The 55,801-nt window shown below is 61.0% G+C and carries 52 protein-coding genes and 1 pseudogene (1 of these 53 cut by a window edge); 24 read left to right on the plus strand and 29 right to left on the minus strand.

Annotated features, from left to right (window positions below; genetic code table 11):
* Positions 1-247 precede the first annotated feature (247 nt).
* The 5 genes from BFQ00_RS13650 to minC form a co-directional block, all read right to left on the minus strand.
* Positions 248-1,537: a M18 family aminopeptidase gene (locus tag BFQ00_RS13650; RefSeq protein ID WP_065887937.1), complete on the minus strand. Its 1,290-nt coding sequence runs from the start codon at positions 1,535-1,537 to the stop codon at positions 248-250.
* 171 nt (positions 1,538-1,708) lie between these two features.
* Positions 1,709-2,344, minus strand: a complete 636-nt coding sequence (locus BFQ00_RS13655) for an RluA family pseudouridine synthase (protein ID WP_065887938.1) — start codon at positions 2,342-2,344, stop codon at positions 1,709-1,711.
* 200 nt (positions 2,345-2,544) lie between these two features.
* On the minus strand, positions 2,545-2,799 hold the full coding sequence (minE, locus tag BFQ00_RS13660; RefSeq protein ID WP_003175252.1) for a cell division topological specificity factor MinE: 255 nt from the start codon (positions 2,797-2,799) through the stop codon (positions 2,545-2,547).
* Positions 2,800-2,802: 3 nt separating this feature from the next.
* On the minus strand, positions 2,803-3,615 hold the full coding sequence (minD, locus tag BFQ00_RS13665) for a septum site-determining protein MinD (RefSeq protein WP_065887939.1): 813 nt from the start codon (positions 3,613-3,615) through the stop codon (positions 2,803-2,805).
* A gap of 200 nt (positions 3,616-3,815) precedes the next feature.
* Positions 3,816-4,553 (minus strand): septum site-determining protein MinC, encoded by a 738-nt coding sequence (minC, locus tag BFQ00_RS13670; RefSeq protein WP_065887940.1) that lies wholly within the window; start codon positions 4,551-4,553, stop codon positions 3,816-3,818.
* Between the two features lie 119 nt (positions 4,554-4,672).
* Between minC and BFQ00_RS13675 the strand changes: the two genes are divergently transcribed.
* Both BFQ00_RS13675 and BFQ00_RS13680 read left to right on the plus strand, forming a co-directional pair.
* The gene (locus tag BFQ00_RS13675) at positions 4,673-5,608 is read left to right on the plus strand and encodes a lipid A biosynthesis lauroyl acyltransferase (RefSeq protein ID WP_065933802.1); all 936 of its coding nucleotides are present in this window, start codon (positions 4,673-4,675) and stop codon (positions 5,606-5,608) included.
* Between the two features lie 160 nt (positions 5,609-5,768).
* Positions 5,769-6,899, plus strand: a complete 1,131-nt coding sequence (locus BFQ00_RS13680) for a patatin-like phospholipase family protein (RefSeq protein ID WP_065933803.1) — start codon at positions 5,769-5,771, stop codon at positions 6,897-6,899.
* Between the two features lie 138 nt (positions 6,900-7,037).
* Here BFQ00_RS13680 and BFQ00_RS13685 read toward each other — a convergent pair whose 3' ends face one another.
* The 7 genes from BFQ00_RS13685 to puuE form a co-directional block, all read right to left on the minus strand.
* The gene (locus tag BFQ00_RS13685; protein WP_065887943.1) at positions 7,038-7,823 is read right to left on the minus strand and encodes an outer membrane protein OmpK; all 786 of its coding nucleotides are present in this window, start codon (positions 7,821-7,823) and stop codon (positions 7,038-7,040) included.
* Between the two features lie 228 nt (positions 7,824-8,051).
* The gene (locus BFQ00_RS13690; RefSeq protein WP_065933804.1) at positions 8,052-9,398 is read right to left on the minus strand and encodes a nucleobase:cation symporter-2 family protein; all 1,347 of its coding nucleotides are present in this window, start codon (positions 9,396-9,398) and stop codon (positions 8,052-8,054) included.
* Between the two features lie 176 nt (positions 9,399-9,574).
* Positions 9,575-10,858, minus strand: coding sequence for a urate hydroxylase PuuD (locus BFQ00_RS13695; RefSeq protein ID WP_065933805.1), 1,284 nt, complete (start codon positions 10,856-10,858; stop codon positions 9,575-9,577).
* A gap of 51 nt (positions 10,859-10,909) precedes the next feature.
* The gene (locus BFQ00_RS13700) at positions 10,910-11,413 is read right to left on the minus strand and encodes an ureidoglycolate lyase (protein ID WP_005789953.1); all 504 of its coding nucleotides are present in this window, start codon (positions 11,411-11,413) and stop codon (positions 10,910-10,912) included.
* A 68-nt stretch (positions 11,414-11,481) separates the two neighbouring features.
* Complete coding sequence (gene alc, locus BFQ00_RS13705; protein WP_065887946.1) at positions 11,482-12,477, minus strand: allantoicase; 996 nt, start codon at positions 12,475-12,477, stop codon at positions 11,482-11,484.
* Positions 12,478-12,518: 41 nt separating this feature from the next.
* The gene (uraD, locus tag BFQ00_RS13710; RefSeq protein WP_065933806.1) at positions 12,519-13,034 is read right to left on the minus strand and encodes a 2-oxo-4-hydroxy-4-carboxy-5-ureidoimidazoline decarboxylase; all 516 of its coding nucleotides are present in this window, start codon (positions 13,032-13,034) and stop codon (positions 12,519-12,521) included.
* Positions 13,031-13,957 (minus strand): allantoinase PuuE, encoded by a 927-nt coding sequence (gene puuE / locus BFQ00_RS13715; RefSeq protein ID WP_065933807.1) that lies wholly within the window; start codon positions 13,955-13,957, stop codon positions 13,031-13,033. Before puuE ends, uraD begins: the two co-directional genes overlap by 4 nt.
* 429 nt (positions 13,958-14,386) lie before the next feature.
* Between puuE and uraH the strand changes: the two genes are divergently transcribed.
* Positions 14,387-14,740 carry a hydroxyisourate hydrolase gene (gene uraH / locus BFQ00_RS13720; RefSeq protein WP_065933808.1) on the plus strand — a complete coding sequence of 118 codons (354 nt, stop codon included), beginning with the start codon at positions 14,387-14,389 and terminating at the stop codon, positions 14,738-14,740.
* A 163-nt stretch (positions 14,741-14,903) separates the two neighbouring features.
* Complete coding sequence (locus tag BFQ00_RS13725; protein ID WP_065933809.1) at positions 14,904-20,135, plus strand: dermonecrotic toxin domain-containing protein; 5,232 nt, start codon at positions 14,904-14,906, stop codon at positions 20,133-20,135.
* Here BFQ00_RS13725 and BFQ00_RS13730 read toward each other — a convergent pair.
* Both BFQ00_RS13730 and BFQ00_RS13735 read right to left on the minus strand, forming a co-directional pair.
* Positions 20,125-20,751, minus strand: a complete 627-nt coding sequence (locus BFQ00_RS13730; protein ID WP_065887951.1) for a LysE family translocator — start codon at positions 20,749-20,751, stop codon at positions 20,125-20,127. The two genes, BFQ00_RS13725 and BFQ00_RS13730, sit on opposite strands and share 11 nt — an antisense overlap.
* Positions 20,752-20,763: 12 nt before the next feature.
* Positions 20,764-22,110: an NCS2 family permease gene (locus BFQ00_RS13735; protein ID WP_065894007.1), complete on the minus strand. Its 1,347-nt coding sequence runs from the start codon at positions 22,108-22,110 to the stop codon at positions 20,764-20,766.
* Between the two features lie 309 nt (positions 22,111-22,419).
* Between BFQ00_RS13735 and BFQ00_RS13740 the strand changes: the two genes are divergently transcribed.
* Complete coding sequence (locus BFQ00_RS13740; RefSeq protein WP_065933810.1) at positions 22,420-23,022, plus strand: glutathione S-transferase family protein; 603 nt, start codon at positions 22,420-22,422, stop codon at positions 23,020-23,022.
* 165 nt (positions 23,023-23,187) lie between these two features.
* Here BFQ00_RS13740 and BFQ00_RS13745 read toward each other — a convergent pair.
* Positions 23,188-24,083: pseudogene (locus BFQ00_RS13745) on the minus strand (LysR family transcriptional regulator).
* Positions 24,084-24,208: 125 nt separating this feature from the next.
* Here BFQ00_RS13745 and BFQ00_RS13750 point away from each other — a divergent pair.
* The 3 genes from BFQ00_RS13750 to BFQ00_RS13760 are packed head-to-tail and all read left to right on the plus strand — an operon-like array spanning position 24,209 to position 27,159.
* Positions 24,209-25,501 (plus strand): CitMHS family transporter, encoded by a 1,293-nt coding sequence (locus BFQ00_RS13750; protein ID WP_065887954.1) that lies wholly within the window; start codon positions 24,209-24,211, stop codon positions 25,499-25,501.
* A gap of 15 nt (positions 25,502-25,516) precedes the next feature.
* The gene (locus tag BFQ00_RS13755; protein WP_065933811.1) at positions 25,517-26,842 is read left to right on the plus strand and encodes an acyclic terpene utilization AtuA family protein; all 1,326 of its coding nucleotides are present in this window, start codon (positions 25,517-25,519) and stop codon (positions 26,840-26,842) included.
* Positions 26,839-27,159 (plus strand): AtuA-related protein, encoded by a 321-nt coding sequence (locus BFQ00_RS13760; RefSeq protein ID WP_065933812.1) that lies wholly within the window; start codon positions 26,839-26,841, stop codon positions 27,157-27,159. The genes BFQ00_RS13755 and BFQ00_RS13760 overlap by 4 nt, the downstream gene beginning before the upstream one ends.
* A gap of 469 nt (positions 27,160-27,628) precedes the next feature.
* Here the strand turns inward: BFQ00_RS13760 and BFQ00_RS13765 are convergent, their stop codons facing one another.
* Positions 27,629-28,000 (minus strand): glutathione S-transferase N-terminal domain-containing protein, encoded by a 372-nt coding sequence (locus tag BFQ00_RS13765; RefSeq protein WP_065887957.1) that lies wholly within the window; start codon positions 27,998-28,000, stop codon positions 27,629-27,631.
* A gap of 102 nt (positions 28,001-28,102) precedes the next feature.
* Positions 28,103-28,648 (minus strand): GTP cyclohydrolase I FolE, encoded by a 546-nt coding sequence (folE, locus tag BFQ00_RS13770; protein ID WP_065887958.1) that lies wholly within the window; start codon positions 28,646-28,648, stop codon positions 28,103-28,105.
* A 183-nt stretch (positions 28,649-28,831) separates the two neighbouring features.
* Here folE and BFQ00_RS13775 point away from each other — a divergent pair, with 183 nt between their 5' ends.
* Positions 28,832-29,563 (plus strand): zeta toxin family protein, encoded by a 732-nt coding sequence (locus BFQ00_RS13775; RefSeq protein ID WP_065933813.1) that lies wholly within the window; start codon positions 28,832-28,834, stop codon positions 29,561-29,563.
* Complete coding sequence (locus BFQ00_RS13780) at positions 29,560-29,748, plus strand: hypothetical protein (RefSeq protein ID WP_065887959.1); 189 nt, start codon at positions 29,560-29,562, stop codon at positions 29,746-29,748. Before BFQ00_RS13775 ends, BFQ00_RS13780 begins: the two co-directional genes overlap by 4 nt.
* A 53-nt stretch (positions 29,749-29,801) precedes the next feature.
* Here the strand turns inward: BFQ00_RS13780 and BFQ00_RS13785 are convergent, their stop codons facing one another.
* From BFQ00_RS13785 to BFQ00_RS13795, 3 genes are all read right to left on the minus strand, one after another.
* Positions 29,802-30,359: a Smr/MutS family protein gene (locus tag BFQ00_RS13785; RefSeq protein WP_057721413.1), complete on the minus strand. Its 558-nt coding sequence runs from the start codon at positions 30,357-30,359 to the stop codon at positions 29,802-29,804.
* Positions 30,360-30,434: 75 nt separating this feature from the next.
* Entirely contained in the window at positions 30,435-30,755 is a 321-nt protein-coding gene (locus tag BFQ00_RS13790; RefSeq protein WP_065933814.1) for a hypothetical protein, read from the minus strand.
* A gap of 142 nt (positions 30,756-30,897) precedes the next feature.
* On the minus strand, positions 30,898-31,488 hold the full coding sequence (locus BFQ00_RS13795; protein ID WP_065894014.1) for a cysteine hydrolase family protein: 591 nt from the start codon (positions 31,486-31,488) through the stop codon (positions 30,898-30,900).
* Positions 31,489-31,726: 238 nt separating this feature from the next.
* On the opposite strand from BFQ00_RS13795, the gene prmB reads away from it, so the two are divergent.
* A complete protein-coding gene (gene prmB, locus BFQ00_RS13800; RefSeq protein WP_065887962.1) occupies positions 31,727-32,635 on the plus strand; it encodes a 50S ribosomal protein L3 N(5)-glutamine methyltransferase in 909 nt (302 codons plus the stop codon).
* A gap of 471 nt (positions 32,636-33,106) precedes the next feature.
* Here the strand turns inward: prmB and BFQ00_RS13805 are convergent, their stop codons facing one another.
* Both BFQ00_RS13805 and BFQ00_RS13810 read right to left on the minus strand, forming a co-directional pair.
* Positions 33,107-33,910 carry a hypothetical protein gene (locus BFQ00_RS13805; RefSeq protein ID WP_065933815.1) on the minus strand — a complete coding sequence of 268 codons (804 nt, stop codon included), beginning with the start codon at positions 33,908-33,910 and terminating at the stop codon, positions 33,107-33,109.
* 99 nt (positions 33,911-34,009) lie between these two features.
* On the minus strand, positions 34,010-34,972 hold the full coding sequence (locus BFQ00_RS13810; RefSeq protein ID WP_065933816.1) for an alpha/beta hydrolase: 963 nt from the start codon (positions 34,970-34,972) through the stop codon (positions 34,010-34,012).
* Positions 34,973-35,115: 143 nt separating this feature from the next.
* Between BFQ00_RS13810 and aroC the strand changes: the two genes are divergently transcribed.
* The 4 genes from aroC to BFQ00_RS13830 all read left to right on the plus strand — a co-directional run bounded on the left by aroC (position 35,116) and on the right by BFQ00_RS13830 (position 38,380).
* Positions 35,116-36,207, plus strand: coding sequence for a chorismate synthase (aroC, locus tag BFQ00_RS13815; RefSeq protein WP_065933817.1), 1,092 nt, complete (start codon positions 35,116-35,118; stop codon positions 36,205-36,207).
* 10 nt (positions 36,208-36,217) lie between these two features.
* Positions 36,218-37,378 carry an MFS transporter gene (locus tag BFQ00_RS13820; RefSeq protein ID WP_065933818.1) on the plus strand — a complete coding sequence of 387 codons (1,161 nt, stop codon included), beginning with the start codon at positions 36,218-36,220 and terminating at the stop codon, positions 37,376-37,378.
* Positions 37,375-37,902, plus strand: coding sequence for an acireductone dioxygenase (locus BFQ00_RS13825; RefSeq protein ID WP_065933819.1), 528 nt, complete (start codon positions 37,375-37,377; stop codon positions 37,900-37,902). The genes BFQ00_RS13820 and BFQ00_RS13825 overlap by 4 nt, the downstream gene beginning before the upstream one ends.
* A 208-nt stretch (positions 37,903-38,110) precedes the next feature.
* Positions 38,111-38,380 carry a response regulator transcription factor gene (locus tag BFQ00_RS13830; protein WP_065887968.1) on the plus strand — a complete coding sequence of 90 codons (270 nt, stop codon included), beginning with the start codon at positions 38,111-38,113 and terminating at the stop codon, positions 38,378-38,380.
* Positions 38,381-38,439: 59 nt separating this feature from the next.
* Here BFQ00_RS13830 and BFQ00_RS13835 read toward each other — a convergent pair whose 3' ends face one another.
* Positions 38,440-38,718 carry a DUF3509 domain-containing protein gene (locus tag BFQ00_RS13835; protein WP_003172952.1) on the minus strand — a complete coding sequence of 93 codons (279 nt, stop codon included), beginning with the start codon at positions 38,716-38,718 and terminating at the stop codon, positions 38,440-38,442.
* A 374-nt stretch (positions 38,719-39,092) separates the two neighbouring features.
* Between BFQ00_RS13835 and BFQ00_RS13840 the strand changes: the two genes are divergently transcribed.
* The 4 genes from BFQ00_RS13840 (at position 39,093) to BFQ00_RS13855 (ending at position 42,863) form a co-directional block, all read left to right on the plus strand.
* Entirely contained in the window at positions 39,093-39,608 is a 516-nt protein-coding gene (locus tag BFQ00_RS13840) for an ankyrin repeat domain-containing protein (protein ID WP_065933820.1), read from the plus strand.
* Between the two features lie 41 nt (positions 39,609-39,649).
* Positions 39,650-40,180 (plus strand): hypothetical protein, encoded by a 531-nt coding sequence (locus BFQ00_RS13845; RefSeq protein ID WP_065933821.1) that lies wholly within the window; start codon positions 39,650-39,652, stop codon positions 40,178-40,180.
* 69 nt (positions 40,181-40,249) lie between these two features.
* On the plus strand, positions 40,250-40,441 hold the full coding sequence (locus BFQ00_RS13850; protein ID WP_003172956.1) for a PLDc N-terminal domain-containing protein: 192 nt from the start codon (positions 40,250-40,252) through the stop codon (positions 40,439-40,441).
* A 334-nt stretch (positions 40,442-40,775) separates the two neighbouring features.
* Positions 40,776-42,863: an LTA synthase family protein gene (locus BFQ00_RS13855; RefSeq protein WP_065887971.1), complete on the plus strand. Its 2,088-nt coding sequence runs from the start codon at positions 40,776-40,778 to the stop codon at positions 42,861-42,863.
* A 64-nt stretch (positions 42,864-42,927) separates the two neighbouring features.
* Here BFQ00_RS13855 and BFQ00_RS13860 read toward each other — a convergent pair whose 3' ends face one another.
* On the minus strand, positions 42,928-43,080 hold the full coding sequence (locus BFQ00_RS13860) for a DUF3309 family protein (RefSeq protein ID WP_003192767.1): 153 nt from the start codon (positions 43,078-43,080) through the stop codon (positions 42,928-42,930).
* Positions 43,081-43,409: 329 nt separating this feature from the next.
* Between BFQ00_RS13860 and BFQ00_RS13865 the strand changes: the two genes are divergently transcribed.
* Both BFQ00_RS13865 and csrA read left to right on the plus strand, forming a co-directional pair.
* The gene (locus BFQ00_RS13865) at positions 43,410-44,225 is read left to right on the plus strand and encodes an SDR family oxidoreductase (RefSeq protein ID WP_065933822.1); all 816 of its coding nucleotides are present in this window, start codon (positions 43,410-43,412) and stop codon (positions 44,223-44,225) included.
* A 128-nt stretch (positions 44,226-44,353) separates the two neighbouring features.
* Positions 44,354-44,557, plus strand: a complete 204-nt coding sequence (gene csrA, locus BFQ00_RS13870) for a carbon storage regulator CsrA (protein ID WP_065887973.1) — start codon at positions 44,354-44,356, stop codon at positions 44,555-44,557.
* Positions 44,558-44,565: 8 nt separating this feature from the next.
* Here the strand turns inward: csrA and BFQ00_RS13875 are convergent, their stop codons facing one another.
* The 5 genes from BFQ00_RS13875 to mnmC all read right to left on the minus strand — a co-directional run bounded on the left by BFQ00_RS13875 (position 44,566) and on the right by mnmC (position 51,898).
* The gene (locus BFQ00_RS13875; protein WP_003192759.1) at positions 44,566-44,793 is read right to left on the minus strand and encodes a YheU family protein; all 228 of its coding nucleotides are present in this window, start codon (positions 44,791-44,793) and stop codon (positions 44,566-44,568) included.
* 75 nt (positions 44,794-44,868) lie between these two features.
* On the minus strand, positions 44,869-46,068 hold the full coding sequence (locus BFQ00_RS13880) for an osmoprotectant NAGGN system M42 family peptidase (RefSeq protein WP_065895697.1): 1,200 nt from the start codon (positions 46,066-46,068) through the stop codon (positions 44,869-44,871).
* Between the two features lie 171 nt (positions 46,069-46,239).
* Positions 46,240-47,985, minus strand: coding sequence for an N-acetylglutaminylglutamine synthetase (ngg, locus tag BFQ00_RS13885; RefSeq protein WP_065933823.1), 1,746 nt, complete (start codon positions 47,983-47,985; stop codon positions 46,240-46,242).
* 3 nt (positions 47,986-47,988) lie between these two features.
* Positions 47,989-49,761 carry an N-acetylglutaminylglutamine amidotransferase gene (locus BFQ00_RS13890; protein WP_065933824.1) on the minus strand — a complete coding sequence of 591 codons (1,773 nt, stop codon included), beginning with the start codon at positions 49,759-49,761 and terminating at the stop codon, positions 47,989-47,991.
* A gap of 133 nt (positions 49,762-49,894) precedes the next feature.
* The gene (mnmC, locus tag BFQ00_RS13895) at positions 49,895-51,898 is read right to left on the minus strand and encodes a bifunctional tRNA (5-methylaminomethyl-2-thiouridine)(34)-methyltransferase MnmD/FAD-dependent 5-carboxymethylaminomethyl-2-thiouridine(34) oxidoreductase MnmC (RefSeq protein ID WP_065933825.1); all 2,004 of its coding nucleotides are present in this window, start codon (positions 51,896-51,898) and stop codon (positions 49,895-49,897) included.
* Between the two features lie 174 nt (positions 51,899-52,072).
* Between mnmC and pap the strand changes: the two genes are divergently transcribed.
* The 3 genes from pap to BFQ00_RS13910 form a co-directional block, all read left to right on the plus strand.
* Complete coding sequence (pap, locus tag BFQ00_RS13900) at positions 52,073-53,587, plus strand: polyphosphate:AMP phosphotransferase (protein WP_065883298.1); 1,515 nt, start codon at positions 52,073-52,075, stop codon at positions 53,585-53,587.
* Positions 53,588-54,011: 424 nt separating this feature from the next.
* Positions 54,012-55,196, plus strand: coding sequence for a thiolase family protein (locus tag BFQ00_RS13905; protein WP_065933826.1), 1,185 nt, complete (start codon positions 54,012-54,014; stop codon positions 55,194-55,196).
* Positions 55,197-55,682: 486 nt separating this feature from the next.
* Positions 55,683-55,801, plus strand: partial view of a fimbrial protein gene (locus BFQ00_RS13910; RefSeq protein WP_065933827.1) — the start only. The gene runs 403 nt beyond the window's last position; only the first 119 of its 522 coding nucleotides appear in the window; the start codon lies at positions 55,683-55,685; its stop codon lies beyond the right edge, outside the window.

Here is a 55,801-nt window from a genome sequence, read left to right on the forward strand (position 1 = left end):
ACCCACGAATTCAAGCCTGCGTTCGGCCAGCGTGGTTTAACGGGGCGCCTAAGATCAAGATCAAAAGCGCGGCGGCCTTAGAGCCGACCGGTATTTTGTGTCGATCCCGGTGCAAATGTGGGAGGGGGCTTGCCCCCGATGGCGGAGTGTCAGTCACTGCATCTGGTGACTTATCCACTGTCATCGGGGGGCAAGTCGAATCGTCGCTCCGCCCCTCCCACATTTTTGATCGAGTCAGCCTGGCAGATCAGGGCAGGTCGCGACTCGCGTAGAACGCCCCGAGCACCTTCACCAGATGTGCCAGGTCATGACTGCCGCACAGCTCGCGAATGGAGTGCATGGCAAACGTCGGCAGGCCGATGTCGACGGTGCGCACACCCAGGTGGCTGGCGGTGATGGGGCCTATCGTCGAGCCGCAGCCCATATCGCTGCGTACTACAAAGCTCTGCACCGGTACTTCCTGGGCCATGCACAGGTGGCGGAAGAACCCGGCGGTTTCGCTGTTGGTGGCGTAGCGCTGGTTGCTGTTGACCTTGATCACCGGGCCTGCGTTGAGCTTGGGGCCGTGGTTGGCGTCGTGTTTCTCGGCGTAGTTCGGGTGCACACCGTGGGCATTGTCCGCAGACACCAACAGGGATTTCTGAATGGTACGTACGAATTCTTCACCTTCCGGCAGCAGGCGGCGCAGGGTCTGTTCCAGCATCGGGCCATCGGCGCCGCAGGCCGAGCAGGAGCCGACTTCTTCGTGATCGTTGCACACCAGCACGCAGGTTTCTTCGGTGTCGCTGGTGAGCAGGGCCTGCAGCCCGGCATAGCACGACAGCAGGTTGTCCAGGCGCGCACCGGCGATGAAGTCGCCGTTCAGGCCAATCACGGCTGCGCTTTGGGTGTCGTAGAAGCTCAGCTCGTAGTCGAGCACCACGTCGGCATTGAGCCCATGCTCGCGCGCCAGTTGCTCGGTGAGCACGGCACGAAAGTCCACGCGCTCGTCACCGGCAAATTGCGCGAGGATCGGCGGCAGTTCGGTCTGGGCATTGATCGCCCATCCCTGGTTGGCCTCACGGTTCAGGTGAATGGCCAGGTTGGGAATGATCGCGATCGGCAGCTTGAAGTCGATCAGTTGGCTTTCGACCTTGCCGTCGCGCCGGAACGTCACGCGGCCGGCCAGGGACAGGTCGCGGTCGAACCACGGGGCCAGCAAGGCGCCGCCGTAGACTTCCACGCCCAACTGCCAGAAACCCTGGCGCTGCAGCTCGGGCTGTGGCTTGACCCGCAGGCACGGGCTGTCGGTGTGGGCGCCGACCATGCGGATACCGTCTTGCAGCGGCGAGTGGCGGCCCAGTTTGAAGGCGATGATCGAGGAGTCGTTACGGGTCACGTAGTAGCGACCGTTGGCTTCGGTAGTCCAGGTGTCGCGCTCGTCGAGACGCTGGTAGCCGGCCGCTTCCAGGCGCTGGGCGAGGGCGGCAGTGGCATGAAAAGGAGTAGGGGAGGCCTTGAGGAAGTCAATCAGGCCTTGATTCAACGCTTCGCGCATAAATAGCTCCAGACAGCAATGCGCGGAGTTTACCGTTCGAGGGCCAGAAGTGCACAGAACAAATGTGGGAGGGGGCTTGCCCCCGATGGCGGAGTATCAGTCGCTGAATCTGTTGACTGACACACTGCTATCGGGGGCAAGCCCCCTCCCACATTTGACTGCATTCACAACTTAAAAGGGTGCTGGGCACTCGAAGCGCAGGCGTTCGCCGCTTTGCGGATGAGTAAAGCCAAGCATGCTCGCGTGCAGACACAGGCGTGGCCAGGCAGCCAGGGCCTGTTCGTGGGCATACAGGCCGTCACCCAACAGCGGATGCCCGATGGACAGCATATGCACACGCAACTGGTGCGAGCGCCCGGTGATCGGCGTCAGTTCGACGCGGCACCAGTCGCCACAACGCTCCAGCACTTTCCAGAAGGTCAGCGCATGTTTGCCGAATTCGTGATCCACCACATGGCGTGGCTTGGTCGGTGGGTCATAGCGCAAGGGCAAGTCAATGCTGCCGCTGTCCAGTTCCGGCTGGCCCCATGCCAAGGCGGTGTAGGCCTTTTCTGTTTCGCGGTCGTGAAACTGGCGGGACAGTTCGCGGTGGCTATCGGCGTCCCGGGCCAGCAGGATAATGCCGGACGTTTCCCAGTCGAGCCGATGAACGATGCGAGCTTCGGGGTAGCCGTTTTCCTGCAGGCGGGTGATCAGGCAGTCCTTGTTGTCGTCGGCGCGGCCCGGCACCGAGAGCAGCAGGGTCGGCTTGTTCACCACCAGGACAGCGTCGTCCTGATGCAGGATATGGATGTTGGACAGCGGCATTAAACAGCCTCGTAACAAACGCCAACGGCGGCTCCACTGACTGCCCCCTCACCCTGTAGGAGCGAGCTTGCTCGCGAAGAACTCGACGGCACCGCGTTCATTCAGGTGAAACGCGTTGTTCTCAGGTTTTTCGCGAGCAAGCTCGCTCCTACAGGGGGAGGAGCCAGGTCGCAGAGCCGCCGTGGCGGCCGCCTGTTCGATCAACGATCAGGCAGGGTGATATTGAGTTCCAGAATCGAGCAGCTGCCGTCATTTTCCAGGGCGACATGCACGTCATCGTTGCCGATATTGACGTACTTGCGGATGACCTCGACCAGTTCCTTCTGCAAGGCTGGCAGGTAGTCCGGGGTACTGCGTTGGCCGCGTTCGTGCGCCACGATGATCTGTAGACGCTCTTTCGCGACCGATGCGGTACTTGGTTTTTTGTTGGCGCGAAAGAAGTCGAGAAATTTCATTGTTCAGTTGCCTCCAAAGATACGCTCGAAGAATCCCTTCTTCTTGACATCGAGGAAGCGGTGTTCCACGGTCTTGCCCAGCAGACGATCGACGGCATCGCTGTACGCCTGGCCGGCGTCGCTCTGGTCGTCAAGAATCACCGGCACGCCCTGGTTGGAAGCCTTCAGGACGGCCTGGGATTCCGGGATCACGCCCAGCAGGGTCACGGCGAGGATGTCCTTGACGTCTTCAACGCCGAGCATTTCGCCATTGCTGACACGCTCAGGGTTGTAGCGGGTCAGCAGCAGGTGTTCCTTGATCGGGTCCTGGCCTTCTTCGGCGCGCTTGGACTTGCTGGCCAGAAGGCCGAGCATGCGGTCGGAGTCACGTACCGAGGACACTTCCGGGTTGGTCACCACGATGGCTTCATCGGCGAAGTACATCGCCAGGTGAGCACCGGTTTCGATGCCGGCCGGGGAATCGCATACCACGTATTCGAAGGTTTCTTTCAGCTCGGCGAGGACTTTGCCTACGCCTTCCTTGGTCAGCGCATCCTTGTCACGGGTCTGGCTGGCGGCCAGTACGTACAGGTTCTCAAGGCGCTTGTCCTTGATCAGGGCCTGTTGCAGGTTGGCTTCGCCGTTCACCACGTTGACGAAGTCGTACACCACGCGGCGTTCGCAGCCCATGATCAGGTCGAGGTTACGCAAACCGACGTCGAAGTCGACGATGACTGTCTTGTGGCCGCGCAAAGCGAGGCCGGTACCGATAGCGGCGCTGGTGGTGGTCTTACCCACACCACCCTTGCCGGATGTAACCACGAGAATCTTGGCCAAGGTGTTTCACCCCTAAGGAAAAAGGACTTTCGGTCCCTGAAAAACATCTCTTGAAACTCGCTGCAGGCGGACAGCCTTTGTAGGGAAAAGCCAGGGTTTGCCCAGGGGAAACGCCAACTTCCAAATAGTCCTACGCAAGTATTGCCGGTTTCGCTTTGCTATCAGAGTCTAGAGATGCTTGGAAAATGCGGCAGTATCCGTTAAAGACGGATGATGTTCAACACATCGCCCGACAGGTTGACCTGTACCGAAGCGCCCCATAGCGGATCACGGCGCAGATCTTCGGAAACCTTGTACTGACCCGCGATGGAAACCAGCTCAGCGGTCAACTGCTGGCAGAAAATACGCGCTTTGGTATCACCCTTGATGCCGGCCAGGGCGCGGCCGCGCATCGGGCCGTATACATGGATGTTGCCGTCGGCAAGAAGTTCCGCGCCGGGGCTGACCGAGGAGACCACCACAAGGTCGCCGCCCTGGGCGTAAATCTGCTGTCCGCCGCGTACGGGCGAGGTGATGATCTTTGTAGGCCTGATCAAGGGTTCAGGTGGTTTTTCCGGTTTTTTCTTCTCTTCACCGACCAATGGTTCGAGCGGACGCTCGCGCGCACCGGACGGCGGCAATACTGGCAGTTCAATAGCGATGGCCGCGGCAATGTCCTCGATGCGGCTGGCGCGAATGGCCAGGGTACGCAGGCCATGGGAGCGGCACACGCGCATCAGGCCGGGCAGGTCGATGACGCCCTGGCCTGCTGGCAGTTTGTCCAGGGCCAGTACCAGCGGGGCATTGTTGAAAAAATTCGGCGCCAGGGCGACCTTGGCGGCCAGTTGGCGGTCAAGGGCGTCAAGGTCGTTGCGGGCCAGTTCCAGCACGGTAATGGCGAGCATGCTGCCTTTCAGCTGGAACACGGGATCTTGGTCTAGCGGTTCGGTTTGGCTCATGGTCGGCGAAAGCGGCTTGTCACGAAAAGTGTCGAGACTTATAACGAGAACACTCACCCGCCGCAAGCCGAGTCGAACCGTTGTAGAATGCGCGGCCCTTGTCTTTACCGGAATCTGTAATGGATCGCCCGCGTTTTCGAGCTGTATTTCTTCACCCGCGTTTTTGGCCATTATGGCTGGGGCTGGGCCTGTTGTGGCTGGTCACCCAACTGCCGTACCGCGTGCTGTTGACCATTGGTCGCCTGCTGGGCGCCGGCATGTATCGCGTGGCCGGTGAACGTCGCCGCATCGCGGCGCGCAACCTGGAATTGTGTTTCCCGGAAAAATCCGCCAAAGCGCGCAAACGCCTGCTCAAGGAAAATTTTGCCTCCACCGGTATCGCGTTTTTCGAGATGGCGATGAGCTGGTGGTGGCCCAAGCCGCGTCTGGCGCGCCTGGCCCATGTCGAGGGCCTGGAGCATCTGAGGCAAGCGCATCTGGAAGGCAAGGGCGTCATTCTGATGGCCCTGCATTTCACCACCCTTGAAATCGGCGCTGCCCTGCTCGGGCAGAAGCACACCATCGATGGCATGTACCGCGAGCACGGCAACCCGCTGTTCGACTTTATCCAGCGCCGTGGCCGCGAGCGCCACAACCTCGATTCGCTTGCGGTGGAGCGCGACGATGTGCGCGGCATGCTCAAGCTGCTGCGTGCCGGCCGTGCGATCTGGTACGCACCGGACCAGGACTACGGCGCCAAGCAAAGCATCTTCGTGCCGCTGTTCGGTATCCAGGCCGCCACGGTGACGGCCACCAGCAAGTTCGCGCGCCTGGGCAAGGCCCTGGTGGTGCCGTTCACCCAGGAACGCCTGGCCGATGGCGGTGGTTACCGCCTGGTGATCCATCCACCGTTGACCGATTTCCCGGGGGAAACCGACGAAATCGACTGCCTGCGCATCAACCAATGGGTCGAAGCCTCGGTGCGCGACTGCCCCGAGCAATACCTGTGGACCCACCGGCGCTTCAAGAGCCGGCCACCGGGCGAACCCAAGCTGTACGAAAAACGCCGTCGGTAACCCTGCTGTCACTGTAGGAGCGAGCTTGCTCGCGAAAAATCCAATAGCACCGCGTTCACCTGGGATGTACGCGTAATCATTGGCGATCTTCGCGAGCAAGCTCGCTCCTACAATGATGTGACGTTGTTAAGCCCAATTTTTTGCCACACGGAGTGACGCAATGCGCCCAGCTGAACCGGTCACAGGCTTGATTCTTTCCGGCGGCGGGGCGCGTGCGGCGTATCAGGTAGGGGTGTTGGCGGCGATTGCCGAATTGTTGCCGCCGGGGGCGCCCAATCCCTTTCCGGTGATCGTCGGCACGTCGGCCGGGGCGATCAATGCGGTCACCCTGGCCAGTGGCGCGACGGACTTCACCGCCGCTATCGAACGCCTTACCGCGTTCTGGCAGGGCTTTCGCAGCCATCTGGTGCTGCGCAGCGACTGGCCGGGCGTGATCCGCCAGGCCAGTCGTTTTCTGTTTCATAGCCTGTTGGGCCTGGGCAGGCGGTTTCCGGTGGCGTTGCTCGACAGTTCACCGCTGCGCGACTTGCTGCAGGACAAACTGCATCTGGCGGGCATCGATGAAGCCATTCGGGGCCAGCATCTGCACGCTGTAGCGGTCACCGCGTTCGGCTATGAATCCGGGCAGGCGGTGACCTTCTATCAAGGCGGCGGCACCATCGACGCCTGGCTGCGGCATCGGCGCATCGGCGTGCCGACGCAACTCACGGTTGAGCACTTGCTGGCCAGCTCGGCGATTCCCTTGCTGTTCGCCCCGGTCAAACTCGACCAGGAATACTTCGGTGACGGCGCCGTGCGCCAGTCGGCCCCGATCAGCCCGGCCCTGCACCTGGGCGCCAGCCGCGTGCTGGTGGTCGGCGTCAGCGGTAACCCGCGCGGCAACGAACCCTCGATGCCGCGCACCTATACCGGCCAGGAGCCGACCCTGGCGCAGATCGGCGGCCACATGCTCAACAGCACGTTCATTGACAGCCTGGAAAGCGATATCGAATTGCTGGAGCGCTTGAATCAATTCAGCGATGTCTCGCCCGAGCTGGCGGCGGTGGAGGTGCTGGTGATTGCGCCCAGCCAGCCGATCGACGAAATCGCGGCACGCCATCGCCAGGAACTGCCGGCGGCGTTGCGCATGTTCCTGCGTGGGCCGGGGGCGACCAAAACCAGTGGGGCGGGGGTGTTGAGTTACTTGCTGTTCGAGGCGGGGTATTGCAGCGAACTGATTGAATTGGGGCGCAAGGATGCGCTGGCCAAGCGTGAGGAAATCATCCGATTCCTCGGGCTGACGCAGAGCTGAATGTGGAGAGTTGAATGTGGGAGGGGGCTTGCCCCCGATAGCGGTGTGTCATTCACAGTATCTGTGACTGAATCGCCGCCATCGGGGGCAAGTCGAATCGTCGCACCGCCCCTCCCACATTTGAACTGCGGTGTTTGATCAGAAGTGGTACTTGACCAGGAAGCTTGCGGTGTCCTGGGTCGTCTTGAACGCACCCGAGTCCTCGATCCCGTACTTGTTCTTCCAATAGTCGTATTCAAAACCTACGTACAACTGTTTGTCGCCCCAATGCAGCGCTTTACCGAGGTCGTATTTGACCTGCGGGTTGAAGTGCAGGTTGGCGTGATAAGTGCCACGGGCGTTCTTGTCGTTGTCCACGACCCAGTCCATGAAACCGTCGATCAGCACATCGGAGCTGCCCACGGGAATGGTGTACGACCACACCGGAGTGATCTGCCACACGCCGTCACCCGGGCGGTTGCCTTCGGTCTGGCGCTGGTAGAAGTTCAACTGGAAGTAGTCGAAACCCGGAATATTCAAGTCAAACGCCGGGCCCAGCAGGTACGACTCGTTATCCCCTTCGCCGAACTCGTAAGTGAAGGCCAGCAAGACATCTTTGATCGGGCCGAATGACAGGTCCTTGTCGAGGATTTTGCCGAACGACAAACGCGGGCTGAACTCGCCGTAGTAGGTATTCGGACCGACGTTGCCGTCTTCCTTGCCGTTGTAGAAGATGCGGTCGAGGAAGAAGAAATTGTCGCCGTACTTCCACGCGTCGGCATGTTCGAAGGTGACGGTTTGCTGGATCTGCGGGTTGACGGTAAAGCTCTTGCCCCACAGATAGGTCAGGCTGTTGTTTTGCCACTGCAACACATCACCGGCCACGGCTTGGCCACCGGCCAGCAGGGATCCCGCCAGCATCAGGCCTTTGAACATAGGTTTCATTCGGTGCTCCCGAGTTAAAGTTTTATGTTTTTTCTCATCTGGCGCTCTGACACGGCGCCTTTGGATTGGCTGAAAAACTCGTCTGGTTGGTCAGCTTTATGGCTACAGCAAAAGCCGCGCCAAGGCGGTAAAAAACCGTCGATTCAAGCGGGCGCGGAGAATACTGGCTCCCACGTCGGGGCTCAAGTGCGCCGTTACAGCGCGCTCAGGGCGACAATGGGGCGTGCGTCAGGTGTGGACGTGCTCAACGGCAGGGCGCTCGGCACCGCCGAGAATGTTGAACAGGATATTCAGCGACAACGCGCTGAGGGTGGCCATGGCGATGCCACTGTGGGTGATCGGACTCATCCACACCGGCAATTGCGCGAAGAAGTCCGGGCGCACCACCGGGATCAGGCCCATGCCGATGCTTACCGCCACCAGCAACTGGTTGCGCCGGTCGGCAATGTCGGCTTCCTGCAGGATCTTGATACCGGTCGCCGCCACCATGCCGAACATGGCAATGGCCGCGCCGCCCAGCACTGCCGGCGGAATCGAGGCCACCAGGTAGGCGGCCTTGGGCAACAGGCTCAGCACGATCAAAAATACCCCGGCCATAATGGTGACCGAGCGGCAGCGCACGCCGGTCATCTGCACCAGGCCGATATTCTGCGCGAACGAGGAGTGGGTGAAGGTGTTGAAGAACCCGGCGAAGAACGACGCACCGGCATCACACAGCAGGCCGCGACGCAGCATTTTCGGCGTGACCTCCTGGCCGGTAATCTTGCCCAGGGCGAGGAACATGCCGGTGGATTCGACAAAGATGATCACCACCACCAGGCACATCGACAGAATGGGTGCCAGCTCGAACCGGGGCATGCCGAAGTGCAGCGGTGTCACCACCTGCACCCACGGCGCCCGGGCCAGGCCGCCGAGGTCGACCATGCCGATAACGCCGCACAATGCATAACCCAGGCCCATGCCGATCAGCACCGAGATGTTCACCCAGAAGCCGCGCATGAACCGGTTGATCAGCAGGATAGTGGCCAGCACCAGCGCGGCGACCGCCAGGTACACCGGCGAGCCGAACGTAGCGGCCGCGCTGCCGCCACCAGCCCAGTTCACGGCCACCGGGAACAGCGACAAACCAATGGCGGTAATCACCGTACCCGTCACCAGCGGCGGGAAAAAGCGCACGACCTTGGACATGAACGGCGCGATCAGCATGCCGAAGAACCCGGCGGCGATGGTCGCGCCGAAGATGCCCTGCAAACCGATACCGGGCATGCCGGCCATGGCGACCATGCTGCCGACGGCGGCGAAACTGGCGCCCATCATCACCGGCATGCGAATGCCCACCGGGCCGATGCCGAACGATTGCACCAGGGTGGCAATACCGGCGACCAACAGGTCGGCGTTGATCAGGAAAGCGATTTCCTCACGGCTCAAGCCTGCGGCCTGGCCAATGATCAAGGGCACGGCGACGGCGCCGCCGTACATCAGCAAGACGTGTTGCAGGCCTACCAGAATCAGTTGCAAGAGGGGCAGCCGCACCATGGCGGGCGCGGCAGGAGTCTGCGTTTCTAACTGGGACATGCAACACCTCGGATCTTTTTATTGTTGTGTTGTGTGGAGCGCAATATTCAAAACACAGCAGGACCAAATGTGGGAGGGGGCTTGCCCCCGATGGCGGTGGATCAGTTACAGGTGTGCTGGCTGGCACACTGCAATCGGGGGCAAGCCCCCTCCCACATTGGATCTCTGTGAATCAGTCAGTTGGTGCGGGCCCCTTGATTGATCCAGGTGCCGATCAGATCCCGTTCCTGCTGGGTCATTTGAGTAATGTTGCCCAACGGCATGATCTGGCTCGCCACGGCCTGCGCCTGGATGCGTGCAGCCTGCTGCTGGATCTGCTCCGGTGTGTCGAACATCACGCCCGCCGGTGCCGTGCTGAACAACGGGCTGGTGGGTTTGGCCGAGTGGCACACCGTGCAGCGTTGTTCGATCACGTGGTGCACCTGGCCGAAGTCGGTGCCGGCCTGGGCCGGTGCCGGTTCAGCGGCCGGTGCGGCGGGCGCGGCCGGTTTCAAGCCACCGCCCAAGGCCGTTTCCGGCAGGGGTTGGTACTCGATGGCAGCCGGTGCCTTGGCGATCGGTTCAGCCGGCTTGGGCCCGGTCACGTAGGCCAGGCTGATCATCGCCAGCGCGCCCACCGGCAAGGTCCAGGCATACTTCTGGCTGTTGTGCCGGGTGTTGAAGTAGTGCCGCACCAGCACCGCCGCCACGGCAATCCCGGCGAGGATCAGCCAGTTGTATTGGCTGCCGTAGGTGCTCGGGAAGTGGTTGCTGATCATGATGAACAGCACCGGCAGGGTGAAGTAGTTGTTGTGGCGCGAACGCAGCAAGCCTTTGGCCGGCAGTGCCGGGTCCGGCGTGCGGTTCTCGGCAATGGCCGCCACCAGTGCGCGCTGGGCGGGCATGATGATACGGAACACGTTGCCGACCATGATCGTGCCGATCACCGCCCCCACATGCAGGTACGCGCCACGGCCGCTGAACACCTTGCTGAAGCCGTAGGCCGCCGCGATCAGCAGCACGAACAGGATCAGGCCGAGCAGGGCAGGGCGCTTGCCTAGGGCCGAGTCGCAGAGAAAGGAATAGATGAACCAGCCGGCGAACAGTGAGCCGATGCCCAGCAAGACGCCTTCGGTGCCGCTGAGGGTGCTGCCGGGGGCCAGCAGGTACAGGGTCGGGTTCCAGTAGAACACCACGCACAGCAGCGCGACGCCCGACATCCAGGTGAAATAGGCTTCCCATTTGAACCAGTGCAGGTTGTCCGGCATGGTCGGCGGGGCCAGTTTGTACTTTTCCAGGTGGTAGATACCGCCACCGTGGATCGCCCACAAGTCACCGGCCAGGCCGCTCCTGGGGTTGACGCGGTTGAGGTTGTTTTCCAGCCAGACGAAATAGAACGAAGCGCCGATCCAGGCGACGCCGGTGATCATGTGAACCCAGCGTACGCTCAGGTTCAGCCATTCCAACAGATGTGCTTCCACAGTCTTTACCTCTCGCCTGTCACCCTTGTTGTCGGGTGATCCGGCCTTCTCTTATTGGTGGGGGGCAAGGATCAAACGCTCATCCTCTTTGAAAAAATGCTCATCGCAGTTATTGCCTGTGCCACTGCGATCAACCACCAGGAAGTCATCCCGCTTTTCGATCGTCAGCACCGGGTGGTGCCAGACGCCGCGATGGTAATTGATGCCCTGCCTGCCGTTGGTGACGAAGGCGCGGACCAAGCCTGATACAGGTGCATCGCCAAGGGGCGCGACCACGATCAGAAAGGGGTTGCCGAGCAGCGGAATGAAGGCCTGGCTGCCCAGCGGGTGTCGTTCCAGCATGCACACGGTCAGCGGCATGTCCTGCGCGTCGGCGCGGAAAATGCTGATGATGGCGTGGTCCTCGGGCTGTGCCGTTTCGACCGTCGCCAGTTTGTGAAAGCGCATGGTCGACCCGTTGTTGATCATGAAGTGATCGCTGCCATCGGTTTCGATAACGTCTCCGAAAGGGGCGAAGGCTTCTTTGGTCAGGGGTTCGATCATCAGTGTGCGCATGGCTGTCTTCTTATCCGGATGCTGTGTGGATCGTTCCCACGCGGAGCGTGGGAACGAGCAGTGCGATGTTATTTGGCTACTTTGCCCAGGACGCGCAGACGGCTCACACCGCCATCCGGGAATACATTCAGGCGGATGTGGGTGATCGGCCCCAGCGCCTTGAGCTGCTCGGCGAAGGTGTGTTCGGCGTGCATTTCCAGCTTCTGCGCCGGCAGCAGTTCGCGCCAGAACAGCGATTGGGTCTCGATCTGGCTGTCGGTGCCGCCTTTGACGAACGCGCCCTGGATCGAGCAAGTGTCCGGGTAGTTGCCCTTGAAGTGCAGGGTGTCGACGATGATTTTTTCGATTTCGCCGGGGTGCCCCAGCGCGACGATCACCCAGTCGTTACCTGGCGTACGCCGACGCGCGGTTTCCCAGCCGTCGCCCATGTTGATGCCACGGCCCGGGTTGAGGATGTTGCTCATGCGCCCGAAGTGTTCATCGGAGCAGGCCAGGGCACGACCGCCATTGAGCGCGGCGGCCAGGTCGACCTGTTCGTTGTCGCCCACGGCGGACCAGTCGCGGAACGGCACGCCGTACACGCGCAGACGGGCCACGCCGCCATCCGGGTAGATGTTGAAGCGCAGGTGGCTGAACGCCTGCGCGTGGTTGATCTCGTGGTAGTGATGACTGTTGCCTTGCAGCTCGACGGCCGACAGCACTTCCACCCACTGTGTGTTCTCGTCAGGCTCGCCCGAAACCAGGAAGCAGGCTTCCAGGGACGCCGATGGTGGATAGTTGCCGGTGAAGAATGAAGTGTCGATATCCACGCCTTTGATCGAACCCGGTACGCCGAGGCGGATCACCGCGCTGTCGTAGCCTTCGAAGCGCTTGCGGCGCGACTCCCAGCCGTCCATCCACTTGCCGTTATCATCGAAAACGCCCTCCTTCCACACAGCCGGGGTGGGCTGGAACAGGCGGTTGGCGTCGGCGAACCAGTCATCGGTCACGGAGATGATTTTGGTGCCCAGGCGGGCGTCGGCGAGGTTGACGAACTTCTCGAAAGGTACGGGTTGCGCTTTCATTCTTCTTGTCTGCCTTGGATAGAGTGGCTGGGGATGGTCGTTTAGAGGGTCAGTAAGCGGAACAGCGCGATCTTGTTGATCTCGTCCAGCGCGCACTTGAACTCAGCGTCGGCGGAGTTATGAATGCGCGTTTCGAACGCGGCGAGGATCTGGTGCCGGTTGCTGCCTTTTACCGCCATGATGAAGGGAAACTTGAACTTGGCCTTGTAGGCCTCATTCAGCTCGGTGAAGCGCGAGAACTCTTCGGCCGTGCATTGGTGAATCCCCGCGCCGGCCTGTTCATCGGTGCTGGCTTGGGTCAGTTGGCCCTGGACGGCGGCGCGGCCTGCCAGGTCCGGGTGAGCGTTGATCAGGGCCAACTGGCTTTGATGATCAGCGCTCAACAGGATATCGCTCATGCGCTGGTGCAGGGTTTCGATCTGGTCGATCGAGGCGTCGTGGCCCAGGTCGTAGGCCTTTTCGGCGACCCATGGCGAGTGTTCGTAGATATCGGCGAAGGCCTGGACGAAGGCGTCACGGCTCAGGGTCGAGGGTGTCAGTGTTTGAAACGTGGTCATTTGGCGGCTCCCGTGAACGGGTGGGTTGCGTGCCAGTGACGGGCGATGTCGACGCGGCGGGTGAACCACACCTGTTCATGGCTTTTGGCGTACTCGATAAAGCGCTTGAGCGACGCCAGGCGCGCCGGGCGACCGATCAAGCGGCAGTGCAGGCCGATGGACAACATTTTCGGCGCCTCGGCGCCCTCGGCATACAGCACGTCGAAGGCGTCCTTGAGGTACTCGAAAAAGTCATCGCCCTTGTTGAAACCCTGCACCTGGGTGAAGCGCATATCGTTGGTGTCCAGGGTATAAGGGATCACCAGGTGCGGCTTGCCGTTGGGGGTATTGGGTTCCCAGTAGGGCAGGTCGTCGTCGTAGGTGTCACAGTCGTACAGGAAGCCGCCTTCCTCCATCACCAGGCGCCGGGTATTGGGGCCTGTGCGCCCGGTATACCAGCCCAGCGGGCGCTCGCCGGTCAGTTCGGTGAGGATGCGGATCGCTTCGAGCATGTGCTCGCGCTCCTGGGCCTCGTCCATGTACTGGTAGTCGATCCAGCGGTAGCCGTGGCTGCAGATCTCGTGGCCGGCGGCAACCATGGCGCGGATCACATCCGGATGGCGCTGGGCGGCCATGGCCACGGCGAAGATGGTCAGCGGAATGTCGAATTCCTTGAACAGCTTGAGGATGCGCCACACCCCGGCACGGCTGCCGTATTCGTACAGCGACTCCATACTCATGTTGCGCGCGCCTTGCAGCGGCTGGGCCGAGACCATTTCCGAGAGAAACGCTTCGGACTCTTTGTCGCCATGCAGGATATTGCGTTCGCCGCCTTCTTCGTAATTGAGTACGAACGACAGCGCAATGCGTGCCTTGCCCGGCCAATGAGGGTGAGGAGGGTTACTGCCGTAACCGATCAGGTCGCGTGGATAGTCAGCGCTCACTGCAGTCTTCCTTCTTGTTCGTGGTAGCAGGTGTGTGTGGCGGCCGGGCAGTGGAAAGACTGGGTGGCGTCACAGCGATGAGTGATTGTATACAACTTATCGCAAACTTTGTAAGCCTGCATTTGTGCATTTTTTCTGAACAGTCTGTCTGCAAGAAACTTGCCTAAGTGGTCAGGTTAAAATGAAAAAGCCCACTGCAGGGGCGAGCTTGCTCGCGAAAGACCAGAGGGCGCCACTTTTTATCCTGAAAGCCCGCGTTATCGTTGGCGTTTTTCGCGAGCAAGCTCGCTCCTACAGTGGAGGGGAGAGCTGTCGAATTTATTGTGTACAATTTATGTGGAAAGTGTCTTAATCGGTCATCGCCGGCTTTTTCGCTGCCCTGAAAGAGTGCGGGTTGTTTTTCACTGACTTCAGGAGGCGCATGACGCCATGGGACGTTTGACCACTCATGTTTTGGACGCCGCGCATGGCTGCCCCGGCAGCGCGATCAAGATTGAGCTTTACCGCGTCGAAGGCGCGCAGCTTGCACTCGTCGCGACCGCGCTGACCAACGGCGACGGACGCTGCGATGCGCCCCTGTTGCAAGGCGACGACTACCGCAGCGGTGTCTACCAGCTGCAATTCAATGCCGGTGATTACTACCGCGCCCGTGGTGTGCCGTTGCCCGAACCGGCCTTTCTCGATGTGGTGGTATTACGCTTCGGCATCAGCGCCGAGCAAGAGCATTACCATGTACCCCTGTTGATTTCCCCTTACAGCTACTCCACTTATCGCGGTAGCTGAGTCGGCACCTCGCCTCACACCCCCAATGCTCTTCGTTGGTTTTTCGCCCGCGCACACTGCGGGCTTTTTTTATTCTGGCGGGGCTGCGCGCCACCCAACTATATAACGCACCGTTGGCGACCCAGGTGCCTAGGCTCGGCTTTTCTGTACGGAACAGTCTGCCATGAGTACCGACAACACCGCTTGGTTGGCCGCTGAGGCCGCCGCGGCCCAAGCACTTGATTTTGATGACCCGCAAACCTCTGAGCCGGAGCGTGACGCGGCGATTCGCATACTGTTGACCCGACGGCTCAACGCGGTCACGCAGCCCAGTCATGAAATCAATCGCTTGTGTGAAGCACAAACCAGGGCTAGAGAGGCGGCAAAATCCTTGAAAGGCTTGGTTAGGCGTGCGCCGCGGGTCCTGGGCATTATCCGCGGGGCCTTACGCAAGGCCTTCGCTCTGGACCCCGATACGCTGCTGTTCACCGAATCCCGACCGCCGCCCCTTCCCCGGAAGGTCAATAACCTGACCGAAAAAGCCCTGGCGCTTCTCATTGAGCCTGATGTGCCGGCCAACATTAACCAGTTCACTTCATTGTGCATCAAGGACCAACCTGCACGGGCGTTGTCGTTTACCGCCCGGGATGCGCTGGAACGCGTGAAGGCGTTGAAACTGCTCCGTCAGATTGAGGCGGCTGAACGAGACTATTGGCAGCAACTGGCCTATGGATCCTGGCTGACACGCAAGCAGCATTGGGTGCAGCTGCGAAAGTCGTTGTTCGCCGAGAATGCACTGCTCGCACATCGTGTTTACCAACTGTCGGATCGCGGCTTTGCCATGGTCCGCAACGTCATGGAGATTCCGGGCGCCGCCGCGCGCCGCAGGGCAGGAGGGGAGTGGGCAAGTATTCAAGTGAGCGGACTGGCGTGGCCTGGCACCAATCAGGCGCTGGTGCCTGTGCCGGGTGCTTTGCATATTTATCGTGATGACATCGCGGGGGACTCACCCCACGTGATTTACCTGCCCGGCCTGACTCGCGAGTTTTACGAGTTCAGTTCCTGGTACCGAATGCAATGTGATTTGCCAGTGCTGGTCAATGGTCCGTTGAGCCAGGTGCTTTGGCAGTGTTTGCCACTGCGTCGTTGGCATGAGCTGTGTGACATGCCAAGCGCGGTGCCCCTGGCGTTCACTCTTCAGCTTATCGGTGTGCACCAGGAAGACGCGTTGCTCGCCAGTGCGACCGCGCTGCTGGAGGGGCAGTGGGATAACGAGGTGGCCTGTGCCTTGTCGATCAACCCTGCGGCAGTGGGCGTTCAAGGTGCGGGGACGTTCAGCGCTCCCGATGTGAAACGCTTGCTCAAGTTCATCGAAAAGGGCCGTCGCAGGCTGGCACGCAGCCTGTTGCTGGGAAAGGCCCTGGACGCCTTGCCGGAATGGGATCGTCAGCGCCGCAGCCATGAGATTGTGTGTGCAAGCCTGACGTCGGACCTCGCCTTCAAGACCCGTGAAGCGCAACTCAAACGTTACGAAAAAGGCCTGATGGCGTTGTTGGATCCGGCGGATATGGGCAAAAGCAACCAGCCCTATCAGGACTTCTTGAGCCTTGAACAGCGTTGGCAGGAACACGTGAGTGCAGCGAGTCAGTGGGCTTATGGCCCGCACGGGCGCATGTTTCAGAAGGCGTTCTGGCTTGAGCAGCCTTTGGGTACGTCTAATCGCGGTTCATTGGTGGAGACGGCCCTGCGCCGGGCTTTGCTCCTGGAAGCCCAGATGCTGCAGCAGTTGAGCCTATTGCTTCCCGAGCACCTGAAGCGATTGAACACGGTGTTGAGTGAGTCTTGGGTCCCCGGCGACAACGCAACGGATACCTGTGTGTTGCAGGTAACTGTCGGCAGTGAGTCCGGGCCTTCGTACCCGTTGCTGGGCGCGTTGCTCGTGACCACCCATGAGGCCCAGGCTTACCCGGATCGGCCACACTCAGTGTTGTTATACGTGATAGGTCTGTATGGCGGGCTTGTGCCCTTTGATAGCTTGAACGCTTTTGCCAAGGGCTTGAATGCCAGCCTGAAAAGCCGCGATGGCTCCGTGTTGTGGCGCTGCATCGGGCGTGATCACCGCGCGGCGGCGCGGCGCTGGGTCCATGGGGTGCCCAAGGACACGCCATTGGGAGTGAGCTACGAGACCATCAAGCGCACGATGCTCAAGGACCTGTTCATTAAACTGATGCAACATTACGCTGCGTTGAACAAGCGTGTGGGCACGGGTGTCCGGTTGTTCAGTGAGGTGAGCGATCCGCAGTTAAGCCGTATGTTACTGGCCCGGGAGTTGTTCGAGTGCCTGCAAGTACCTGCCAATGATGCTCGCACCCTGGCCCTGGCCAATATCAACCTGCTGCAGGACGCCGCCACTCAAGCCAAAAAACTCCCGTCGTGGTTGAGCATTGCCTCAACCCGAAAGCGAAAGCACTACAGACGATTGTCACGCCGTTATCTGACGAATGCCTTTGCGGTGGAGCGCAAACTATGGCTGGACTTGCCGAGCCTGGAGTCATTCGCCCGGACTGCCTTGATTGCGCGATTGACCCAGGACGGGGTTTGCCCGCAGCTGGATATCGACAAGCCTCTGTTTGATATGCCCGATGATGTCAGTTCCCAATTGTGTAGCTGGTCGAGCCAGTGCGCAGTGGGAGACCGCGATATGAAAATGGTTGTCAGCCAACGGCGAACGACCTTCAGTCTCCTGCAATTGGCGTTGCACAACCTGGACCCCAAGGCGCCCTGGACCCGTTGGCGGTTGAACCGCGCAAAATGGCTGGAGCCGGCCTGGAAAGAGCGCTTGAGCGTGCGTTATCTGATCGACACCCTGTCTTCGCTCGATCTGGGAGGCGAGTACGACAAGCTGATCATCAACGCATTTTATCCGTCGGCATCTACTCCGGCCACGTCCCCGGGTCTCTCGCAGGCCCTGATCCATAGGGCGTTGCAACAACGTGCCCACATGCAGCTGTACTCTGCAGCCCAGCAAGGCTTGAGTGACAAAGCCCAGCGTCTGTTTACTCTGGCGATGGCAGCCCGGACGGCAAGTGACCTGAAAAAAGAGGGGTTCGACCTACAGTTGGCGGTTCTGCGGCTGATGGGTGCCGCCCCGGCACATGATCGGCACATCGCCGGCCTGTTATTTATTCATGACCAGTCCTCAGGGCTCTGTGTGGTGTATTGGCCCATGGCGGCGGCCAGCCGGGTGATTGTCGCCTATGCCAGTTTGGGCGAAGCGCAGAAGGCCTTGAATCTTGTGGGTGCACTGCCCGAAAACCAGAAGGCGTTGGCGCGTCAGGTGGCGCCTGGGTGGGAGGCGCAGGCGCTGGACAGTTACCCCGGTGAAGACCTGCAGGTACTGCCTCGCGAGCAACACTCGCTTCAGCCAGCCCTGCCCGCCTTCTATAGTGCCTTTACTGAGATCGTGAAGTTTTTCGCGGCCCCGCCAAAGACGCCGGCGGTAGACCCGGCCAGTGTCGAGGCGTTGATCAAAGAGCAGATTGAGTCGCAGCCTGAGCATTGGTTAGCGGCTGCACCTACAAACGCTGGTAATGCCATGGCGTTGTTGGCCCATGCGCAGGTGTTCGATCTGCAACGTCGTACCCAAGCCCAATCCCAGTCTTCCCAAGCACTCGAGCAATACCGCGAGCTACGTTTGGGGGAACAGCGCGACGCGACGATTCGCGGTCTGCTGGGTTTTGTCCCGGTGCTGGGCGTTGGCGTCAGCCTTTATGAAATGCTGCTTGCCGCGCGGCGCTTTCATTTCAGCGGGTCAGCCGATGACGCTGTGGATGTGGTGTTCTTGACGATGATGGCATTCATAGACGTGCTGACATCCTTTGCGCCCTCCTCAAAAGGCGCGCGCATTTCGCGTGGCGCTTTGGGGCGTTTGCATCGCCATCAACGAATCCTCCCGGGTACACATGCCGGCCTGAAACCATCACCGATCAAACCACGCCATCTGCTGGAACACTTCCAGTCCCTTGGCAGTTTGGACGAGGCCGTTGAACTGGCGGGGCCGGGCGGTAAGGGTCGGTATGTAAAAGAGGGCCGGCAGTTTATCCGCGAGGGTAAAGATGTTTACCCGGTATACACACGCGAGAACGAACGGGGGCTGCGCCTGAAAAATAGCCAGGGCGAAGATGAGCTGATTCTACACATCGAGCAGCCCCATGAATGGCTGCTGGGGGCGGATGCGCCACAACCGGGGCCCAGTTCCGGCGTCCTCAGCCCGTGGAGAGTGCCTGGGCCGCAACCGGACTGGCGACCCTCCAGCGCTTCGCGCGATGCTGTGCCAAACACGATTCTGCAATCAGTCTCGACGGCTACCCATTGGCAGCGGTGGCGCATTCCACCTCATGAGGTGGGGCCGATATCGCATTCTCCGTCTGCCGGCGTGTTCCATATTGCGCAGGATGCGCGCGGATACCCTCACAATGTCCTTCGGGCGGCTCCCCCCAATTCCGGCCTGATGGATCCGGCGAGCAGTTATTTCAGGCTGCTTCCCGAGGGCAATTCGGCTCCATCGAATGGCATTCAGTTTATTTACAAAAATGAGCCGCTGGTTTCGTTGGCGGGGGTGGACATTGAGCGCTGGACGACGACGGCGCTGCTTGAGCAGCCTCTTCCGGTGTCATATGTTCAAGCCAGTGAATGGCGGGTCCATGCCCCCCTGTTCGACAGGCCTTTGACGGACTACGTGAGTTCGGCCTTCCCCACCATGACCCGCCATAGCCGGGCATTCACCGTCGAGAGGGTGATTGAGTTATCAGGTCCAAAGCGCCCGGCAACGGCCGGTCATATGCTCAACATGCGTGCGGCGATCGACGATTGGCTACCCACACGCCCTGCCAAGCCAGGCCAGACGGATGATTTGCTGCGCCTATTGCGTCCTCACGATCTGGATCGAGAGTTCATACACATCGGTTACGATGGCAAGGCGCCTGGTTTCACGCGGATAGACTTCACGGTCAGCCCAGACCCTAAGCTCCAGCGCGGTGGTAAAGCGGTTCTGGCCGATAGGGAGACTGCGCAAATCGCGGCAGTCAAGGCAGTGCTGACGTCGCAGGGCTTCGATTTTCGTGATATCTCGGTGACACGCTACGGCAAAAAAACCGTACAGGAATTGATCGCCACCCATCCCAACTCTCCAACCCAACTGTATTACGTGGCCTTCCAGTGGGTTGAAAAGGGCAGTATCAAAATCGGTGCCAGGCTTGATAATCGCTGGTTCCACGCAGACCCGTCATTACCCGTCGAGGTGAAAACCGCACTGCAGGAAAATCGTCTGGTTCGGATAATGGCGGGCATTCAGTGGCCTACCTTTGGGGAAGTGCCTCCAAGCGTTTACTTCATCAAACTGGTCCCTATCGATTAATCAGCGATACCGCCCCGGCGCCGCCGAACAGCGCGGCGCTGATACGGTTGAACCAGCTCTGGCCCGAACCGCTGCGCAAGTAACGCGCTGCGCCATGGGCACCCAGGCCGTAGGCCAGCTTGCACAGCAGGTCGAGCACCGTCCAGGTGGCGATCATGGTCAACAACTGTGGCAGGAACGCCTGCTGGCTATTGAGAAACTGCGGCAGGAAGGCCGCGAAAAACAGAATGTCCTTAGGGTTGCTGGCACCCAGTACAAAGGCCCGGCCAAATAGCGTGCGGAACCGGGGTGTTGCCGTGGCCGCAGGCATTACGGCGCCCCGGTTCGGTTGGCGTGATTGCTGCCAGCTCTGCCAGGAGAGGTAAAACAGATAGGCCGCGCCGACGATTTTCAGGGCACTGAACAGCTGTTCCGAGGCCAGCAACAAGGCCCCCAGACCCAAGGCCGAAGCACTCAACAGGCAGATCGACGCAAACACTCCGCCCAAAAACGCCGGGTACGAGCGGCGCAGGCCGTAGTTGAGGCTGTTGCTGATCATCAGCAGCGACAGTGGCCCGGGAATCAGGATCACGATCAATGCAGCCCCACTGAACAGCAGCCAGGTATCCAAGGTCATCATCTGCTCCTTTTATAAAAATACGAACTTCGCAATGAAAATCGCGCACAACACCCACAGGCTGACGGAAATCTCGCGGTACTTGCCGGTGCCGGCCTTGAGCGCCACGTAGGTGATGAACCCCAGCGCAATGCCGTCGGCGACCGAAAACGTCAGCGGCATCATGATCGCGGTGACGATCGCCGGAATGCTGTCGGTGGCTTCGTCCCAGTTGATATGCGCCATGCTCGCCATCATCAGCATCGCTACGTAGATCAACGCGCCGGCGGTGGCGTAGGCGGGAATCATGCCGGCCAGCGGCGCGAAGAACATCGCCGCCACAAACAGCACGCCCACCGTTACCGCCGTCAGCCCGGTACGGCCACCGGCTGCCACACCGGCGGCGCTTTCCACGTAGCTGGTCACAGGCGGCACGCCGACCATGGCGCCGAATACACTGGAGGCACTGTCGGCCTTCAGCGCGCGGGACAGGTTGTCGATCTTGCCATCGGCGTTCACCAGGCCAGCACGTTGCGCAACGCCCATCAGTGTACCTGCGGTGTCGAACATGTGTACAAAAAGAAAGGCGAATACCACGCTGATCATGCTCACATTGAACACACCCATCACGTCCATGGCCATCCAGGTCGGCGCCAGGCTCGGTGGGGTGGAGAGAATGCCGTTGTAATGCACCAGGCCCAGGCCCCAGCCGGCCAGCGTGACGGCGATGATGCTGATGAGGATCGCGCCGAACACGCGGTGATAGCTGAGAATGGCGATCAGCAGGAAACACACCGCCGCCAGCAGCGGCGCGGGCTCGTGCAGGGAGCCGAGCTTGATCAGAGTCGCCGGGCTGTCGACGATGATCCCGGCGGTTTTCAGACCGATCACGCCGAGGAACAGGCCTACCCCGGCGCCCATGGCGTGGCGCAGGCTCACGGGAATACTGTTGAGCAGCCATTCACGGATGCGCGACAGGGTCAGGATCATGAACAGCACGCCGGAGATAAACACCGCACCGAGGGCGGTCTCCCAGTGGTAGCCCATGGTGCCAACCACGGTGTAGGTGAAAAACGCGTTCAGGCCCATGCCCGGCGCCAGGCCCACCGGCCAGTTGGCGTACAGACCCATCAACAGGCAGCCCAGTGCGGCGGCGATGCAGGTGGCGACGAACGCCGCACCGTGGTCGATGCCCGCATCGGCCATGATGTTGGGGTTGACGAAGATGATGTAGGCCATGGTGATGAAGGTGGTAAGGCCGGCGATCAGCTCGGTCTTCACTGTGGTGCCATGCAAGCGCAGTTTGAACAGGCGTTCCAGCCAGCCGTGGTGCGGCGGGCTGAGGTCCAGGGTTGGGGCTTCGGTTTTGCGGCTATCCACAGCGCGTACTCCTCAATCGTTTTATTGTTATTTCCAGCGCCGGTCACATGAGTGGGCAGCAGCGCTTTGAGGTACCGGCGGGCTTTGTTGACTGATAGGTCAGGAACTCGCACGAAGCGAATTATGCTTTTGTATACAAATAAAGCAAATAATGTTTTCGATTATCTGCGCAGAAAGGGATGAAAGGCCGTCCACCACAGCAGTCGGACGGATTTATTCTGCGCAGCGCCTTGAAACAAACCGTGGATAGCCGCACTTTGTGGGCGCAAGCGTTCGTTCCGGGCGCGTCAAGCGGCATAAGGGGAGCCCATGTACAAGGTTTATGGCGACTACAAATCGGGCAACTGCTACAAGATCAAATTGATGCTCAACCTGTTGGGCATCCCGTACCAATGGATCGATATCGATATTCTCCAGGGCGACACCCAGACCCCTGAGTTCCTGGCGAAGAACCCCAACGGCAAGATCCCGGTGCTGGAGCTGGAAGACGGTACCTGCCTGTGGGAGTCCAACGCGATCCTCAACTTTCTCGCCGATGGCAGCGACTTCCTGCCCAGCGAGCCGCGCTTGCGTACCCAAGTGTTGCAGTGGCAGTTCTTCGAGCAATACAGCCACGAGCCTTACATCGCCGTGGCGCGGTTCATTCAGCTCTACCTGAACCTGCCGCAGGATCGCCTGGAGGAATACAAGACTACCCACAAGGGCGGCTACAAGGCGTTAAGGGTGATGGAGCGCCAGCTGCAAGCCACGCCGTATCTGGTGGGCGAGCAATATTCGATTGCCGATATTGCGCTGTATGCCTACACCCATGTGGCCCATGAAGGCGGGTTTGACCTGGCGCCGTATCCGGCGGTGCAGGCGTGGCTGCAGCGGGTGGCCAGTCATCCTCGGCATGTCCCGATGCTGGACTGATCATGCAATCAAAAGGTGAGGGCAAGCCCTGATGTAGGAGCGAGCTTGCTCGCGAAAAACGTCAACGATAACCCGTGCTTCCTGAATGAACGCGGTACCTGTGAATTTTTCGCGAGCAAGCTCGCTCCTACAGAGGGTGGTGATCGCCAAGCGCTCTGCGACCATTCAGCTCAAGGGTGAGTCAGATAACTCTTTATTCAAAAGGTCAAAGCAGCGCTGTGCTGCCGGGCTTAACGCCATCCCACTGCGAGTGATCAACCCGATCTCCCGGTTCACGCCGGGGTGATCGATCGTGATCCGCTGCAACCCCTCCAGGCTGTCCGCCGCCGACTCCGGCAGCACACGATCCCCAACCCTTGGCGCACCAACGCCAATACCGTCGACATGTAGTTGGCTTCCATGCCCGCGTTCAGCGTCAGTCGTGTCTGGTCGAACAGCGCGTCCACTTGCTCGCGCACGCTGCTGTCGCGTCCGGTCAGGATGATCGGCTGGTCTGCCAGTTGCGCCAGGGTCAGTGACCGATAGCGCGTCAGCCCATGGTCCAGCGGCACAAACGCGCACAAGCGATCATTCAACACCGGCACGAAGTCCAGGCCATGACTCAGGCGCGCACGTACGCCGATGCCGAAGTCCACCTCGCCGGAACGCACCTGGGCATGAATGCGATGGGCGACCAGGTCATGCAGGCGCACTTCAATCCCGGCGAATCGCTCGCGAAACAGGCGCAACGCCGGCGGCAGGCTGCCGGCGCACACCGAGGGCAGGGCGGCGATAGTGACCACACCCCGGCGCAGGGCGGCGAGGTCGCGGGAGCCGCTGACGATGTTGTCCAGGTCCAGCAGCAGTTTTTCCATGGGCCCCCGCGCTTCCTGGCCGGCGGCGGTGATGCTCACATGGCGCGGGCTGCGGTCGAGCAGGGTGACGCCGAGCCAGTCCTCCAGTTGCTGGACTTGCACGGTGAGGGCTGAGGGAGACAGGTGCAGCTCGTTGGCCGCCTTGGTGAAACTGCCGGTGCGCGCAACGGCGAGGAAGGCCTGGATGTGCTGGATGCTGTTTTTCATAAGGGCGGCTTCATTTTGTTTTTCCGAACATACCATGCCGAATATTCCAATTTACAAAGACTAGCCCGCTTCCAATACTCCAGGGAAAACAATAACCGGCCACCAAGGCCGCTCTGGAGTACCCCATGCTCGCAACCCTGGGCGTCATTACCATCCTCTGCCTGCTTGCTGCCGTCATGAGCAAGCGCCTCTCGCCCCTGGTGGCCCTGATTGCCTTGCCGATCATCGCCGCGTTGATCGGTGGATTCGGCCTGCAAACCAGCGGGTTCATCATCACTGGCATCAAGAACGTCGCCCCGGTCGTTGGCATGTTTGTGTTTGCGATCCTGTTCTTCGGGATCATGACCGACGCCGGCATGCTCGACCCGATCATTGATCGCATCCTGCGCACGGTCGGCACGCGTCCTACACGGATTGTCGTCGGCACCGCGACCCTGGCGCTGCTGGTGCACCTGGACGGCTCCGGCGCGGTGACCTTTCTGGTGACGGTGCCGGCGATGTTGCCGTTGTACACCCGGCTGGGCATCGACAAGCGCATCCTGGCCTGCGTCTGTGCGATGGCCGCCGGGGTCAACTTCCTGCCGTGGACCGGGCCGGTGCTGCGCTCGTCCGCGGCGTTGCATGTGCCGGTGGCGGACCTGTTCCAACCGCTGATCCCGGTGCAGATCGTCGGGCTGATCTTTGTGTTCGCCTGCGCCTGGTGGCTGGGTCATCGGGAAGAAAAACGCCTGGGCCTGGGCGCCGGTTCCAGCGTCGATGCGGTGCCGCAACGGGTGCTCAGTGACGACGATATCAAGCTGCGCCGTCCACGGCTGTTCTGGGTCAACCTGATGCTCACTCTGCTGGTGATGGTGGTGATGATCGCCGGCTGGGTCGACCCGGTGGTGATGTTCATGCTCGGCACCGTGGTCGCGCTGTGCATCAACTACCCCAATGTCGACGCCCAGCGCGCGCGTATCGACGCCCATGCCAAAACCGCCCTGACCATGGCCAGCATCCTGCTCGCCGCCGGCGTGTTCACCGGCATCATGCAAGGCACCGGCATGCTCAAGGCGATTGCCGAAGTGGCGGTGGCGCAGATTCCCGCCGGCCATGGCAAGTTGATCCCGGCGGTGGTCGGCTTTATTTCCATGCCGCTGAGCATGTTGTTCGATCCCGATTCCTACTATTTCGGCGTGATGCCGGTGATCGCCGAAGTCGGCAAGGCGCTGGGCGTCGACCCGCTGCAAGTGGCCCAGGCCTCGTTGCTGGGTGTGCACACCACCGGTTTCCCGGTCAGCCCGTTGACCCCCGCGACCTTCCTGCTGGTGGGCCTGTGCAAGATCGAACTGGCCGATCACCAGCGCTTCACCATTCCTTTTCTGTTTGCCGCGTCGGTGCTGATGACCCTGACCGCGCTGCTTTTGGGCGTTATCTAAGAGGAGTTATCTGAGATGAAAACCTTGCGCATCGGCGCCGGCGCCGGCTACTCCGGTGACCGTATCGAACCCGCCGTGGAACTGGCCGAACAGGGCGACCTGGATTACCTGGTGTTCGAATGCCTGGCCGAACGTACGATTGCCCTGGCGCAACAGGCGCGTATCAGCGATCCGGCAGGCGGCTACGACCCCTTGTTGAGTGAGCGCATGCAGCGGGTGCTGCCCTTTGTCGGACGGCAACCGGGCCGCCGTCGTCTGCGCGTTATCACCAACATGGGCGCCGCCAACCCGGTCTCGGCTGCGGTTGAAGTGCGGCGCATTGCCGGTGAACTGGGGGTGAACCTCAAGGTGGTGGCCGTGGTGGGCGACGACGTGTTGCAGGCGTTGCGGCCCGAGCAGTGGCTGGACAACGGCCAGACCGTGGGCGCACTGGGTGAACGGCTGGTTTCGGCGAATGCCTACCTGGGCGTGGAGGGCATCCTTGAGGCCCTGCGCGCTGACGCCGATGTAGTGATTACGGGGCGTGTGGCCGACCCGTCATTGTTTCTCGCGCCGCAGATGTTTGAATTCGGCTGGGCCGCCGACGATTGGCTGCGCCTGGGCAGGGGCACCCTGGTCGGGCATTTGCTCGAGTGTGCGGGGCAGGTCAGCGGTGGTTATTTCGCCGACCCAGGCCGCAAGGATGTGGATGACCTGGCACGCCTGGGCTTTCCATTGGCCGAGGTCGACGCCGACGGACATGCCTTGATCACCAAAGTGGCGGGCTCCGGGGGGCAGGTCAGCCGCGCCACCTGCAGCGAACAATTGATCTACGAAGTGCACGATCCGCAAGCGTATCTGACCCCGGATGTCACGGCCGACTTTTCACGGGTGGGCTTTGTCGAGGAGGGCATTGATCGTGTGCGTGCCCAGGGGGCCGACGGTCGTGCCCGGCCTGAACAGCTGAAGGTCAGCGTCGGTTATCTGGATGGCTGGATCGGTGAGGGGCAGATGTCCTACGGCGGTCCAGGCGCTGTCGCACGGGCGCAATTGGCGCGAGATGTAGTGCTCAAGCGTCTGGAACTGACCGGCGTGAAGATGCAGGACGTACGCGCCGAGTTGATCGGCATGGACTCATTGCACGGGCCGCGCAGCCTCGTTGAGCCCTGGGAGGTGCGCCTGCGCGTCGCTGCTCGTTGCGAGGCGCGCGCTGACGCCGTGCGCGTCGGTAACGAAGTGGAAACCCTCTACACCAACGGCCCGGCCGGCGGTGGTGGAGCGAGCAAGAGCGTGCGCCAGGTGGTGGCGGTGGCGTCGTTGCTGCTGCCCCGTGGCGACGTCAAACCGAGGATTGAAGGATGAAACTGCACACGCTGGCCCATTCCCGCACCGGGGACAAGGGCGACACGTCGAACATCTCGATCATTGCCTATCGCGCCGAAGACTATCCGTGGCTGTGCGAACAACTGACGGCCGAGCGCGTGGCCGAGTTCTTTGCCGATTTGCTGGAGCCCGGCGCTGCGCCGGTCCGGCGTCATGAACTGCCCAATGTGCAGGCGCTGAATTTTGTGTTGCCGGGCATCCTGCGCGGCGGCGTGACCCGCTCGCTGGCGCTGGATGCCCATGGCAAATGTCTTGGGTCGGCGTTGCTGGACCTGGAGTTGCCAGCAGCGAACTGAATGTGGGAGGGGGCTTGCCCCCGATAGCTATAGGTATCTACACAACTCAGCAGCGCCCAACCGTAACCACGATGCGAAGCGAGCCGCTCTTGATCTTGATCTGCTTTTGATCTCAGGCGCCCCGTTAAACCACGCTGGCCGAACGCAGGCTTGAATCCGTGGGTAACCCGGCAGGACGCCGGGTTAGCCGCACTGGGCCAGGGATGGCCCATTGCGGCGGCCCACGGATTCAAGCCGGAGAGAGCACACCGAGCCTAGGCGAGGTGCCGAGTGGTGGGGCAAGAGCGTTTTGCTTACTTTTGCGCTTTTCAAAAGTGAGCCGCTGTAAAAGCGGAACCCATAGCAGCCGTTACCGCAGAAACGGATATGTACTCAACCCAATCCAACATCCTGGTCGGCCCAGAGGCCGCCATCGGGGGCAAGCCGAATCGTCGCACCGCCCCTCCCACAATGGATCTGCGCAGGTCTGTCAGATCGCGGCGAAGCGCTTGTCCAGGTAATCAATGATCACCTTGGAATCGTACATCCAGGTAGTCTGGCCGTTTTCTTCGATGCGCAGGCACGGCACCTTGATCTTGCCGCCTTGCTCCAGCAGAGTCTGGCGATCCTGCGCATTGTTCTTCGCGTCCTTGAGCGCCACCGGCACATTCAGGCGATGCAGGGTACGACGGGTCTTCACGCAGAACGGGCAGGCATGGAACTGATACAGGGTCAGGCCTTTGGCCGCTTCATTCACCTGCGCCTGTTGTTCGGCGGGCCGCTGCTTTTTGCGCGGACGGGTCAGGAAGTCGCCGGCGATGATGATCTGGCCGAGGCCTACTCGAAGTGCTTTGACGAACATGGCTGAAAGCCTCTTGCCCATGGAGAAGGGGTCGCAGCTTACCTGAATTTTACGGACGAAAAAAAACCGGCGATGAACGCCGGCCTTTTCCTGCACAGCCGTTTACTTGATCAGGCTGAGAAATTCGCTGCGTGTGGCCGCGTTTTCACGGAACTCACCGAGCATCACCGATGTAATCATCGACGAGTTCTGTTTTTCCACACCGCGCATCATCATGCACATGTGCTTGGCCTCGATCACCACCGCCACGCCGAGGGCGCCGGTCACTTCCAGCACCGCATCAGCGATCTGGCGGCTGAGGTTTTCCTGGATCTGCAGGCGACGCGCATACATATCGACGATCCGCGCGACCTTCGACAGGCCCAGCACTTTGCCGCTCGGGATGTACGCCACGTGGGCCTTGCCAATAAACGGCAGCAGGTGGTGTTCGCACAGCGAGTACAACTCGATGTCCTTGACCAGCACCATTTCGCTGTTGTCGGAGCTGAACAAGGCGCCATTGGTGACTTCTTCGAGCGTCTGTTCATAACCGCGGCAGAGGTACTGCATTGCCTTGGCGGCACGCTTTGGCGTGTCGAGCAGACCCTCGCGGGAGACGTCCTCGCCGAGTTGGCCGAGAATCGCGGTGTAGTTTTGTTCCAATGTCACAGGACTGTTTCCGTATGGGTTTCAGAGCGGTACGGTGTATGCCTGTACCAATATGAAGCGTTGTTACCGCGCGGATATCGCAGTGTGCGCTGGTGATTGGCGCACATAGTAGCGTAGGTACGGCGACAGGTGTATTCCCGCACGAAGCCGATGTTAAAGTCGGCCTCCAGTGAGGAGTATGTGATGACGCCACGGGAACGAAGTATCGCAGAGCGTGCCGTTGGCTTCGCCAAGGCGAATCGCACACGAATTGCCAGGGATTTGGCCTGCTTGACTCGCTATCCCGGTGAAGAATATCCCGTCTCGGTTTTTATGGCGGGTTCTCCTGGCGCCGGTAAGACTGAGGTCTCGAAGTCCTTTGTCAATCTGATGGAGGCGCATGGGGCCAAAACGCTTCGTATCGACCCTGACGACTTCAGGGATTATTTTCCTGAGTATAACGGTGCGAATTCGAGCCTGTTTCAGCGCGGCGTAATCATTATGGTGGAGCGGGCCATCGACCTCGTTTATCAGCAGCGACAATCATTTCTTCTGGATGGGACTCTCGCGAATCTCGACGTTGCGCGAAAAAACATCCAGCGTGCGCTCGGCAAGAAAAACCGCTCAGTGCAAATCATGTATGTGTATCAAAAGCCGGAGCTGGCATGGGAATTTGTGCTTGCACGGGAAGCCGTTGAAGGCAGGAACATCCCTTGCGTGGAATTCGTTCGCCAGTTCTATGCATCCAAGGCGACGGTGTGCCAATTGAAGCGCGAGTTTCTGGAAAAAATCCAGGTCGATGTGATTCTCAAGAATACTGATGGGAACGACGCCGAGATTGGCATCGACCTTTCAACTGACGAAATTGACGAACTGGTCAGGCAGCCCTACCATCCTGAACAACTTGAGCAAATATTGACCGGAGTAGCCTCATGAAAGGCGAAATTACGGACGCAATAGAGAAATATCCTTCTACAACCATGTCCGATTTTTTCCGAAGCTGTTCGGTAGAGGAGAGGCGGGCGGTCTATCGAAGCGCAGCCAATACTGCAATCACGATGCAAAAAGCCGTCATCTCACTGGCAAGAGAGAAAAAAGCTAGAGAGTTCGCCGGCGAATAAAAGCCGCGTCCTCCTGATTGACAGCCCAGCCTGAGTGCTGGGCTTTTTATTGGTTACTCGTCGCGCCCCTCCATCATGGTGCGCTTGAGCATCACATAGACCGCGCCGGCCCCGCCGTGGCGGGCCTGGCAGGAGGTAAAGCCGAGCACCTGGGTGTGCTGGCGCAGCCAGGTGTTGACGTGGCTCTTGATCATCGGCCGCTTGCCGTCCAGCCGCACGGCCTTGCCGTGGGTGACGCGCACGCAGCGGATTTCGAATTTGGTGGCCTCGGCGAGGAAGGCCCAGAGAGTTTCCCGCGCCTTCTCCACGGTCATGCCGTGCAGGTCAAGGCTGCCCTCGAACGGGATCTGGCCGGCCTTGAGCTTGCGCATCTGGCTTTCCTGCACCCCATCGCGGGCCCACATCAATTCATCTTCGGGGCCGACGTCGATCACGAACTGATCCGACAAGCCATCCACGGTGGTGGCATCGGTGCGCACGGTCGCGGCCTGGCGCAGCTTGGCGATTTGCGCCCGGTCAGCCTTGGGTTTGCCGGTGTCGGCGCGGTCGTGCTTGATCGGCTTGACGCCGCGCAGCTCGTTCTTGAACAGGGAAAAGTCGTCGTCTTGCATGTCAGCCTCCGCGAAGGGCGGGCAGTTTACCTAAATCGCGGCGGCTGCGGCGCGTCGAATACTATCCAAGCGCCATTAGTCGTGCTTTTTCATCAGGTGCGAGGCGATATTCAACGACAACGGCTGGCGCATTTTCCGACGGCTGCGGCGCCACAGCCATACCCCCAACCACAGCACCAACAGGCCGATCCCCAGCAGGATCGCTGAACCGCCAGGGCTGGCATTCAGCTCGCCGAGTGCCGGCGAATGCCCAAACAGACCGGCGCCACCAGCGCCAGCCAACAGCAGACCTACGATCGCCAGCAGCGCGGCAATGCCCGCCACCACGCGCAGACGCCAATTGCTCGGGCCCTTGGGACGCAAGCGACGAGCATCAAAACCATCGGATATCTTCATTCCGACCTTTCCTCCAGGGTATCGGCCCTTCGACCGGAAGATACACAGGTTGTTCCTGCGCCCGGGGCAAATGCGCGAAATGAGCAGGCCTTGCGGATGAGCGGGGCAATGAACATGGGCACACCGCTCATCACAGAGACGATCAGATCAGATCTTTGGTCAACGCCAGGGTGGCGAAGTTGTCGGCCATGATGGCCATTTCGGTTTGCTGCACATGTTCGGCACTGAGCACGCCACCTTTGCAGGGCAAGTCGCGCGTCGCGCAGGCATCTTCCACCAGGGTGCAGCGAAAGCCGAGGTTCTTGGCGGCACGTACCGTGGTGCTGACGCTTGAATGACTCATGAATCCGCAGACGATCAGGTCCAGCGAACCCAGGTCCTGCAGGTGTTTCTCCAGGCCGGTGCCGTGAAAGGCGCTGGGCAGCAGCTTGCCGATAATGGTTTCGTCGCCTTCAGGCTCAAGGCCAGGGATGAATTCGCCGCGCTCGCCTTGCGGATCGAACAGGCCGCCGACGGTGCCCAGGTGGCGCACATGCACAATCGGGCGTCCGGCGTTGCGCGCAGCGGTCACCAGTTGCTTGATGTTGCCGACCGCCGCGTCCATGCCCGAGAGGGCGAGTGGGCCGCTGAGGTATTCCTTCTGGGCGTCGATGATCACGAGGGTCGCATGGGCAAGGTTGGCAGCTGCGTAACCACGACCGCTGATTTGAAACATCGTCTTTGGAACGGACATTCTGGGGCTCCTGTCAGGGGGGCTTTTGCGCCATTGTCCACTGGCTGAGCGGTTCTGTGAATCGCTACCCGCGTAAGGTACGCCGTTGCTGGCGTGCAGCCATGTCAAGGGGGTGGCTTGTTTAAGTCATTAGGGAGAATTTGGATGAAATCCGACATGCGGCAGCGGTATTTCGTACATCGTCGGTACAGATGAACGCTGTTAGAATCGCCAGTCGTTTTTTCCAGGAGTCTGCCCCGTGATCACTTCCCGCCTGCGCACTTTGCGCGACCATATCCGTTGGGCTGTCAGCCGTTTCCATGGGGAAGACCTGTTTTTTGGCCACGGCACCGACAATGCCTGGGACGAAGCCCGGCAACTGGTGCTCGGCGCCCTGCATCTGCCATGGGAAATTGCCGACAGCTACCTGGACTGCAATTTGGAAGAAGAGGAAATTTCCCATGTGCAGCGTTTGCTGCATCGGCGCATCCATGACCGCGTGCCCACGGCCTACTTGCTCAAGGAGGCCTGGTTCTGCGGCATGTCGTTTATCGTTGATGAGCGCGTGCTGATTCCGCGCTCACCGATTGGCGAGCTGATCGAAAACCGCTTCGAACCCTGGCTGGCCCAGCCGCCGGCGCGCATTCTCGACTTGTGCACCGGCTCCGGTTGCATCGGCATCGCCTGTGCCTATGAGTTCCCCGAGGCCGAGGTGGTGCTGGGTGACTTGTCCTTCGAAGCCCTCGAAGTGGCCAACCAGAACATCGAGCGCCACGGCGTCGATGAGCGCGTCTATACCGTGCAGGGCGACGGCTTTGACGGGCTGCCGGGCCAGCGCTTCGATCTGATTGTGTCCAACCCGCCGTATGTGGACGCCGAAGACTTCGCCGATATGCCGGATGAATACCAGCACGAACCGGAGCTGGGCCTGGCTTGCGGTGACGACGGCTTGAACCTGGTACGGCGGATGCTGGCCCAAGCGGCGGACCACCTGGCCGAGAAGGGGTTGCTGATCGTTGAAGTGGGCAACAGCCAAGTGCATGTTGAAGCGCTGTACCCGGAAGTGGATTTCGCCTGGCTGGACTTCCAGCGGGGTGGGCATGGGGTGTTCATGCTCACGGCTGAGCAGTGCCGGGCGCATCAGGCAATCTTCGCCGCCCGCGTTTAACTCGGTCAATGTGGGAGGGGGCTTGCCCCCGATGGCGGCCTCGGGGCCGGCCAGGATGTTGGATTGGAACGAGTACATATCCGTTTCTGTGGTAACGGCTGCTATGGGTTCCGCTTTTACAGCGGCTCACTTTTGAAAAGCGCAAAAGTAAGCAAAACGCTCTTGCCCCACCACTCGGCACCTCGCTTAGGCTCGGTGTGCCCTCTCTCCGGCTTGAATCCGTGGGCCGCCGCAATGGGCCATCCATGGCCCAGTGCGGCTAACCCGGCGTCCTGCCGGGTTACCCACGGATTCAAGCCTGCGTTCGGCCAGCGTGGTTTAACGGGGCGCCTGAGATCAAGATCAAAAGCAGATCAAGATCAAGAGCGACTCGCTGCGCATCGTGGTTAGCGTTGGGCGCTGCTGAGTTGTGTAGATACCTATGGCTATCGGGGGCAAGCCCCCTCCCACATTTGATTGCATTCCAGTCTGTTAACGGTGCGTGGCAATCCAGATCAACAGCCCTGCCTGAAACACGGTAAATGCCACCAGGCAGGTGATGGTAAAGCGCAGCCCGCTGTCCTCGCGTTTGAACTTGAGCACCTTTTCCTCTTCCTTGCGCAGTTTCACTTCCTGCTCGGCCAGGTTCTGCTCGGCCTGTTGCAGCATCTGCGCAGCTTCGAGGATTTCCACGAATTGCACCTTTTCGGTGTTCCAGCTGTCCAGCACATCGCTGACTTTGCCCGGCTGTACGTTGCCCTTGAGGTGTTGCACGTCGGCATAGGCCACGTCAAAACCCTGGACGCGCAGGAAGTGATCGCGGCGCAGGCGCGTGGCTTCGTTGAGCGCGTCCTTGTTGGCCAGGTCGACGCCATCGACGCGGTAGTGTGACCACTTCTTCTTGGCCCATGCGGCGGCCTGGGCCACCAGGAAGCGGCCGAGGCCACGGTTGGCCGGTTCGATTTCCAGGCTGCTGCCCGGGCCGAAGTGCACGCGATGTTTATCGTGGTCCACCCAGATATCCAGGGTGTTCTGCTCGCGCCGAACGCGCTGGCCGGGCAACTGGATGACCAGGCGCAACAGGCTGTGATGCGAGTCATGGCGCTCGGCGTAACCGAACTGTACAAACCGCAAGGGCCGCGCGCCGGTCGCACGGTCGATGGCCAACGGGGCGAGGCGCAGCATCTTGAAATGTTCGGCGTGTACGTCCGCCCAAGGCAGCGCCGCCGCAGCGGCGGCCTCGGCTTCAGCCGGGATGTCAGCGGTGAGTTCGGGTGTTGCTTCGGTGGTTGTCATGCGGCGCGATCCTGTCCAAGCCCTGCGAGCCGACAGTCTTTTTACTGTCGACTCTGGGCTTATCGGCCGTTTTCTCCAGGACTGGAGGCCAATGGCCGCTTAACGCGGTGCAATTCCGTCGATAAAGCGCACTATCCGCTCGCCCAACTCGGCCGCAAGGGGCAATTTCGGATCGTTGTAGGACGCCAGTTGCTGCTTGACGTTGTTGGGCACGATGCGCATCACGTGGTTCATGCCTTCGATCACGGTCAACTGTGCGTCGGGCTTGGCCTTTTTCAATTGCCGGGCATCGTCCACGCCGACCTGTATGTCGTTGGTGCCCTGGATGATCAGGGCCGGCATGCTCAAGCGCGCAAAGGCTGCCGAGGGATCGGCGCGAAACAGGCTGATCAGATAGGGCTGCACGCTGGGTCGGAAAATACCTTCCAGCGGGCGCGGCACATCGTCATCCACCTGGCCGGCCTTGAGGTGGTCGAGAATGTCGTTGCTGCGCAGCAACAGGGCCGGTGGCAGGTGATCGGCCAGTTGCTGGCGAATCACCTGGTCGACCGGGCGGGCGCTGCCGGACAAGGAAATCACCCCGGCCGGATTCAACTGCGGCGCAGCGAGGGCGGCGACCAGCGCGCCTTCGCTGTGGCCCAGCACAATCAACGGGCCCATGCGCTTGTCAGCCTTGAGCAACGTGCCCCAGACCACGGCGTCGGCCACGTAGGCGTCGAGGGTCAGGTTGCGTTCATCCGGGGTCGCGGCAAGGCTGGCGGCCACGCCGCGTTTGTCATAGCGCACGCTGGCGATATTGTGCCGGGCGAGCACCCAGGCCAGGCGCTTGAGGCTGTCGTTGCGCGCGCCGTCGGCGCTGTTGCCGTTGCGGTCGGTGGGACCTGAACCGGCGATGATCAGCACCACCGGCACGGGTTGGTCGGACTGCGGCAACAGCAGCGAGCCAAACAGCTCGCCGCTGCCGGTGTCCAGGCTGATGGGCCGTTGCAGCACGACGGGGGAGGCGGCCTGGGCCGCGACGGTAAACAGGGTGAGGGTGAACAGCAGAACTCGCAGCATCATCGCGCCATCATTGGAGAGGTGCCGGTTGGACCAACGTCTACCGGTAAGGTTTCGAGGATGAACTAGTCGGTTAGCCTGCGTATACTGGCCGCCTTAAGTTATTACGGTTGACTTGATTCAACTGATTTCACGGAGCGCTCCGCATGTCCGGCAACACCTTCGGCAAGCTGTTCACAGTCACCACCGCGGGCGAAAGCCATGGCCCGGCGTTGGTCGCCATTGTCGACGGCTGCCCGCCCGGCCTCGAGCTGTCTGTGCAAGACCTGCAGCGTGATCTGGACCGCCGCAAGCCCGGCACCAGCCGCCATACCACCCAGCGCCAGGAACCCGACGAAGTCGAGATTCTCTCCGGGGTGTTCGAAGGCCGCACCACCGGCTGCGCCATCGGCCTGCTGATCCGTAATACCGACCAGAAGTCCAAGGACTACTCGGCGATCAAGGATCTGTTCCGCCCGGCCCACGCCGACTACACCTACCATCACAAATACGGCGAGCGCGACTACCGTGGCGGCGGCCGCAGTTCGGCCCGTGAAACCGCGATGCGCGTGGCGGCCGGTGCCATTGCCAAGAAATACCTGGCGACCCAGGGCATCGTCATTCGTGGCTACATGAGCCAGCTCGGCCCGATTGAAATCCCGTTCAAGACCTGGGACAGCATCGAAGACAACGCCTTCTTCTGCCCCGACCCGGACAAGGTGCCGGAGCTGGAAGCCTACATGGACCAACTGCGCCGCGACCAGGACTCGGTCGGTGCGAAGATCACCGTCGTGGCCGAGGGCGTGAAGCCGGGCCTGGGCGAGCCGATTTTCGACCGTCTCGACGCCGAACTGGCCCACGCGCTGATGAGCATCAACGCGGTCAAGGGCGTGGAAATCGGTGCCGGTTTCGCCTGCGTGGCCCAGCGCGGCACCGAGCATCGCGATGAGATGACCCCGCAGGGGTTTCTCAGCAACAACGCCGGCGGCATCCTCGGAGGCATTTCCTCGGGCCAGCCGATCGTTGCGCACCTGGCGCTCAAGGCCACATCGAGCATCACCACGCCGGGCCGCTCGATCGATGTGCACGGCAACCCGATCGACGTGATTACCAAGGGCCGCCACGACCCGTGCGTCGGCATCCGCGCCACACCGATTGCCGAGGCGATGATGGCTATCGTGCTGATGGACCACCTGCTGCGCAACCGTGGACAAAATGCCGATGTGCAGGTGAGTACGCCGGTGCTGGGCCAGCTGTGACGGGCTGACAGTGACAGCCCTCCCTTATTGGCGCCTCTCCAGTTTCTACCTGTTCTACTTCGCCCTGCTCGGGGCGACGGCGCCGTTCCTGGCGTTGTATTTCGATCACTTGGGCTTCTCCAGCGCGCGTATTGGCGAGCTGGTGGCCATCCCCATGCTGATGCGTTGCGTGGCGCCCAACCTCTGGGGCTGGCTGGGCGACTACACCGGCCGCCGCCTGGCCATCGTGCGGTTCGGCGCGGTGTGCACGCTGTTGAGTTTCTCGTTGATTTTCGTCAGCAAGACCTACGCCTGGCTGGCCCTGGTCATGGCCCTGCATGCGTTCTTCTGGCACGCGGTGCTGCCGCAGTTCGAAGTGATCACCCTGGCTCATCTGCAACGCCAGACGGCGCGCTACAGCCAGATCCGCCTGTGGGGCTCCATCGGCTTTATCCTTACCGTCGTAATCATGGGCCGGCTGTTCGACTGGCTGAGCGTGGACATCTACCCGGTGGTGGTCGTGGTGATCATGGCCGGTATCATCGGCGCCAGCCTGTGGGTGCCGAATGCGCAGCCCGCCAGCCACGGCCAACGCCTGGCCGGGGACGGCTTTGTGCGGCAATTACGCAACCCCGGCGTGCTGGCGTTCTATGCCTGTGTGGCACTGATGCAGATGAGCCATGGCCCCTATTACACCTTTCTCACACTGCACCTTGAACACCTGGGCTACAGCCGTGGCGTGATCGGTTTGCTGTGGGCCCTCGCGGTGGTGGCGGAGGTGTTGATGTTCCTGGCCATGAGTCGCATCCTTTCGCGCTTTTCGGTGCGCCGGGTGCTGCTGGCCAGTTTCCTGCTGGCGGCGCTGCGCTGGCTGCTGCTCGGCGCATTTGCCGAATTTTTCTGGGTGCTGCTGCTGGTGCAAGTGCTGCATGCCGCCACGTTCGGCAGTTTCCATGCGGCGGCCATCGCCTTCGTGCAGCGCAGTTTCGGTGATCGCCAGCAAGGCCAGGGCCAGGCGCTTTACGCCGCGCTGGCCGGCACCGGCGGTGCGCTGGGTGCGCTGTATGCCGGTTACAGCTGGAACCTGCTGGGCCCCACGCTGACGTTCAGTATTGCCAGCATCGCGGCCCTGGCTGCCGCCGTTATCATTGGCCTTCGATTGCAAGAGCCCAACCAAGGAACCGTGCAATGAGCTATGTCGCCGTCTATGACCTCGCTACACCGGGCACCCCGAACAAGGTGCTGACCCACTTCGACGACATTCAGTCGACCCTGGCCGAACACGGCGTGCGCTTTGCACGCTGGCAGCCCGGCACACTCGAAAAGGGCGCCGACGAGGCGCAACTGATTGCGGCGTATCAGCCGCAGATCGACGCGCTTGGCTACGCGCGTGCCGAGGTGCTCAGCATGACCGGTGCTGACTCCAAAGAAGTGCTGCAGGCCGAACGCCTGGATGAGCACACCTGCGCTGAAGACCAGGCGCGATTCTTCATCGCTGGCCAGGGGCTGTGCTCGTTGCGCGTTGGCGAGTATGTCTACGGCGTGCGGTGTGAGAAGAACGATCTGCTGATCGTGCCTGCCGAGATGCCCCATTGGTTCGACATGGGCGAGCATCCTTATTGCGTGATGCTGCATTTGTTCAACACCGTCGAGGGCGCGGTGCCGACGTTGACCGGCAGTGACATCGCCCGTGACGCTGGCAAATTGGACGACTAATACAAACCTTTTAAATGTTCAACCCGGGCAAGTTGGAATTTGCTGTGGGAAGAAGCCTAATTCCATGTAGGGCTTGGCTGTTTAGCCTCGGCCTTGCCCTCTCATTGCTCAGGTTGTGTAACTCTCGCTTTGTTCAATGTTCACGGCGCCTGTCAATAGGAAGAATCCGAAGGGTGACAGCGCATCGGCATATAAAAAGGAGAGAGCAATGAGTCGCCCAGAGGAGATGTCTCACCCGTTGGAAATCGTGCCGACGGCCATCAGAAGACGCTTGAGTCTGCTCGGCAAACCCCTCACCCGGACGGAACTGGAGATTCTGCGATGGGCCTCCGAGGGCAAGACCATTTGGGAGATGAGCAGGATTCGCTGCACCTCGGAGGCCACGGTTAAATTCCATCTGCGCAATATCTACGGCAAGCTCGATGTGAATAACCGGGTGCAGGCGATGAATGAGGCGACGCGTCAGGGACTGTGCTGATGGCATAAAAAAGGGCCGCGACGCTCAACGGCGTTGCGGCCCTTCTTTAACGGTGGCGCTTATGCCGAATGGTAAGTCGGCAGGGCAAAGCGGTTCTGGCTTTGCAGCATCGAAATTTGCGGCAGCTCACTGGCTTGTTCGGCCAGGTCGCGGCGGATGGCGCTGATGACCCAGGTCAGTTGGTCGGCGGTGTGCAACTGCTGATACGAGATCGAGCGCTTGACCTGTTTGCCTTCACTGTTACGCAGGGTCAACAGAATGCCGCCGTCTGGACGTGGTTGGGTGGTGACGTCGTAGTTGGAAAATACCGAAGCGAATTTATCTTGGATCAGGCTCATGTCTATCAGCTCCATTGGCTCAAGTTGGCAAGCATGGAGTGATAGGTGCAGTGATTGTGCCAGTATTGAATCCTATAAAAAGTCTTTATAAATCAGTGAGTTATAAATAATAGAGATTTTCGTTTTCGTGCAATTTGCATGAAAGGCCATCGTGCATCCTGCATTTTGCGTTATCCAGACGGTTAATTCCTGCGCGCAGATGCTCTTTTCCTAACGACTCAGACCCCATGCTTGCGGGATAAATTCCATCCGGCCGGCGGCCCGGCTTTCTCTATTGATTATGCCTATGGGCGCTTTTGACAAAAAAGCCATGACAGCGGGGAACTCCATCGCGACACTGGGCGCCATATAAAGCATCAGAAAGGAGCCCTACTATGTCGACCCAGCCCCAACAAATGACCGAAGACGAAGCCGCCGAATTTGCCGAGCAGGTCTTCGACGTCGCCCGCAAGGGCGATGCCGCCATGCTCGCGGCGCTGTTGGCCAAAGGTCTGCCGGCCAACTTTCGTAACCACAATGGCGACACGCTGTTGATGCTCGCCGCCTACCACGGCCACGCCGAGGCGGTAAAAGTGCTGCTGGAGTTCAAGGCCGACCCCCTGATCGCCAACGACAAGAACCAACTGCCGATTGCCGGTGCGGCATTCAAGGGCCACCTGGCGGTGGTCAAGGCGCTGATCGAAGGTGGCACCCCGGTTGAAGCGGCGTCTTCGGATGGGCGCACGGCATTGATGATGGCGGCCATGTTCAACCGTGTCGAAATGCTCGACTACCTGCTCCGCCAGGGTGCCAACCCCAAGGCCACCGATGCCCAGGGGGCGACGGCGCTGGCTGCGGCGCAGACCATGGGGGCAGTGGATACGGCGGCGCTGTTGCAAAAACTGGTGTAGGCTACGCGCCCTCGAAAACCCGCCCGCCACAGGACCCGCCCATGAAAACCGCTCTCGTCGAACTCATCAGCAAAATCAGCAGCGGTGTCATGGGGGCGGACGAGGTGGCGCGTATCGCCGATGAAGCAGCTCAGGCCTACGCGAATCCTGCGGCTTTTCTGGCGGCCAATCCGGATATCAACTACGACGACAGCTTCCCGATTCCGTTGGGGGAGTGGGTGGTGGTCGGCAGCCTGCCGGACACTGTGCTGTTCCAGGCCGACACCTACGCCGACCTGTTTGCCCAGATCGTTGCCTCGTTCGGTCCGGGCGTGGCGTTCAACCTCAAGCCCAAGCAATTGGCCAAGACTGAAGACCTCACCGCGCTCAATCGCATCCAGATCCAGATGAGCGCCCTGAGCCCGGAAGACGGTGGCTATGTGCTGCTCAACTTCAGCCAACTGCTTGATGACGAAATCCAGGCCGTCCTGGTGTTCGGCAACGACCTGGCGCGGGTGCTGGAACTGTGCGCCGAGGTCGGTATCAAGGCTGAGCCGTCCCTGGAAGCCCTGAAGATTGCCGTTCACGTTTAAATAATACGGAACCCCCGTCAGGGCTGACTATCCTACAAGGGCATGCCCCCCACACTTAGGAGCGACACCATGGGTTCAACTTTCAACGGCCTGATTGGCCTGATCATCCTCGCGCTGGATATCTGGGCGATCATCAACGTGTTCAAAAGCGGCGCGAGCACGGGCGCCAAGGTGTTGTGGATTCTGTTGATCCTGCTGCTGCCGGTACTGGGCCTGATCATCTGGGCCATCGCCGGGCCGCGCGGTAACGTGCGGATCTAACACCGTACTGTGGGAGGGGGCAAGCCCCCTCCCACATTGGTTTTGCCGGTTTTGCCTACCCCCGCTGAATTTGTGTGTCGAAAGTATTCGCTGCACGAAATTTTCACATCCCGTCCAAGACAATTCGCCCGCTTTGTTTCTCTGCCAGGGCCCCAATCCCTGGGGCATTTAAAGCGGTGGCGAGCTCGCACGTTCAGTAATTAATAGCCTTGCCGGCCTTGATCGGGCACCATTTGCGCCACCGCGTTAACCACCCACCCCGGCCAGCCTGGGCGAGGGCGGACGCCACTGCATTAATTTCGCAACTTCAACTTCCAATGGGTCCTAAAACGACATGGCAAACCCGGACGCCCTGAATCAGCAGCGAGCTTCAAATCGCCTGCTGCAACCGACCGTCAAATCCCATCTGGCATACACGCTGCTCTGCGCACTGGTCATGATGGTGATGTTCTCCCTGCTGCGCCTGGCGTTGCTGGTCTACAACCGCGAGATGATCCTCGACACACCCGCCTCGACCTTCCTGGAAGCGTTCGCCAACGGCCTGCGCCTGGACATCCGCCTGGTGATGTACCTGCTGGTCCCGCTGCTGTTGGCCTTGTTCAGCGTCCGGGCCATGGCGGCGCGCGGGTTTTTCCGGTTGTGGCTGACCGTTGCCTCCAGCATTGCGCTGTTCCTGGGCCTGATGGAGATGGACTTCTATCGCGAGTTCCACCAGCGCCTCAACGGTTTGGTCTTCCAGTATGTGAAGGAAGATCCGAAAACCGTGGTGAGCATGCTCTGGTATGGCTTCCCGGTGGTGCGCTACCTGTTGGCCTGGGCCGTGGGCACGCTGATCCTGAGCATGGCCTTCAAGGGCGCCGACCGTGCAACGCGTCCGCGTGGCCCGTTCAGTGGCGGCAGCATCGGTACGCGCCAGGTGGCGCCGTGGTACAGCCGCATTGCGGTGTTCGTGGTGTGCCTGCTGGTCGCCGTGGTCGCCATCCGTGGCACCCTGCGCCAGGGCCCGCCGTTGCGTTGGGGCGACGTGTACACCACCGACTCGAACTTCGCCAACCAGTTGGGCCTTAACGGTACGCTGTCGTTGATCGGCGCGGCCAAGGCGCGTTTCTCCGCGCATCGCGACAACGTCTGGAAAGCCACCCTGGAACAACCGCTGGCCACCCAGACCGTGCGTGACATGCTGGTGCTGCCGAGCGAGAAGCTGGTGGATACCGACACCGCCGCCGTGCGCCGTGATTTCACGCCGCCGGCCGAGAAGACCCTGCCGATCAAGAACGTGGTCGTGATCCTGATGGAGAGCTTCGCCGGTCACTCGGTGGGCGCCCTGGGCCGTCCAGGCAACATCACGCCGTACTTCGACAAGTTGTCCAAGGAAGGCCTGCTGTTCGATCGCTTCTTCTCCAACGGCACCCACACCCATCAGGGTATGTTCGCCACCATGGCGTGCTTCCCGAACCTGCCGGGCTTCGAATACCTGATGCAGACCCCCGAAGGCAGCCACAAGCTGTCGGGCCTGCCGCAGTTGCTGAGCGCACGTGATTTCGATGACGTGTACGTCTATAACGGCGACTTTGCCTGGGACAACCAGTCGGGCTTCTTCAGCAACCAGGGCATGACCAACTTCATCGGCCGCAACGACTTCGTCGATCCGGTGTTTTCCGACCCGACCTGGGGCGTGTCCGACCAGGACATGTTCAACCGTGGCCTGGAAGAACTGAAGGCCCGCGAAGGCGGCAAGCCGTTCTACGCACTGCTGCAAACTCTGTCCAACCACACACCGTACGCGTTGCCGACGCCGTTGCCGGTTGAGCCGGTCACCGACCGTGGCAGCCTCAACGAGCATTTGACGGCCATGCGTTACTCCGACTGGGCGTTGGGCCAGTTCTTCGAGAAGGCCCGCAAGGAGCCGTACTTCAAGGAAACCCTGTTTGTGGTGGTGGGCGACCACGGCTTCGGCAACGAGCAGCAGATCACCGAGATGGACCTGGGCCGTTTCAACGTACCGATGCTGATGATCGCGCCGGGCATGCAGGAAAAGTTCGGCGAGCGTGACCACACCGTGGGCACCCAGATCGATATCGTCCCGACCATCATGGGTCGCCTCGGCGGTGACACGCTGCACCAGTGCTGGGGCCGTGACCTGCTGAACCTGCCGGAAGGCGACAAGGGCTTCGGCGTGATCAAGCCATCGGGCAGCGACCAGACCGTCGCCTTGCTGACGGCTGACCGCGTACTGGTCCTGCCCAAGGAAATGCCACCGAAGTTGTGGCAATACGAACTGGGCGCCAACCCGACCGGCAAGGTCATTGCCGAGTCGCCGGACGAAGCGGCGCTCAAGCAGAAACTTGAGTCGTTCCTGCAAACCGCGACCAAGAGCCTGTTGGATAACACCGCAGGTGTGGTGGACGGCAAGCCGGACTAACTAACAAACCGGTAATAAAAAAGAGGCCTCATTGAGGCCTCTTTTTTTTACCCTTGGAAGGGGCTTATATCTTGCCGAGCAACAACAGCACCAGCAGAACTACCAGCACCACACCCAGGATACCCGACGGGCCATAACCCCAGTTACGCGAGTGCGGGAACACCGGGAGGCCACCCACCAACAGGAGAATCAGGATAATGATCAGAATCAGGCTCATGGTTTTATTCCTTATAGGCCTTCTGTAAAGACCGGTTATTCAGCGGGAGTCTCGTCCATCTGATAATGGACGGCTTATCAACTCCGACTCTGACGCCTGATAAAAAATTCAGTATTTTTTTAAAGCATTTCGCTTGCTCGCTTATTTCTTTTAACACGGCCGCAACTACGCAACGTTAGTTGAAAAAGATTGAACTTAGGCTATACGCAAGTATCCGACCGAGCCCGCGGTTTGCCTGGGGCATTCATCATTCTGATGGTGCGTGGGCGCGGCAGGAACCTTCGCTACACTGCCGATCACTTCCATGGTGAACCACAAGGCTACTTCCTATGCAAAACCGCATGATGATCACGGGCGCCGGGTCCGGTCTGGGTCGTGAAATTGCACTGCGCTGGGCCCGTGAGGGTTGGCGGCTGGCCTTGTCGGATGTCAGCGAGCCGGGCCTGCAGGAAACCCTGAGGTTGGTGCGCGACGCCGGTGGCGACGGCTTCATCCAGCGCTGCGATGTGCGTGACTACAGCCAGCTCACTGCGTTGGCGCAGGCGTGCGAAGTGAAGCTTGGCGGCATCGATGTGATCGTCAATAACGCCGGCGTGGCGTCCGGCGGGTTCTTTGCCGAGCTGTCGCTCGAGGATTGGGACTGGCAGATCGCAATCAACCTGATGGGCGTGGTCAAGGGCTGCAAGGCGTTCCTGCCGCTGCTGGAAAAGAGCAAGGGCCGTATCATCAACATCGCCTCGATGGCCGCGCTGATGCAGGGCCCGGCCATGAGTAACTACAACGTGGCCAAGGCCGGTGTGGTGGCGCTGTCGGAAAGCTTGCTGGTGGAGCTCAAGCAGCAGGAAATTGGCGTGCATGTGGTGTGCCCGTCGTTTTTCCAGACCAACCTGCTTGATTCATTTCGCGGGCCGACCCCGGCGATGAAAGCGCAGGTGGGCAAGTTGCTCGAGAGTTCGCCGATCTCGGCGGCGGACATCGCCGACTATATCCATCAGCGCGTGAGTGCGGGCGAGTTCATGATTCTGCCCCACGAGCAGGGGCGAATGGCGTGGACACTCAAACAGAAAAACCCGCAGTTGCTCTATGACGAGATGACGCTGATGGCTGACAAGATGCGCGCCAAGGCTCAGGCCATAAAGGGCTGATAGGGGTGCGGTCTGTCAGGCAAATTACCTATGCCTGTAGGTGATGCCTGATTTGGCCGCGAGCCATTGCTGGTTACGCCACAAACAAGCATGGTCGGGGTCCTGACATTCGAAAAAGGACAACCGCCATGCTGGTCTTGAGCCGCGCCTTGGGCGAAAGCATTTCCATCGGCGATGATATCGCTTTGCACATTCTTGAAGTCAGTGCCAACCACGTGAAGTTCGGCATCGCAGCGCCGGCAGGCGTCAGCGTGCATCGCGCCGAGGTGTATCGCAAAATCCTCGAACGCCAGGCCAGTGCCGCCTATCCGGTGCCGGTGCCCAACCCGTAGCGTCACCGTCAATCAAACAGGTGCTTGGGCACGTCGTGCTTGAGCATCAGTTGGCACTGCTCGCTTTCCGGGTCGAACACAATCAGCGCCTGGCCTTTGGTCAGTGCCTGACGTACGCGCAGTACCCGGGTTTCCAGCGGTGTGTCGTCGCCATTGTCGGTGCCATCGCGGGTGACGAAATCCTCGATGAGGCGGGTCAGGGTGTCGACTTCAAGCGCGTCGTAAGGGATCAGCATATAAGCCTCGGGGGTCAAGTCCCGGCGATGCTACTGTGCCGGGACTTTTGTTGCCAGTGTCGGGCGTTTCAAGGGTCAGCTGTTGCCGGCATCGGACTTGTTCCCGACCAGGCTGTCCACCGACGGCACCCGGGTATCGCTCTCCATCTGCGTCTCATGTTCGATCTGATGGCTGAAGCGGTCCAGGGAGCCTTGTGCCGGTTGCGCGTCGCTGGCGAATACCGGTGGGCTGAGGATATAGGCGCCGAGCAGTCGACTCAGTGCCGCCAGGCTGTCGATATGGGTGCGCTCGTAACCGTGGGTGGCATCGCAACCGAACGCCAGCAGGGCGGTGCGGATGTCATGCCCGGCGGTGACCGCCGAATGCGCATCGCTGAAGTAATAGCGGAACAGATCGCGGCGTACCGGCAGGTCGTTGTCCGCCGCCAGGCGCAGCAGATGCCGTGACAGGTGATAGTCGTACGGTCCACCGGAATCCTGCATCGCCACGCTCACCGCGTGCTCGCTGGAGTGCTGGCCCGGAGCGACCGGGGCGATGTCGATGCCGACGAACTCACTCACATCCCAGGGCAGGGCGGCGGCGGCACCGCTGCCGGTTTCCTCGGTGATGGTGAACAGCGGGTGGCAGTCGATGAGCAGCGGTTCGCCGCTGTCGATAATGGCCTTGAGCGCAGCGAGCAGGGCCGCGACGCCGGCCTTGTCGTCCAGGTGACGTGCGCTGATGTGGCCGCTTTCGGTGAACTCCGGCAGTGGGTCGAATGCCACGTAGTCACCGACGCTGATCCCCAGGGAATCGCAATCGGCACGGGTCGCGCAGTAGGCGTCCAGGCGCAGTTCCACGTGGTCCCAGCTCACCGGCATTTCATCCACGGCGGTGTTGAACGCGTGCCCGGAGGCCATCAGTGGCAGCACGCTGCCGCGGATCACGCCATTGTCGGTGAACAGGCTGACACGGCTGCCTTCGGCAAAGCGGCTTGACCAGCAACCGACCGGCGCCAGTGTCAGGCGACCGTTGTCCTTGATGGCGCGCACGGCGGCGCCGATGGTGTCCAGGTGCGCGGAGACGGCGCGGTCAGGGCTGTTTTTCTGGCCCTTGAGGGTCGCGCGAATCGTGCCGCGCCGGGTCATTTCAAACGGGATACCAAGCTCTTCCAGGCGTTCTGCGACATAGCGCACGATGGTGTCGGTGAAGCCGGTGGGGCTGGGAATGGCGAGCATTTCCAGCAGCACTTTTTGCAGGTAGACGAGATCGGGTTCGGGAATGGTTCGAGTCATGGAAACTCCTGATGAGTTGAGGGCATCGATGGTTTCGATGAGGTAAGGGGGAATGTCGTTGCCTTCACCGGCCTCATCGGGGGCAAGCCCCCTCCCACCTTTGATAGGTGAACACCGTCAAATGTGGGAGGGGGCTTGCCCCCGATAGCGGTTTCACATTCAACACATTCCTCAGGCGGCCGGCTGACTGTGTGGAAACAACAAATCCACAAACTTCTCAGCGGTCGGTTGCGGTTCATGGTTGGCAAGGCCTGCCCGTTCATTGGCCTCAATGAAGACGTATTCGGGCTGATCGGCGGCGGGCACCATCAGGTCCAGGCCGACCATGGGAATATCCAGCGCGCGGGCTGCACGCACAGCGGCATCTACCAGGGTCGGATGCAAAATGGCCGTGACATCTTCCAGGCACCCGCCGGTGTGCAGGTTGGCGGTGCGGCGCACGGCCAGTTGCACGCCACGGGGCAGGATGCTGTCGTAGTCGTAGCCGGCGGCCTTGAGGGTACGTTCGGTTTCCGCGTCCAGGGGGATCTTGCTTTCGCCATCGGTGGCGGCCTGACGACGGCGGCTTTGCGCCTCGATCAAGGCGCGAATCGAATGCTGACCGTCACCCATCACTTCGGCAGGGCGGCGGATCGCTGCGGCGACCACTTCGAAGCCAATCACCAGGATGCGCAGGTCCAGGCCCTCGTGGAAGCTCTCGAGCAGCACGCGGCTGTCGAACTGGCGCGCCGCGTCGATGGCTTGCTGTACCTCCTCGAACGTGTGCAAATCCACCGCCACGCCCTGGCCCTGCTCGCCATCGAGCGGCTTGACCACGATACGTTGATGTTCGTCGAGAAACTCCAGGTTGTCGTCGGCACTGCCCGCCAATTGCTGCGCCGGCAACTTCAAGCCGGCGGCCTTGAGCACCTTGTGGGTCAGGCTCTTGTCCTGGCACAACGTCATGCTGATGGCGCTGGTCAGGTCGCTCAGCGACTCGCGGCAGCGCACGCGGCGCCCGCCGTGGCTGAGGGTGAACAGGCCGGCATCGGCATCATCCACCTGCACGTCGATGCCCCGTCGATGGGCTTCTTCAACAATGATCCGTGCATAAGGATTGAACCCCGCCTGCGGCCCGGGGCCGAGAAACAGCGGCTGGTTGATGCCGTTCTTGTGCTTGATGGCGAAGGTGGTCAACGCACGAAAGCCCAACTTGGCGTAGAGGCTCTTGGCCTGACGGTTATCGTGCAACACCGACAGGTCCAGATAGCTCAAGCCTCGGCTCATGAAGTGTTCCACCAGGTGGCGCACCAGCACCTCACCCACGCCGGGTCGGGTGCATTGCGGGTCTACCGCCAGGCACCACAGGCTGCAACCGTTTTCCGGGTCATGGAACGCTTTCTGATGGTTCAGGCCCATGACGCTGCCGATGACCGCGCCGCTGTCCTCATCTTCGGCCAGCCAGTACACCGGGCCGCCTTGATGGCGCGGCGTCAGGCGTTCGGCGTCAATGGGCAGCATGCCGCGGCCCTGGTACAGCAGGTTCACCGCCTGCCAGTCGGCTTCGTTTTGCACGCGACGGATACGAAAGCCGCGAAACACACGGGTAGCGGGGCGGTAGTCGCTGAACCACAGACGCAGGGTGTCCGAGGGGTCGAGGAACAACTGCTGCGGATCGATGCCGAGAATCTGCTGGGGCGCGGCCACATACAGCGCGATATCGCGCTCGCCGGGTTGTTCGTTGAGCAGTTCCTGGGCAAGGCTGGCGGGGTCGGGAAAAGTGTGCCCGATCAACAAACGCCCCCAACCGCAATGCACGGCAATCGGTTCGGGGCCTTGCGCGCTGCCGTCTTCGGCCAGCCGGGCCTGGAGGCGCTCGTAGGTCGGCGCCTGGCCCTTTAGCAAGCGTTGGCTGTACGCCGCGGCGTTAGGTTTCATTGATCAGATTCCTTGTTCGCTGAGCCACAGGTTCAGCGCCGCCAGTTGCCACAGCTTGGAGCCGCGCAACGGCGTCAATTGGCCTTGTGGGTCCGTCAGCAGGCGGTCGAGCATGGCGGGGTTGAACAGGCCACGGTCCTGGCTCGGGTCCAGCAGCAGCTCGCGCACCCAGTTCAGGGTGTCGCCTTGCAAATGCTTGAGGCCCGGCACCGGGAAGTAGCCTTTCTTGCGGTCGATCACTTCGCTGGGGATCACCCGGCGCGCGGCTTCCTTGAGCACCTGCTTGCCGCCGTCGGGCAGCTTGAACTTGCCCGGCACGCGGGCCGACAGTTCCACCAGGCGGCAGTCGAGGAACGGCGTGCGCGCTTCCAGGCCCCAGGCCATGGTCATGTTGTCGACGCGTTTGACCGGGTCGTCCACCAGCATCACCGTGCTGTCCAGGCGCAGGGCCTTGTCGACGGCGGCATCAGCCCCCGGCATCGCGAAGTGTTCGCGCACGAAGTCCCCGGCGGCGTCGTTGGCGGTCAGCCATTTCGGCGCGACGGTGGCGGCATAGTCGTCGTAGCTGCGGTCGAAAAAGGCATCGCGATAAGCCGCATACGGGTCGCTGGCGCCATCCACTTGCGGGTACCAGTGGTAACCGGCGAAGAGCTCGTCGGCACCCTGGCCGCTCTGCACCACCTTGCAATGTTTGGCCACTTCCCGCGACAGCAGGTAGAAGGCGATGCAGTCATGACTGACCATCGGCTCGCTCATGGCGCGGAACGCGGCCGGCAGTTGCTCGATGATCTCGCTTTCAGCGATGCGCAACTGGTGGTGACGGGTGCCATAGTGCTTGGCGATCAGGTCCGAATACTGGAATTCGTCGCCGCGCTCGCCGCCGGCGTCTTCGAAGCCGATGGAGAAGGTCGACAGATCCTCGACGCCCACTTCACGCAGCAGGCCGACGAGCATGCTCGAGTCGACGCCACCGGAGAGCAGCACGCCGACATCCACGGCCGCGCGCTGGCGGATAGCGACGGCTTCGCGGGTGCTGTCGAGTACGCGATCGGTCCAGTCTTCCAGGGTCAGGTGTTTTTCATCCTCATGGGGGCCGTAGGGCAGGGTCCACCAGGTGTGCTGTTCGGTCTTGCCGTTGGCATCGATGCGCATCCAGCTCGCCGGCGGCAGTTTTTCAATGCCTGCCAGCAGCGTGCGCGGTGCAGGCACCACGGCATGGAAGTTGAGGTAGTGATTGAGCGCCACCGGGTCGAGGATCGGGTTGATATCGCCGCCCTTGAGCAGCGCCGGCAACGCCGAGGCAAAGCGCAGGCGCTGGCCGGTGCGCGACAGGTACAAAGGCTTCACACCGAGACGGTCACGGGCGATGAACAGACGCTGCGCATCGCGCTCCCAGATGGCGAACGCGAACATGCCGTTGAGCTTGGGCAGCAACGCTTCGCCCCAGGCGTGATAGCCCTTGAGCAGCACTTCGGTGTCACCGCCGGAATAGAAGGCGTAGCCGAGGGCTTCCAGCTCTTGGCGCAGTTCCGGGAAATTGTAGATTGCGCCATTGAAGGCCAGGGACAGCCCCAGTTGGGCGTCGACCATCGGTTGCGCGGAGCCGTCCGACAGGTCCATGATTTTCAGGCGGCGATGGCCCAGGGCAATCGGCCCCTGGGCGTGAAAGCCCCAGGCGTCGGGGCCACGGGGGGCGAGGTGATGCGTGATGCGTTCCACGGCTGCCAGGTCGGCAGGTTGATGATCAAAGCGTAACTCGCCAGCTAGTCCACACATAAGTTCCTTACCGGTTTTTCCGTTGGGGAGGGGTCAATACTCAATACGCCTTGAAGGGCGCGTACCCAGAAACTGACCCAGCGCTATGCGTGGAGTTTTAGATCAATAAGTTATAAAGCAAACTGCCATGAGGTCATCCGGCCTGCACTTTAGAGGCCTGAGATTGGCCGCGAACCAGGGCGCGCAGGGCAAATCGATTGGGATGACAGGCCTCGGCCACCGCGCTCGGCAAGGGCAGTGGTTCGTCACAGAGCCAGGCTGCCAGCAGTTCGCCGCACAGTGGCGCAGTGACCAGGCCACGTGAGCCGTGCCCGCTGTTGATGTACAGGCCCGGCAGCCACGGGCAGGGTAGGTCTGGCACTTGCCGGGCGTCTTTGCCCAGTGCGGCGTACACCTGTGCAAAGGCCTCAAGGTCGGCCAACGGGCCGACGATCGGCAGGTAGTCGGGGCTGGTGCAACGAAAGGCCGCGCGGCCCTGCAAGTGTTCCGCTGCCACGGTGTCGGCGTCCAGGCGTTGCAGCAGGTCCTCGGAAATCTCGCGCAGCCTCTCCAGGTTACCGGCATGTTCGGCGCTGGTGGGGGTGAGGTCCTGGCTGTGGAAATCGAAACTGGCGCCCAGGGTATGTTCGCCCAGGCGGGCCGGTGCGACATAGCCTTCAGCGCAGACCACGGTGGCCAGCGCCCGGCTTGCCGGCGTCTGCGCCAGGCAGGTGATCTGCCCGCGGATGCGCTTGAGCGGCAAGTCGGCGCTGGGTGCGAAGCGCTTGATCTCGGCAGCCCCGGCGAGCACGACCACGCTGGCACTGGCCAGTAGCCGATCACCGTCGCGCGCGCACCATTGGTCATCCACTCGGTCGAGCTCAAGCACCTCGCGGTGGGTGAGCACGTTGATCGAGGGGTGCGTTGCCTGCCACTGGCAGAGCGATGGTGGGTGCACCCAGCCGCCCTCGGGGAAAAACAGACCGCCCTGGGCCACGTCGATCCCGGCGCATTGCCGGGCCTGATCGCGATCGACCAAGTGCAACAGTGCTGGGGGAAAGGCTGCCGCCAGTTGGGCCTGGCGCTCGCCTTCTTTGGCGTCGAACGCCAGTTGCAACACGCCGCAGTCGTCCCAGTCGACGCCACGGTGCAACCGTTCGAGCAGGCGCCGGGTATGCCCGAAGCCGCTGAGTATCAGTTGGGACAGTGCCGTTCCGTGCGCTGACAGCTTCAGGTACAGCACGCCCTGGGGATTGCCGGAGGCCTCTGCGGCCAGGCCGGCATGCCGCTCCAGCAAGCTCACCCGCCAACCCCGCGCCGCCAGGCTGGCTGCGGTGGCGCAACCGGCCAGGCCACCGCCGATGACCATGGCGTGGCGGTCACCGGTGACCGGCGCCGGCCGTGCGAACCAGGGCTTGGCGCGGGCGGGCGCCGGACGGTCTTCGGGCCACCCCAGGAACTCCCCGCGCAGGATCTCCCACTTGTGGCCAATGCCGGGCGTGCGTTTCATCTTGAACCCGGCGGCATTGATCAGCCGGCGTACCCAGCCGGTGCTGGTGAAGGTGCTGATGGTCGAGCCCGGTGCGGCCAGGCGCGCCAGTTCGGCGAACAGCTCGGCGGTCCACATGTCCGGGTTTTTCGCCGGGGCAAAGCCGTCGAGAAACCACGCATCTATTTGTGCGTCCAGCTGCGGCAGTTGCTCCAGGGCGTCGCCGATCAACAGGGTCAGGGTGACGCGACCGGCGTCCAGCACCAGGCGCTGAAAGCCCTGATGGATGGCGATGTACTGGGCCAGCAACTGTTCGGCATAAGGTTGCAGCTCGGGCCAGAGGGCGAGGGCGCGTTGCAGGTCGGCATGGCTGAGCGGGTATTTTTCCACGCTGACGAAATGCAGGCGTGCCCCGGCCACCGCCTGTTGGTCGAATAACTGCCAGGCGCACAGGAAATTCAAGCCCGTACCGAATCCGGTTTCGCCGATCACCAGGCGCCCGTCGGCCGGCAAGGCCGCAAAACGCGCCTGCAGGCGGTTTTGTTCAAGGAATACATAACGGGTTTCTTCCAGGCCCGACTGGTCGGAGAAGTACACGTCATCGAACACCCGCGAGTGCGGGCGGCCTTGGTCGTCCCAGTCGAGCTGGGCGTGGGTGATCGGGGTCATGGGAGCTCGTATAAATAGGGGTGGCTCGTATAAATAACGGCAGGTAACCACAAGGCGGCCATTCTAGCCGATCAACCGGTGTTGAATTGATCCACGGCAAGCGGCGGTTGAATTTCCTCCCGCGTGTCGTTGCCCAATCCGCTAGTCTTGAGCCATCTTGAAACGGAGCTGCCCATGTTCGAATCCGCCGAAATCGGTCACGCCATCGACAAAGACACCTATGACGCCGAAGTGCCGGCCCTGCGTGAGGCCTTGCTCGAAGTGCAGTACGAGCTGCAACAGCAGAAGCGCTTCCCGGTGATCATCCTGATCAATGGCATCGAAGGCGCGGGCAAGGGCGAAACCGTCAAGCTGCTCAACGAATGGATGGATCCGCGCCTGATCGAAGTGCGCACCTTCGACCAACAGACCGACGAAGAACTGGCGCGCCCGCCGGCCTGGCGCTACTGGCGGCAGTTGCCCGCCAAAGGCCGCATGGGCATTTTCTTCGGCAACTGGTACAGCCAGATGCTGCAGGGCCGGGTGCATGGGCAGATTAAGGACGCGCGGCTGGACCAGGCCATCGCCGGTGCCGAGCGCCTGGAAAAAATGCTGTGCGACGAAGGCGCGCTGATCTTCAAATTCTGGTTTCACCTGTCCAAGAAACAGATGAAGGCGCGGCTCAAGGCCCTGGCCGATGACCCGCTGCACAGCTGGCGCATCAGCCCGCTGGACTGGCAGCAGTCCAAGACCTACGACAAGTTCGTGCATTTTGGTGAACGCGTGCTGCGCCGCACCAGCCGCGACTACGCACCGTGGCATGTGATCGAGGGCGTCGACCCGCATTACCGTGGGCTGACCGTGGGCAAGATCCTGCTCGAAGGCCTGCAAAGCGCGTTGAAGCAGGCCAGGGTCAAGGCCAGTGGCATGAACCCGGCACCGCTGCCGTCGTCGGTGGACCAGATGAGCCTGCTCAACAGCCTCGACATGAGCCTGCGCCTGGACAAGGACGATTACGAAGAACAGTTGATTACCGAACAGGCGCGCTTTTCCGGCCTGATGCGCGACAAACGCATGCGCAGGCACGCGCTGGTCACCGTCTTTGAAGGCAACGACGCGGCGGGCAAGGGCGGGGCGATCCGCCGTGTGGCGGCCGCGCTGGACCCGCGCCAGTACCACATCGTGCCGATTGCCGCGCCCAGTGAAGACGAGCGTGCCCAGCCGTACCTGTGGCGGTTCTGGCAGAAGATCCCGGCGCGGGGCATGTTCACCGTGTTCGATCGCTCCTGGTACGGCCGCGTGCTGGTCGAGCGCATCGAAGGCTTCTGCACCCCGGCGGACTGGATGCGCGCCTATGGCGAGATCAATGATTTCGAAGAGCAATTGCGCGATGCCGGTGTGATCGTGGTCAAGTTCTGGCTGGCCATCGACAAGGACACTCAGTTGGAACGCTTCAAGGCCCGCGAGGAGATCCCGTTCAAGCGCTTCAAGATTACCGAAGACGACTGGCGCAACCGCGACAAGTGGGACGACTACCGCGCGGCGGTGGGCGACATGGTGGATCGCACCAGCACCGAGGTGGCGCCCTGGACCCTGGTGGAAGCCAACGACAAGCGCTGGGCGCGGGTCAAGGTATTGCGCACCATCAACCGGGCGCTGGAAGACGCATTCGAGAAGACCGACAAGCACGACAAGAAGAAAAAGAAATAGCCTGAGCCTGACTCGGTCCACCTGTGGGAGGGGGCTTGCCCCCGATGGCGGAGTGTCAGTAGATAGATCTTTAACTGACCCACCGCCATCGGGGGCAAGCCCCCTCCCACATTTGATTTGTGCACATTAGATAGACTGCGTTCGCCGAAACCGACAAGCACGACAAGAAGAAAAAGAAATAGCCTGGGCCTGACTCGGTCCACCTGTGGGAGGGGGCTTGCCCCCGATGGCGGAGTGTCAGTAGATAGATTTTTAACTGACCCACCGCCATCGGGGGCAAGCCCCCCTCCCACAGTTGATCTCTGCACATCAGGTAGACCTCACACAGGCCTCCATGCTTTTGCATCCATGCAGTGAATGATCATCGCGGGCAGCCGGGCCCGGCTCTATTCTCGATCCACAACCACAAGATCGAGGTAGCCCCATGCGTGAAGTAGTGATTGTCGACAGTGTGCGAACCGGCCTGGCCAAGTCCTTTCGCGGCAAGTTCAACCAGACGCGGCCCGATGACATGGCGGCCCATTGCGTCAACGCGCTGCTGGCCCGCACCGGCATCGACCCGGCCACGGTGGAGGACTGCATTGTCGGTGCCGGTTCCAACGAGGGTGCCCAGGGCTACAACATCGGGCGCAACGTGGCGGTGCTCTCGCAATTGGGCACCGGTACCGCAGGCATGACCCTCAACCGTTTCTGCTCGTCAGGCTTGCAGGCGATTGCCATTGCCGCCAACCAGATCGCGTCGGGTTGCAGCGACATCATTGTCGCCGGCGGCGTGGAGTCCATCAGCCTGACCCTGAAAAGCGTCAACACCGACCACCTGATCAACCCGCTGCTCAAGGAGCAGGTACCCGGCATTTATTTCCCCATGGGCCAGACCGCCGAAATCGTTGCGCGTCGCTATAACGTCAGCCGCGAGGATCAGGACTTGTACGCCCTGCAAAGCCAGCAGCGCACCGCGCAGGCGCAGGCGGATGGGTTGTTCAACGATGAAATCGTGCCGATGGCGGTCAAGTACAAGGTTGAAGACAAGAATACCGGTGAAGTGCAGGTGCTCGATGGCGTGGTCGACCGCGACGATTGCAACCGCCCCGACACCACCCTGGCCAGCCTCAGTGGCTTGAAGCCGGTGTTTGCCGAAGACGGTTCGGTGACGGCGGGTAATTCGTCACAGTTGTCCGACGGCGCCTCGATGACCCTGGTGATGAGCCTGGAAAAAGCCCTGGCGCTGGGGCTCAAGCCCAAGGCGTTCTTTCGCGGTTTTACCGTGGCCGGTTGTGAGCCGGACGAGATGGGCATCGGTCCGGTGTTCTCGGTGCCCAGGCTGCTCAAGGCCAAAGGCTTGCAGGTAGCGGATATCGACCTGTGGGAGCTCAACGAAGCGTTTGCCTCGCAGTGCCTGTATGCGCGTAACCGCCTGCACATCGACAACGCCAGATACAACGTCAACGGCGGTTCGATCTCCATCGGCCACCCGTTCGGCATGACCGGCTCGCGGCAGGTGGGGCACCTGGTGCGCGAGTTGCAGCGGCGCAACCTGCGTTACGGCATCGTCACCATGTGCGTGGGCGGTGGAATGGGCGCAACCGGGTTGTTTGAGGCCGTGCGTTAGGCCTTGCCTGGCGCTTGCAACACACGCTGACAGGGGGAGCTTTGCTCCCCCTTTTTTTGCATCTGCCGTTAAGGAATTCTCGGCTCGCCGGTCAAATAGTTAGTTGCAAAACCGCTGTGAAGTTTATTGTTTGAAAGTGCATGTAGCCTTATTCTTACAGTTCTATCCAGTGTTAAATAATTCTCATCTAACTTGGATGTAGTCCTATTCCTTCAGCTGTTTTTAAAGTTTTGGCAAAAGGCCATAATTTTCCTGCAAGCCTTGATGTACAAGGGCTACGTCATTAAGGGAAAGAGCTGGCTTACGACTTCAAGTGTGAAGTGGATACTTGCCCGGCGTTGAGTGTGATCCTGAAATGCAATACAAGAAGTTGGAAAAGCACTTCAGGAATTCCCCTCGACGCATAGGTCAAACGGCTCTTTCAATCAGCCCTGCGCCGATCGGTGGCAAGGCTCCTTAATGACACTTGTAAGTGGGAATCTGTAGATGAAAACCAAAATGAAAACTGTGCTGTTGTCTGTCGGTCTGCTGGCGGGTTCGATGTCGATGGCGCACGCGGCGGATGGAACGGTGACGTTTATCGGGTCGGTCCACTCGGGTGCCTG

Source organism: Pseudomonas sp. 28 E 9 (assembly GCF_900004785.1).
GTDB classification, from domain to species: Bacteria; Pseudomonadota; Gammaproteobacteria; order Pseudomonadales; family Pseudomonadaceae; genus Aquipseudomonas; species Aquipseudomonas orientalis_A.

What these genes read in the sequence shown, in the direction of transcription:
- BFQ00_RS13650 (WP_065887937.1), bottom strand. Translation starts at nt 1,537, where the DNA reads ATGCGCGAAGCGTTGAATCAAGGCCTGATTGACTTCCTCAAGGCCTCC.
- BFQ00_RS13655 (WP_065887938.1), bottom strand. Translation starts at nt 2,344, where the DNA reads ATGCCGCTGTCCAACATCCATATCCTGCATCAGGACGACGCTGTCCTG.
- minE (WP_003175252.1), bottom strand. Translation starts at nt 2,799, where the DNA reads ATGAAATTTCTCGACTTCTTTCGCGCCAACAAAAAACCAAGTACCGCA.
- minC (WP_065887940.1), bottom strand. Translation starts at nt 4,553, where the DNA reads ATGAGCCAAACCGAACCGCTAGACCAAGATCCCGTGTTCCAGCTGAAA.
- BFQ00_RS13675 (WP_065933802.1), top strand. Translation starts at nt 4,673, where the DNA reads ATGGATCGCCCGCGTTTTCGAGCTGTATTTCTTCACCCGCGTTTTTGG.
- BFQ00_RS13680 (WP_065933803.1), top strand. Translation starts at nt 5,769, where the DNA reads ATGCGCCCAGCTGAACCGGTCACAGGCTTGATTCTTTCCGGCGGCGGG.
- BFQ00_RS13685 (WP_065887943.1), bottom strand. Translation starts at nt 7,823, where the DNA reads ATGAAACCTATGTTCAAAGGCCTGATGCTGGCGGGATCCCTGCTGGCC.
- BFQ00_RS13690 (WP_065933804.1), bottom strand. Translation starts at nt 9,398, where the DNA reads ATGTCCCAGTTAGAAACGCAGACTCCTGCCGCGCCCGCCATGGTGCGG.
- BFQ00_RS13700 (WP_005789953.1), bottom strand. Translation starts at nt 11,413, where the DNA reads ATGCGCACACTGATGATCGAACCCCTGACCAAAGAAGCCTTCGCCCCT.
- alc (WP_065887946.1), bottom strand. Translation starts at nt 12,477, where the DNA reads ATGAAAGCGCAACCCGTACCTTTCGAGAAGTTCGTCAACCTCGCCGAC.
- uraD (WP_065933806.1), bottom strand. Translation starts at nt 13,034, where the DNA reads ATGACCACGTTTCAAACACTGACACCCTCGACCCTGAGCCGTGACGCC.
- uraH (WP_065933808.1), top strand. Translation starts at nt 14,387, where the DNA reads ATGGGACGTTTGACCACTCATGTTTTGGACGCCGCGCATGGCTGCCCC.
- BFQ00_RS13725 (WP_065933809.1), top strand. Translation starts at nt 14,904, where the DNA reads ATGAGTACCGACAACACCGCTTGGTTGGCCGCTGAGGCCGCCGCGGCC.
- BFQ00_RS13730 (WP_065887951.1), bottom strand. Translation starts at nt 20,751, where the DNA reads ATGACCTTGGATACCTGGCTGCTGTTCAGTGGGGCTGCATTGATCGTG.
- BFQ00_RS13740 (WP_065933810.1), top strand. Translation starts at nt 22,420, where the DNA reads ATGTACAAGGTTTATGGCGACTACAAATCGGGCAACTGCTACAAGATC.
- BFQ00_RS13750 (WP_065887954.1), top strand. Translation starts at nt 24,209, where the DNA reads ATGCTCGCAACCCTGGGCGTCATTACCATCCTCTGCCTGCTTGCTGCC.
- BFQ00_RS13755 (WP_065933811.1), top strand. Translation starts at nt 25,517, where the DNA reads ATGAAAACCTTGCGCATCGGCGCCGGCGCCGGCTACTCCGGTGACCGT.
- BFQ00_RS13760 (WP_065933812.1), top strand. Translation starts at nt 26,839, where the DNA reads ATGAAACTGCACACGCTGGCCCATTCCCGCACCGGGGACAAGGGCGAC.
- BFQ00_RS13765 (WP_065887957.1), bottom strand. Translation starts at nt 28,000, where the DNA reads ATGTTCGTCAAAGCACTTCGAGTAGGCCTCGGCCAGATCATCATCGCC.
- BFQ00_RS13775 (WP_065933813.1), top strand. Translation starts at nt 28,832, where the DNA reads ATGACGCCACGGGAACGAAGTATCGCAGAGCGTGCCGTTGGCTTCGCC.
- BFQ00_RS13780 (WP_065887959.1), top strand. Translation starts at nt 29,560, where the DNA reads ATGAAAGGCGAAATTACGGACGCAATAGAGAAATATCCTTCTACAACC.
- BFQ00_RS13785 (WP_057721413.1), bottom strand. Translation starts at nt 30,359, where the DNA reads ATGCAAGACGACGACTTTTCCCTGTTCAAGAACGAGCTGCGCGGCGTC.
- BFQ00_RS13790 (WP_065933814.1), bottom strand. Translation starts at nt 30,755, where the DNA reads ATGAAGATATCCGATGGTTTTGATGCTCGTCGCTTGCGTCCCAAGGGC.
- BFQ00_RS13795 (WP_065894014.1), bottom strand. Translation starts at nt 31,488, where the DNA reads ATGTCCGTTCCAAAGACGATGTTTCAAATCAGCGGTCGTGGTTACGCA.
- BFQ00_RS13805 (WP_065933815.1), bottom strand. Translation starts at nt 33,910, where the DNA reads ATGACAACCACCGAAGCAACACCCGAACTCACCGCTGACATCCCGGCT.
- BFQ00_RS13810 (WP_065933816.1), bottom strand. Translation starts at nt 34,972, where the DNA reads ATGATGCTGCGAGTTCTGCTGTTCACCCTCACCCTGTTTACCGTCGCG.
- aroC (WP_065933817.1), top strand. Translation starts at nt 35,116, where the DNA reads ATGTCCGGCAACACCTTCGGCAAGCTGTTCACAGTCACCACCGCGGGC.
- BFQ00_RS13825 (WP_065933819.1), top strand. Translation starts at nt 37,375, where the DNA reads ATGAGCTATGTCGCCGTCTATGACCTCGCTACACCGGGCACCCCGAAC.
- BFQ00_RS13830 (WP_065887968.1), top strand. Translation starts at nt 38,111, where the DNA reads ATGAGTCGCCCAGAGGAGATGTCTCACCCGTTGGAAATCGTGCCGACG.
- BFQ00_RS13835 (WP_003172952.1), bottom strand. Translation starts at nt 38,718, where the DNA reads ATGAGCCTGATCCAAGATAAATTCGCTTCGGTATTTTCCAACTACGAC.
- BFQ00_RS13840 (WP_065933820.1), top strand. Translation starts at nt 39,093, where the DNA reads ATGTCGACCCAGCCCCAACAAATGACCGAAGACGAAGCCGCCGAATTT.
- BFQ00_RS13845 (WP_065933821.1), top strand. Translation starts at nt 39,650, where the DNA reads ATGAAAACCGCTCTCGTCGAACTCATCAGCAAAATCAGCAGCGGTGTC.
- BFQ00_RS13850 (WP_003172956.1), top strand. Translation starts at nt 40,250, where the DNA reads ATGGGTTCAACTTTCAACGGCCTGATTGGCCTGATCATCCTCGCGCTG.
- BFQ00_RS13855 (WP_065887971.1), top strand. Translation starts at nt 40,776, where the DNA reads ATGGCAAACCCGGACGCCCTGAATCAGCAGCGAGCTTCAAATCGCCTG.
- BFQ00_RS13860 (WP_003192767.1), bottom strand. Translation starts at nt 43,080, where the DNA reads ATGAGCCTGATTCTGATCATTATCCTGATTCTCCTGTTGGTGGGTGGC.
- BFQ00_RS13865 (WP_065933822.1), top strand. Translation starts at nt 43,410, where the DNA reads ATGCAAAACCGCATGATGATCACGGGCGCCGGGTCCGGTCTGGGTCGT.
- csrA (WP_065887973.1), top strand. Translation starts at nt 44,354, where the DNA reads ATGCTGGTCTTGAGCCGCGCCTTGGGCGAAAGCATTTCCATCGGCGAT.
- BFQ00_RS13875 (WP_003192759.1), bottom strand. Translation starts at nt 44,793, where the DNA reads ATGCTGATCCCTTACGACGCGCTTGAAGTCGACACCCTGACCCGCCTC.
- BFQ00_RS13880 (WP_065895697.1), bottom strand. Translation starts at nt 46,068, where the DNA reads ATGACTCGAACCATTCCCGAACCCGATCTCGTCTACCTGCAAAAAGTG.
- ngg (WP_065933823.1), bottom strand. Translation starts at nt 47,985, where the DNA reads ATGAAACCTAACGCCGCGGCGTACAGCCAACGCTTGCTAAAGGGCCAG.
- BFQ00_RS13890 (WP_065933824.1), bottom strand. Translation starts at nt 49,761, where the DNA reads ATGTGTGGACTAGCTGGCGAGTTACGCTTTGATCATCAACCTGCCGAC.
- mnmC (WP_065933825.1), bottom strand. Translation starts at nt 51,898, where the DNA reads ATGACCCCGATCACCCACGCCCAGCTCGACTGGGACGACCAAGGCCGC.
- pap (WP_065883298.1), top strand. Translation starts at nt 52,073, where the DNA reads ATGTTCGAATCCGCCGAAATCGGTCACGCCATCGACAAAGACACCTAT.
- BFQ00_RS13905 (WP_065933826.1), top strand. Translation starts at nt 54,012, where the DNA reads ATGCGTGAAGTAGTGATTGTCGACAGTGTGCGAACCGGCCTGGCCAAG.